At 74.4% G+C, this 57,671-nt stretch carries 45 protein-coding genes and 1 pseudogene (1 of these 46 running past the window's edge); 25 read left to right on the plus strand and 21 right to left on the minus strand.

Translation table 11 applies throughout. From position 1 onward, the window contains the following. Positions 1–219: 219 nt before the first annotated feature. Positions 220–405, minus strand: coding sequence for a DUF6104 family protein (locus tag ACFWUQ_RS04265; protein ID WP_008741559.1), 186 nt, complete (start codon positions 403–405; stop codon positions 220–222). A 92-nt stretch (positions 406–497) separates the two neighbouring features. Here ACFWUQ_RS04265 and ACFWUQ_RS04270 point away from each other — a divergent pair, with 92 nt between their 5' ends. From ACFWUQ_RS04270 to fxsT, 5 genes are all read left to right on the plus strand, one after another. Next, positions 498–2,612 (plus strand): trypsin-like peptidase domain-containing protein, encoded by a 2,115-nt coding sequence (locus ACFWUQ_RS04270; protein WP_384532528.1) that lies wholly within the window; start codon positions 498–500, stop codon positions 2,610–2,612. Positions 2,613–2,634: 22 nt separating this feature from the next. Beyond that, positions 2,635–3,717: an AAA family ATPase gene (locus ACFWUQ_RS04275; protein ID WP_384532531.1), complete on the plus strand. Its 1,083-nt coding sequence runs from the start codon at positions 2,635–2,637 to the stop codon at positions 3,715–3,717. Between the two features lie 108 nt (positions 3,718–3,825). After that, entirely contained in the window at positions 3,826–8,076 is a 4,251-nt protein-coding gene (locus ACFWUQ_RS04280; protein WP_384532534.1) for an SAV_2336 N-terminal domain-related protein, read from the plus strand. A 410-nt stretch (positions 8,077–8,486) separates the two neighbouring features. Next, positions 8,487–9,743: an aKG-HExxH-type peptide beta-hydroxylase gene (locus ACFWUQ_RS04285; protein WP_384532537.1), complete on the plus strand. Its 1,257-nt coding sequence runs from the start codon at positions 8,487–8,489 to the stop codon at positions 9,741–9,743. Between the two features lie 139 nt (positions 9,744–9,882). Then, on the plus strand, positions 9,883–12,891 hold the full coding sequence (fxsT, locus tag ACFWUQ_RS04290) for an FxSxx-COOH system tetratricopeptide repeat protein (protein ID WP_384532540.1): 3,009 nt from the start codon (positions 9,883–9,885) through the stop codon (positions 12,889–12,891). 97 nt (positions 12,892–12,988) lie between these two features. Here fxsT and ACFWUQ_RS04295 read toward each other — a convergent pair whose 3' ends face one another. From ACFWUQ_RS04295 to ACFWUQ_RS04310, 4 genes are all read right to left on the minus strand, one after another. After that, positions 12,989–16,864, minus strand: coding sequence for a multifunctional oxoglutarate decarboxylase/oxoglutarate dehydrogenase thiamine pyrophosphate-binding subunit/dihydrolipoyllysine-residue succinyltransferase subunit (locus ACFWUQ_RS04295; RefSeq protein ID WP_384532543.1), 3,876 nt, complete (start codon positions 16,862–16,864; stop codon positions 12,989–12,991). Positions 16,865–17,122: 258 nt separating this feature from the next. Then, entirely contained in the window at positions 17,123–18,220 is a 1,098-nt protein-coding gene (locus ACFWUQ_RS04300; protein WP_384532545.1) for an ATP-binding protein, read from the minus strand. Then, positions 18,217–18,957: a response regulator transcription factor gene (locus ACFWUQ_RS04305; protein ID WP_384532548.1), complete on the minus strand. Its 741-nt coding sequence runs from the start codon at positions 18,955–18,957 to the stop codon at positions 18,217–18,219. The genes ACFWUQ_RS04300 and ACFWUQ_RS04305 overlap by 4 nt, the downstream gene beginning before the upstream one ends. A 416-nt stretch (positions 18,958–19,373) precedes the next feature. After that, on the minus strand, positions 19,374–19,979 hold the full coding sequence (locus ACFWUQ_RS04310) for a hypothetical protein (protein ID WP_384532551.1): 606 nt from the start codon (positions 19,977–19,979) through the stop codon (positions 19,374–19,376). 35 nt (positions 19,980–20,014) lie between these two features. Between ACFWUQ_RS04310 and ACFWUQ_RS04315 the strand changes: the two genes are divergently transcribed. Both ACFWUQ_RS04315 and ACFWUQ_RS04320 read left to right on the plus strand, forming a co-directional pair. Further along, positions 20,015–21,412: a hypothetical protein gene (locus tag ACFWUQ_RS04315; protein WP_384532554.1), complete on the plus strand. Its 1,398-nt coding sequence runs from the start codon at positions 20,015–20,017 to the stop codon at positions 21,410–21,412. Positions 21,413–22,332: 920 nt separating this feature from the next. Further along, positions 22,333–23,163, plus strand: a complete 831-nt coding sequence (locus ACFWUQ_RS04320; protein ID WP_384532792.1) for a sulfurtransferase — start codon at positions 22,333–22,335, stop codon at positions 23,161–23,163. Positions 23,164–23,357: 194 nt separating this feature from the next. Here ACFWUQ_RS04320 and ACFWUQ_RS04325 read toward each other — a convergent pair whose 3' ends face one another. After that, entirely contained in the window at positions 23,358–23,687 is a 330-nt protein-coding gene (locus ACFWUQ_RS04325) for a hypothetical protein (RefSeq protein WP_384532556.1), read from the minus strand. 186 nt (positions 23,688–23,873) lie between these two features. Between ACFWUQ_RS04325 and lon the strand changes: the two genes are divergently transcribed. Together lon and ACFWUQ_RS04335 are read left to right on the plus strand one after the other, a co-directional pair. Next, on the plus strand, positions 23,874–26,270 hold the full coding sequence (gene lon, locus ACFWUQ_RS04330) for an endopeptidase La (RefSeq protein ID WP_384532559.1): 2,397 nt from the start codon (positions 23,874–23,876) through the stop codon (positions 26,268–26,270). Positions 26,271–26,557: 287 nt separating this feature from the next. Next, positions 26,558–26,998, plus strand: coding sequence for a MarR family winged helix-turn-helix transcriptional regulator (locus ACFWUQ_RS04335; protein ID WP_384532562.1), 441 nt, complete (start codon positions 26,558–26,560; stop codon positions 26,996–26,998). A gap of 80 nt (positions 26,999–27,078) precedes the next feature. Here the strand turns inward: ACFWUQ_RS04335 and ACFWUQ_RS04340 are convergent, their stop codons facing one another. Then, complete coding sequence (locus ACFWUQ_RS04340; RefSeq protein WP_384532565.1) at positions 27,079–27,852, minus strand: protein phosphatase 2C domain-containing protein; 774 nt, start codon at positions 27,850–27,852, stop codon at positions 27,079–27,081. Between the two features lie 387 nt (positions 27,853–28,239). Between ACFWUQ_RS04340 and ACFWUQ_RS04345 the strand changes: the two genes are divergently transcribed. The 5 genes from ACFWUQ_RS04345 (at position 28,240) to ACFWUQ_RS04365 (ending at position 34,175) form a co-directional block, all read left to right on the plus strand. After that, on the plus strand, positions 28,240–31,191 hold the full coding sequence (locus ACFWUQ_RS04345; protein ID WP_384532568.1) for a nitrate- and nitrite sensing domain-containing protein: 2,952 nt from the start codon (positions 28,240–28,242) through the stop codon (positions 31,189–31,191). Then, entirely contained in the window at positions 31,188–31,676 is a 489-nt protein-coding gene (locus tag ACFWUQ_RS04350) for a roadblock/LC7 domain-containing protein (RefSeq protein WP_384532570.1), read from the plus strand. Before ACFWUQ_RS04345 ends, ACFWUQ_RS04350 begins: the two co-directional genes overlap by 4 nt. Beyond that, positions 31,673–32,065: a DUF742 domain-containing protein gene (locus ACFWUQ_RS04355; RefSeq protein ID WP_384532573.1), complete on the plus strand. Its 393-nt coding sequence runs from the start codon at positions 31,673–31,675 to the stop codon at positions 32,063–32,065. The genes ACFWUQ_RS04350 and ACFWUQ_RS04355 overlap by 4 nt, the downstream gene beginning before the upstream one ends. Then, on the plus strand, positions 32,046–32,762 hold the full coding sequence (locus tag ACFWUQ_RS04360) for an ATP/GTP-binding protein (protein ID WP_384532576.1): 717 nt from the start codon (positions 32,046–32,048) through the stop codon (positions 32,760–32,762). Before ACFWUQ_RS04355 ends, ACFWUQ_RS04360 begins: the two co-directional genes overlap by 20 nt. Before the next feature lie 72 nt (positions 32,763–32,834). Beyond that, positions 32,835–34,175 carry a styrene monooxygenase/indole monooxygenase family protein gene (locus ACFWUQ_RS04365; protein ID WP_384532579.1) on the plus strand — a complete coding sequence of 447 codons (1,341 nt, stop codon included), beginning with the start codon at positions 32,835–32,837 and terminating at the stop codon, positions 34,173–34,175. 167 nt (positions 34,176–34,342) lie between these two features. Here the strand turns inward: ACFWUQ_RS04365 and ACFWUQ_RS04370 are convergent. From ACFWUQ_RS04370 to ACFWUQ_RS04380, 3 genes and pseudogenes are all read right to left on the minus strand, one after another. Further along, a pseudogene (locus tag ACFWUQ_RS04370) lies at positions 34,343–35,314 on the minus strand (C40 family peptidase); the annotation flags it as partial. 252 nt (positions 35,315–35,566) lie between these two features. Then, positions 35,567–35,938, minus strand: coding sequence for a hypothetical protein (locus ACFWUQ_RS04375; protein WP_384532582.1), 372 nt, complete (start codon positions 35,936–35,938; stop codon positions 35,567–35,569). Then, a complete protein-coding gene (locus ACFWUQ_RS04380) occupies positions 35,938–36,345 on the minus strand; it encodes a DUF6325 family protein (protein WP_384532585.1) in 408 nt (135 codons plus the stop codon). The genes ACFWUQ_RS04375 and ACFWUQ_RS04380 overlap by 1 nt, the downstream gene beginning before the upstream one ends. Before the next feature lie 96 nt (positions 36,346–36,441). Between ACFWUQ_RS04380 and ACFWUQ_RS04385 the strand changes: the two genes are divergently transcribed. The 3 genes from ACFWUQ_RS04385 to ACFWUQ_RS04395 are packed head-to-tail and all read left to right on the plus strand — an operon-like array spanning position 36,442 to position 39,761. Further along, complete coding sequence (locus ACFWUQ_RS04385; protein ID WP_384532588.1) at positions 36,442–37,806, plus strand: FtsW/RodA/SpoVE family cell cycle protein; 1,365 nt, start codon at positions 36,442–36,444, stop codon at positions 37,804–37,806. Then, on the plus strand, positions 37,803–39,272 hold the full coding sequence (locus tag ACFWUQ_RS04390) for a penicillin-binding transpeptidase domain-containing protein (RefSeq protein ID WP_384532590.1): 1,470 nt from the start codon (positions 37,803–37,805) through the stop codon (positions 39,270–39,272). The genes ACFWUQ_RS04385 and ACFWUQ_RS04390 overlap by 4 nt, the downstream gene beginning before the upstream one ends. 42 nt (positions 39,273–39,314) lie before the next feature. Beyond that, positions 39,315–39,761 (plus strand): DUF3291 domain-containing protein, encoded by a 447-nt coding sequence (locus ACFWUQ_RS04395; protein WP_384532593.1) that lies wholly within the window; start codon positions 39,315–39,317, stop codon positions 39,759–39,761. A 65-nt stretch (positions 39,762–39,826) separates the two neighbouring features. Here ACFWUQ_RS04395 and ACFWUQ_RS04400 read toward each other — a convergent pair whose 3' ends face one another. Continuing rightward, positions 39,827–40,939 carry a ferritin-like domain-containing protein gene (locus ACFWUQ_RS04400; RefSeq protein WP_384532596.1) on the minus strand — a complete coding sequence of 371 codons (1,113 nt, stop codon included), beginning with the start codon at positions 40,937–40,939 and terminating at the stop codon, positions 39,827–39,829. Between the two features lie 166 nt (positions 40,940–41,105). Between ACFWUQ_RS04400 and ACFWUQ_RS04405 the strand changes: the two genes are divergently transcribed. Genes ACFWUQ_RS04405 through ACFWUQ_RS04415 form a run of 3 tightly spaced genes read left to right on the plus strand, consistent with a single transcriptional unit; the run spans position 41,106 to position 43,058 of the window. Then, entirely contained in the window at positions 41,106–42,035 is a 930-nt protein-coding gene (locus tag ACFWUQ_RS04405) for a diiron oxygenase (RefSeq protein WP_384532599.1), read from the plus strand. 29 nt (positions 42,036–42,064) lie between these two features. Continuing rightward, positions 42,065–42,778, plus strand: coding sequence for a TetR/AcrR family transcriptional regulator (locus ACFWUQ_RS04410; protein ID WP_384532601.1), 714 nt, complete (start codon positions 42,065–42,067; stop codon positions 42,776–42,778). 10 nt (positions 42,779–42,788) lie between these two features. Then, the gene (locus ACFWUQ_RS04415) at positions 42,789–43,058 is read left to right on the plus strand and encodes a hypothetical protein (RefSeq protein ID WP_384532604.1); all 270 of its coding nucleotides are present in this window, start codon (positions 42,789–42,791) and stop codon (positions 43,056–43,058) included. A 604-nt stretch (positions 43,059–43,662) separates the two neighbouring features. Here ACFWUQ_RS04415 and ACFWUQ_RS04420 read toward each other — a convergent pair. From ACFWUQ_RS04420 to ACFWUQ_RS04430, 3 genes are all read right to left on the minus strand, one after another. Beyond that, positions 43,663–44,895 (minus strand): histidine kinase dimerization/phospho-acceptor domain-containing protein, encoded by a 1,233-nt coding sequence (locus ACFWUQ_RS04420; protein WP_384532606.1) that lies wholly within the window; start codon positions 44,893–44,895, stop codon positions 43,663–43,665. Next, complete coding sequence (locus tag ACFWUQ_RS04425) at positions 44,892–45,806, minus strand: hypothetical protein (protein ID WP_384532609.1); 915 nt, start codon at positions 45,804–45,806, stop codon at positions 44,892–44,894. Before ACFWUQ_RS04425 ends, ACFWUQ_RS04420 begins: the two co-directional genes overlap by 4 nt. Positions 45,807–45,937: 131 nt before the next feature. Then, entirely contained in the window at positions 45,938–46,567 is a 630-nt protein-coding gene (locus ACFWUQ_RS04430) for a hypothetical protein (protein ID WP_384532612.1), read from the minus strand. Positions 46,568–46,761: 194 nt separating this feature from the next. Between ACFWUQ_RS04430 and ACFWUQ_RS04435 the strand changes: the two genes are divergently transcribed. Next, positions 46,762–47,556 (plus strand): nuclease-related domain-containing protein, encoded by a 795-nt coding sequence (locus ACFWUQ_RS04435; protein WP_384532615.1) that lies wholly within the window; start codon positions 46,762–46,764, stop codon positions 47,554–47,556. A gap of 515 nt (positions 47,557–48,071) precedes the next feature. Here ACFWUQ_RS04435 and ACFWUQ_RS04440 read toward each other — a convergent pair. Then, complete coding sequence (locus ACFWUQ_RS04440) at positions 48,072–49,271, minus strand: Ku protein (protein ID WP_384532618.1); 1,200 nt, start codon at positions 49,269–49,271, stop codon at positions 48,072–48,074. 31 nt (positions 49,272–49,302) lie between these two features. On the opposite strand from ACFWUQ_RS04440, the gene ligD reads away from it, so the two are divergent. Together ligD and ACFWUQ_RS04450 are read left to right on the plus strand one after the other, a co-directional pair. Beyond that, a complete protein-coding gene (gene ligD / locus ACFWUQ_RS04445; RefSeq protein WP_384532620.1) occupies positions 49,303–50,199 on the plus strand; it encodes a non-homologous end-joining DNA ligase in 897 nt (298 codons plus the stop codon). After that, the gene (locus tag ACFWUQ_RS04450) at positions 50,199–51,146 is read left to right on the plus strand and encodes an ATP-dependent DNA ligase (RefSeq protein ID WP_384532795.1); all 948 of its coding nucleotides are present in this window, start codon (positions 50,199–50,201) and stop codon (positions 51,144–51,146) included. Before ligD ends, ACFWUQ_RS04450 begins: the two co-directional genes overlap by 1 nt. A gap of 51 nt (positions 51,147–51,197) precedes the next feature. Here ACFWUQ_RS04450 and ACFWUQ_RS04455 read toward each other — a convergent pair whose 3' ends face one another. Further along, positions 51,198–51,593, minus strand: a complete 396-nt coding sequence (locus ACFWUQ_RS04455; RefSeq protein WP_384532623.1) for a DUF6479 family protein — start codon at positions 51,591–51,593, stop codon at positions 51,198–51,200. Between the two features lie 109 nt (positions 51,594–51,702). Here ACFWUQ_RS04455 and ACFWUQ_RS04460 point away from each other — a divergent pair, with 109 nt between their 5' ends. Continuing rightward, positions 51,703–52,026 (plus strand): plasmid stabilization protein, encoded by a 324-nt coding sequence (locus tag ACFWUQ_RS04460; protein ID WP_384532625.1) that lies wholly within the window; start codon positions 51,703–51,705, stop codon positions 52,024–52,026. A gap of 415 nt (positions 52,027–52,441) precedes the next feature. On the opposite strand, the gene ACFWUQ_RS04465 is transcribed toward ACFWUQ_RS04460, so the two are convergent. Beyond that, positions 52,442–53,425 (minus strand): XdhC family protein, encoded by a 984-nt coding sequence (locus ACFWUQ_RS04465; protein ID WP_384532627.1) that lies wholly within the window; start codon positions 53,423–53,425, stop codon positions 52,442–52,444. A 975-nt stretch (positions 53,426–54,400) separates the two neighbouring features. Here ACFWUQ_RS04465 and ACFWUQ_RS04470 point away from each other — a divergent pair. Continuing rightward, positions 54,401–55,468, plus strand: a complete 1,068-nt coding sequence (locus ACFWUQ_RS04470; protein ID WP_384532629.1) for a beta family protein — start codon at positions 54,401–54,403, stop codon at positions 55,466–55,468. 117 nt (positions 55,469–55,585) lie between these two features. Here the strand turns inward: ACFWUQ_RS04470 and ACFWUQ_RS04475 are convergent, their stop codons facing one another. The 4 genes from ACFWUQ_RS04475 to ACFWUQ_RS04490 all read right to left on the minus strand — a co-directional run. After that, positions 55,586–56,197 carry a hypothetical protein gene (locus tag ACFWUQ_RS04475; RefSeq protein ID WP_384532631.1) on the minus strand — a complete coding sequence of 204 codons (612 nt, stop codon included), beginning with the start codon at positions 56,195–56,197 and terminating at the stop codon, positions 55,586–55,588. A 176-nt stretch (positions 56,198–56,373) separates the two neighbouring features. Then, positions 56,374–56,799, minus strand: a complete 426-nt coding sequence (locus ACFWUQ_RS04480) for a dCMP deaminase (RefSeq protein WP_384532634.1) — start codon at positions 56,797–56,799, stop codon at positions 56,374–56,376. 23 nt (positions 56,800–56,822) lie between these two features. Beyond that, the gene (locus ACFWUQ_RS04485) at positions 56,823–57,506 is read right to left on the minus strand and encodes a RibD family protein (protein WP_384532637.1); all 684 of its coding nucleotides are present in this window, start codon (positions 57,504–57,506) and stop codon (positions 56,823–56,825) included. Between the two features lie 43 nt (positions 57,507–57,549). Continuing rightward, positions 57,550–57,671, minus strand: partial view of a helix-turn-helix domain-containing protein gene (locus ACFWUQ_RS04490; protein ID WP_384532640.1) — the end only. It continues 1,297 nt past the right edge of the window; 122 of the gene's 1,419 nt are visible here — the last part of the coding sequence; its start codon lies beyond the right edge, outside the window — the gene reads right to left on this strand; its stop codon occupies positions 57,550–57,552.

A 57,671-nucleotide genomic window follows, 5' to 3' on the forward strand; every position in this document is an offset into this window, starting at 1 on the left:
CCGCCCTCACGGCCCTCCAACATCAGCGCCTATTCCCCCGCATTGTTTGGGGAAACATCGCCCCCTGTCGCTTCCCCCCCCCCACCCCGACCGGGGGGGGGCCCCCCCCCCGGCGCCGGCCCCCCGCCGCGCGTGCGCGAGGTGCGCGGCCGCCTGCCTCGGGCGGCTTCCTCCTCGCCGAGGCCGTCCTGCCGGGGGCGACCGGACCGGCGGCGGACGCTACTCGTCGTCCGCCTCGTCGTCGTCCAACCGGGCCAGCCAGGTGGCAAGGCGTTCCACCGGGACCTCGAAGTCCGGGTTCAGGTCGACGAAGGTGCGCAGCTGCTCGGCGAGCCACTCGAAGGTGACCTCCTCCTCGCCGCGCCGCTTCTCCAGCTCCTCGATGCCGCGATCGGTGAAGTACAAGGGGGGCTCCGTGCCGTGATGGGGTGTTTCCCGCCAGGATAATGCGATGCGCGGAGAGACCTCCCCCCGCGGTGTACCCGGCGGTAGCCTGGATGCCTCACGAGTGGGGGGCGCGGATGACCGACGGGCGCACGGCCGGTACCGCGCGCGCCTTCGAGCTCCTCGAACCCCTCGTCCACGCCGCGACCGTACGCGTCCACGCCCCGCCGCGCGGGTATGGGACCCGCAGCGGCTTCCCGCCCGGACCGACGTGGGGCAGCGGTTTCTTCATCGCCCCCGGCTGGCTCCTGACGTGCGCCCATGTGGTCGGCGAGGGGGGTGCGGCGGTGCGTCTGACGGGGCGCGAGGTCGGCATCACCTTCTCCGCCGGCGGCAACGGCGCGACCGGGACCGTCGCCGGGCGCGTGGAATGCGTCCTGCCCGAGCGGCTGGAGGAGCGCCGCCCAGGCCCCCGGGCCCTGTGGGACCTGCCCGACCTGGCGCTCGTACGGGTCCTCGCGCCCGTCTCGCACGCCTGCGTCTGGCTGACCGACCGGTCCAGGCCCCGCTTCGACGAGGTCGCCTACTTCGGCTGCACCGAGGACCTCGGCACACCCGAGATCACCGGCCGCACCGCCCGGCTGCACGGTACCGCCGGGAACGGCGCCGCCATCCGGCTCGGCGGCGACGACGACATCGACCCCGGCATGTCGGGCGGCCCCGTGGTGGACCTGGCGCGCGGCGAGGTCGTCGGCGTGGTCAAGGCCCGGCGTTCCGGTGCCGGGGGCGGGCTCGCCGTGTCCGTCGTCCAGCTGCGCACCCTGCCGACGGCCGCCCGGGGCCAGATCGGCCTCTACCGGCGGGTCATGCAGGCCCATGACCTCTACCACTACGACCAGCACCTGAGCGACCTCCAGAGCCGCCGCACCTGGACGGACGTGCACGGCGAGCTGCCGTCCGAGGAGGCCGACGCGTACGGCGGCCGGGGGCGGCTGACCCCGGGCGAACGCACCACCCTGTGCGGGCTGCTCGCCGAGCTGCCCCCGCCCGGTTCCTCCGAGGTCGTACGGGCCCTCGTCGAGGCGGCCCGCGGAGAGGAACCGGACCCCCAGCCCCCGGCCCCGCTGAGCTGGCGCGACGGGCTGGGGCTGCTGCACGACCCGCCCGGCGGTACGGGGGAGGCCGCCGCGATGCTCCGCTACGCGACGGACGTCAGCGCCGCCGACTACCGCGAGCCGCCGACCCCGGGCGCCGACGAGGAGCTGTGGGACTGGGTACGGGCCACGGCCGAGCGGTTGTGGCGGCCGCTGCGGCGGGAGCTCGGGGAGCGCCACGAGCGGGGCCTGGCCGAGCGCGAGCGGCGCCGGAGGTCCTCGGCGGGCCGGCCGGCGCACGGCCGGGCCCGGCCGTCGGGCGGACTGGTGCCGGGGGCCTCGGTGCTGCTGGAGGTCTGGGCGCACAGCTGGGAGGACGTGTACGACTGGCGGGTCTCGGTCCTGGCCGGCCCGGCCCGTCCGGGGCGGGTGACACCGGTGGACGAGGGGGTTCGCGCCACTCGGGCGGGCCTGCCCGAGGCCGTACGGGCGCCGCTCGCGGAGGCGTTCCGGCGGTGCGACACGCACGCGGCGGCGGCGCTGCTCGAAGTGGCCGTCGCGCCCGAGCTGTTCGGCCTCGGGGTGCAGGAGTGGCGGCTGGTGGGCGGGGTCCCGGTGGGGGTCCAGCGGCCGGTGGTCCTGCGGCATCCCGTCGGCGGCGCCGGCCCGGCCGGGCCCGCCGGATTCGCGGCGGCCGACGCCCGGTGGGCCCGGGTGCAGGCGGGCCCGGTCGCGGACGAGCGGGCCGACTGCGCGGGGGGCCGGCCGCGCGCCCCCTCGACGGAGTGGCTGTCCGGGCTGCCCGACAACACCGTCCCGGTGCACTGCCGGGCCCCCGACGCCGAACCCACGCTCGGGTCGCTGCACGCCGCCCGGGAGGCCGGCTACGGGGTGGTGGTGTGCCGGCAGCCCCCGGCGGACCCGGCCGCCTCGTGCGCCCCCTTCCACCGGGGCCTGCGCGAGGAACTGGCCGACGCGGGACAGGCGCAGACACTGCCGCTGCGGATGCAGGCGCTGCGGGGGAGGGCGTACGGGGCGGACCCGGACGCGTACTGGGCGGCGGGTGCCGCGCTCGTGTGGGACGACCCCGCGCGCGCCCTGCCCGAGGACGAGCCGCTCCAGGGGGACCTGTGACCGGCAGGAGGGAGCAGCGGCCATGAACGACGAATGGCTCATCTACCGGGGGGTCGGTGAGCCGCACGACGGGATCGACGCCCTGCCCGATCCCCCGCCGTGGCGCGACTTCGACGGCGGGCCCGTGGAGGCGCCGCCGGGTGGTTCGGGCGGGGTGGGTGGTTCAGGCGGTCCGGGCGGTCCGGGCGAGGGGGCGGCCGGGGCGTCCGAGGGTGCCATCGCCCGGCGGCTAGGGGCGCACCGGCAGGCCGCCGAGCTGCACCGGCCCGAGCCCGAGGAGCTGGAGGCCATCAACGCGGCGCTGTACCTGCGGCGGCCGCTCCTGGTGACCGGCTTCCCCGGGACCGGGAAGTCCACCCTCGCGCACGCGGTGGCGCACGAGCTGAAGCTGGGGCGCGTGCTGCGCTGGCCCGTGGTGTCGCGGACGGTGCTCCAGGACGGGCTGTACCGGTACGACGCCCTCGCCCGGCTCCAGGACGTCCAGATCGCGGCGAGCGGCGGGGCCTGGGGCGGGCCGGGTGAGGGGCCGGGCCGGGTGCCCGGCATCGGCAAGTACATCCGGCTCGGTCCTCTGGGCACCGCGCTGCTGCCCGCCACGCGGCCCCGGGTGCTCCTCGTCGACGAGCTGGACAAGAGCGACATCGACCTGCCGAACGACCTGCTGAACGTGCTGGAGGAGGGGGAGTTCGCCCTCCCCGAGCTGGAACGGGTCGCGGACACCGAGCCGGAGGTCCAGGTCCTGAACGACGACGGGGCGAAGGTGACCGTACGGGGCGGCCGGGTGCAGTGCCGGGCGTTCCCCTTCATCATCATGACCAGCAACGGCGAACGTGACTTCCCGGCCGCCCTGTTGCGGCGCTGCGTCCAGCTCAAGCTCGGCCAGCCCGGGGAGAAGCGGCTCGCCACCATGGTCCGCGCCCACCTCGGGGAGGAGGCCGCCCGGCTCGGGGCCGAACTGATCCGCGAGTTCCTCAGCCGCTCCCAGTCCGAACTGGTCGCCGCCGACCAGCTCCTCAACGCCGTCTACCTCACCCACTACGCCGCCCCGCCCACCCGGGAGGACCTCGCCGACCTGCTCATCCAGCGCCTCGACCGGCCGAGGTGAGGGGCCGTGCCCCCACCGTCCGACGCGACGACGCCGCCGCCGGCATCGTCACCGCCGTCGTCACCGTCACCGTCCGCGTCGGCGCCATCGGCGTCGGGCCCGCCGCCGGTGCCCGGGCCCGGGGCGACCGGCGGGGCCGGCGGGTCCGGCATCCGGGAGCTCGCCGCCCTGCTCCGGGAGGCCGGGCTCGATCCGACGGCCGGGGAGCTCGCCGACGCGCTCTGGCTGGCCGGCCGGATCGGGCCCGGCCCGGGGCCCGGCGCCGCGCACGCGTGGCCGCCCGGATCGGCGCACGGGCCCGGCGCGGGAGACCGCGCCCCGGGGTCCGGGCCGGGTCCGGGAGCCGAGGATTCGGCCGGCGCGGGGGAGAAGCCGCATTCGTCCGCGGGGACGCCCGAGGAGGCGGAGGGCCCGGTCGGGCTCCACGCGGCCCAGGAGCCCCCGTACCGGGCGGGCTCGGAGGCCGGCGGGGCGACCGTCGCGGACGGGCCCGGAGCGGTACGGCCCGGGGACGCCGCCGCCCCGGAGGGACCGCCGGGGGAGCGGGGGGTGCCCGTACGGGTGCCGGGGGCGGCGGCGCTGCCGCGCATCCTGGACATCCAGCGGGCCCTGCGCGTCCTGCAGCGGCACCGGCCGCCCGGGCCGCCCACCCGGACGGTGCTCGACGAGCCGGCCACGGTGGAGGCCAGTGCCCGGGCCTGCGGGCTGATCATCCCCGTGCTGCGCGGGGAGAGCCGGCGCGAGGCGACCGTACGGCTGGTGATGGACGCGTCGCCCTCGATGGCGGTGTGGCAGGAGATGTTCGAGGAACTGCGTTCCGTGTGCGAGCGGTTGGGGGCCTTCCGGGACGTCCAGGTGCACTACCTGCACCGGCTCGCGGACGGCACGGCGGCGATCGGGCGCGGCCCCGCGCCCGGGGCCGGGATGCGGTCCGGCGAGCAGTTGCGGGACCCGACCGGACGGGCGCTGACCATGGTGGTCTCCGACTGCGCCGGGCCGCTGTGGCGGGAGGGCGCGGCGCAGCGGCTGCTGCACCGGTGGGCCGAGTGCACCCCGTGCGTGGTCGTGCAGCCGCTGCCGCAGCGGCTGTGGGGGCGCAGCTGGCTGCCGACCGAGCGGGGCACCCTGGCCCGGGTCGAGGGCGGGGGCGGGAAGCTGCGGTTCCGCTCGGACCGGCCGCCGTGGCCCGGGCGGCCCACCGGGGGCCTGACGGTGCCCGTGCTGCCGCCGAGCGCCACCGCGCTCGGTGCGTGGGCGCGGCTCGTCGCCGGGCTGGGGGCGGGCCCGGTACCGGCCGAGGTGGCCCGGGTCCGGGCGGACCACCCGGCGGCGCGGGTACCGCCGCCGCGTGCCGAACGGCCGCCGCGCGAACTGGTGTCGCGGTTCCGGTCCTCGGCCGGGCCGCGCGCCGTCCAGCTGGCGGTCTACCTGTCGGCGGCGCCGCTCACCGTGCCGGTGATGCGGCTGGTGCAGCGCACGATGCTGCCGGACTCGGAACCGTCCGACCTGGCGGAGGTCCTGCTGAGCGGGCTGCTGCGGCGGGTGGGACCGCCGGCGGGGCAGTGGTACGAGTTCGTACCCGGGGTGCGGGACGTGTTGTTGGGGCCGCTGGGGCGGGACGAGGCGGCGCTGGTGCTCAAGCACTGCTCGGAGTACGTGCTGGCGCACTTCGGGCGCGGGGTGCGGAACTTCCCCGCCCTGGCCGTCTCGCAGCTGACGGGCGTGCCCGTCGCGCTGCCGGAAGCCGGGCCGCGGGACCCCGTACGGGCGCCGGCCGGGCGGCTGCCGGAGGCGTTCGCGCAGGCGTTCGCCCAGGTCTCGGCCAAGGTCGTACGCCGGTACCTGCCCGGGACGGCGGCGGGCCCGGCGCCCGCCCCGCCGCCGGCCGCGCCGCCGGCCAGGGCCCGGGCGGCCGCGGTGCGCGAGGCGCGCGAACGGCTCGCCGACGGGGACGCGCGGGCCGTGTACGAGGCGGTGGCGGTACTGCGGCACGCGGTGGCCGCCCCCGAGGCGCCGGGCGACCAGCCGGGGGAGGCGGAGGCCGAACTGGCGGGGGCACTGCTGCGGTTGTGGGCGGAGCAGCGCGACCCGGAACTCCTGGCGGAGGCCGAGCGGGCCGTGGCCGCGCCCGCGCTGCGGACGGTCGCGGCGGCGCGGGCGGTACTGGGCCGGGTGCTGTACGAGCGGGCGCTGGAGGGCGAACCGGACGCGGAGCTGCTGGGCGCGGCGGAGCGGGAGTTCGCGGCGGCGGGGGCGACGGGGGACGCGCGGCTCCGGCGCGACTGCGCGGTCCACCGCGCCCGCACCCTGCTCCACCTCAGCGCCCTCCACGCCGACCCGACGCCCCTGCACGAGGCCCGCACGGCCCTCACCCCCCTCACGGCGGCGTGGCCGCCGCAGCCGCCGCCTGAGCCGCCTGCGCCGCTTGAGCCGCTTGGGTCCCCGCAGTCGCAGTCGCCTTCGCAACCGCCGCCTGGGCCGCCTGTGTCCCCTCCGCCCGTGAGCCCCCCGCCGGGCGGCGAGGGCGCGGAGCGCCTGACGCCTGAGGCCGGGCGGGCGGCCGCTCCCGCGGGGGCGGCCGCGCCGCCCGGGGAGGCCGGTCGGTCGGGCCCGTCGTCCGGCGCGGGGCCGGGGGCCGAAGCCGGCGTTGGCGTGGGTGCTCCGCCCGGGGAGGCCGGCCGGTCGGGCCCGTCGTCCGGCGCGGGGCCGGGGGCCGAAGCCGGCGTTGGCGTGGGTGCTCCGTCCGGGGAGGTCGGCCGGTCGGGCCCGCCGTCCGATGCGGGGCCGTCGTCCGAGGCTGCCGCCGGGGCGGCCGTTCCACGCGCCGACAGTGACCCCGACGGTCGGCGGGGCTCCGCCTCGGCCGGGGACGGCCCTGCACCGCCGGATGACTTTTCGGGGAGCGGTGGCTCGGGCCGTACCAGGCCTGATGTTCCTCCGCCCGTCTCCGTTCCGGTCGGGTCGGAGCGGGCGGACAATGAACTGGCGGGCGAACGCGCGCGCCCGTCCGACGCCGCTGAGGAGTCCGCCGGGCAGGAGTCGGCCGCCGACGCCGACGCCGACGCCGCCGTCGCTGGAAGCGAGTCGGCCCCGCCCGGGGCGGCGGATGCGGCGGACCCTCTGCTGTCGCGCGGGACGAGGGAGACGGCCGAGCCGGTCGAGGCGGCGCCCCCGCCCGGGGCGGCGGCGTCCTGGGTGGGCGGGTCCGTGCCCCCGGTTGCGCAGGGTGGTGCCGAGGCGGCTCCTGCCGGTGGTACGGGGCCCGGTGCCGGACCGGGCGCCGCTCCCGGGTACGGCAGCGGGAGCCCGGCCGAGCCCGGGTCGGGGGACGCCGAGGTGCAGTTGGTGCTCGGACAGGTGTTGGTGGCGCTCGTGCCGCACGCCTCGGGGGCCGGAGAGCGCGGCGCCCTCGCGGAGGAGGCCGCCGCGCGGCTGGGGGCGGTGCTGGAGGTGCGGCTGGGCGGTCCCCAACCGGCGTCCGAGCCGGTGGCGCGGGTGCGGCTGGAGCTCGCCGGGGCGCTGCGGCACCTCCCAGGGCGCCTGGAGGAGGCGGCCGGGCAACTCGGCGCTGCCCTGGAGGAGCCCGGACCCGACCCGGAACTGCGCGTCGCCGCCCTCGTCTGCCTCGCGCGGGTGCACCGGGCCCGGTACGCGCGGGACGCCGACCCGGCGGCCCTGGAGGATGCCGCCGAGGCGTACGGCCGGGCCCGGCGGCTGATTCCCCGGGACGCCGAGGCCTTCGCGGAACTGCTGCCGGAGTGGGGGGACGTACTCCTGCACCGTGCCCGCGCGGCGCCCGACGGGCGGCGGTTCACCGGGGCCGCCGTGCGGGTGCTGCGGGACAGCCGGGCGGCGGTCGCGCGGTCCGACCCCGGGTCCGCGCACCGACTGCTGCGGCTGGCCTCCGGGCTCCGGCTGCGGCACGCGTACGAGGGCGACCCGGTGGACCTGCGCGAGGCGGAGTACCTGCTGGAACTGGCCGTCCGGCAGAGCCGCTGCCCCCTGGAGCGGGCCCGGGCCTGGCAGGACCACGGGGACGTGCAGCGGGAGATCCACGGCCACACCCGGGCTGCGGACCGCCTCGACCGGGCGGTGGACTCCTACCGTCGGGCCTGGCGCTCCGCGCTGGAGGCGGGCGGGGACGAGCACCGCCGGGAGGAGGACCGGGGAGCGGCCCTCGGGCTGGCCGCCCGGGCGCAGCAGTCACGCGGCGAGGTACTGGAACGGCTGGCCCGGCCCCGCGCCGCGCTGGCCGCCTACCGGGCCGCCCTGGAGCTGTGGCAGCGGCTCGGGGACCCGCCCTCGGAACACCGGGAGGCCGCCCTGTCCCGGGTCCGCGCACTGGAGTCGAGCCCCTGACGCACCGCCGCGACCCGGGGCAGGGGAGGGGCAGCGCTGAAGCCCCCCGAAGCGGCGAGGGGACACCCGACACGGTGGCGAGACCGCCAAACCCCACCCCGCCTCCGGCCCCGCCACCGCCCCGACCCCGCGCCCCGGGGCGGCGGTTGACTGTTTTCCGTCGTTAGGCGGGCCCGTCCGGAGGGCAGGGATGCAGCGTCCGCAGCGGGAGGTAAGGCGATGAGGCACACGAAGGCCGGCTGCGCCGGGCTGCCCCCGCACCGGAATCGCTCCCTCCGGGACCGGCCCGCCTGCCACGCGCCCCGGCGGTACGCCCGCCTCGACGTCGCCGCCCCACTCCCCGCCGCCCCACTCCCCGCCGCCCCGCGTACCCCGCCCCGCGCCGACGGCCGCCCGACGGGGGCCGCCTCGTGAATCCGGCGCTCACCTCCTTCGACGTCTCCTCCCGCACCCTGCGCGCCGTCGCCTCGACCGAGCCCTCCCCGGACGGCACCCGCCTCGTCCGCGACATCCGCCGCTCGAAGCGCCTGGTCCTGCTCCGCGAGGTCCTCGACGCCGTTCCCGATGGCCCGGCCGGGGAGACCGCCGACCACTGGGCGCTCCTGGAGGACGCCGAACGGCACGCGCCCGCCGCCGTGCGCGACGTACTGCACTACCCCGCCACCGGGGTCTGGGCCGAGGAGACCCTGCGCCGCCTGCACGCCCCCCACGGACCCGCGCCCGACCTCGCCCACCTCGGGGCCGTCGCCGTCGCCGCCGCCCTGCGCGCCGGGATCGGCTTCACCGCCACCCTGCGCCCGGTGCACGGCCGCCTCGTCCTGCCCACCCTCGGCCTGCTGCGCCCCGAGCGCCCCGGCCCCCTCGCCCTGACCGAGCGCTCCTGGGACCCCGAGGACCCCGCCACGCTGCCCCTGCACACCCTGCCCGGCGGCAGCACCACCCTCGACGACCTCGACCCGTACCGCGCGCCCCGCCCGTCCCGCCCGGCGCCCGTCCGCCCGGCCCGCCGGCTCACCGCCAAGGGGCACAAGCGCTGGGACACCCAGTGGGCCGGCGCGCTCTCCCTCCTCCACCGCTACGACACCACCCGCGCGGAGGAGACCGTCCACCTGCTGCGCTCCGTCGTACCCCTCGCCGGAGGCTCCCGCTCCAGCCGCGTCACCCCGCCCGCCGCCGCCGGGTCCGTACTGGCCCGGGCCCAGGCCCCGCCCGCGCTGGCCGCCACGCTCGTCCACGAGGTCCAGTACGGCAAACTCGTCGCCCTCACCGACGTGCTGACCCTGCACACCGCCGACCGCACCGCCCGCCACTGGGCCCCGTGGCGCGCCGACCCCCGCCCCCTGGAGGGGCTCCTGCACGGGGCCTACGCGCACCTGGCCCTGGCCGGGTACTGGCAGCGCGCCGCCCTCTACGGGGCCCGGGGCGCCTGGGCCCAGCACGCCCGGATCCGGGCCCAGGTGGCCGCCGTCCTGCCCGCCCTGCGCGCCCACGACCGACTGACCTCCGCCGGACGGGAGTTCACCGACGCGATGGCCGCCGCCGAACGGGCCATGGACGAACTGCCGCCGCCCGGGGACCAGCACGCCACCGCCCGCCGCGCCGTCGACCGGGAGCGCCGCGCCTGGCGCGAGGCGCACCCCGAACTCGCGCCGTTCGCCGACGGCTGAGCGGTGGCGGACCGGCGGCGGCGGACCCGCAGCAGTGGACCCGTGGCAGCGGACTCCGCCCCGGTGACGTCCGCGACAGGTCCCCCATCCCGTCCGGACCCCCACCCCGTCCACCGCCCGCACCCCAGGAGACGGCAGCATGACCGGTAGTCGTCAGGAACGCGACCCGGCGGCGCGCAGGCCGCAGCGGCCGCAGCGCTTCGTCATCAGCTTCGCCGGTTTCAACCGCCCCTGGGCGGTGTGGATCGCCCACCGCCTGGAGGAGCACGGCCACCGCGTCGCCCTCCAGCGCTGGGACCCGCAGGGCGGCCCCGGGCTCGCCCCCGCCCTCGACGACCTCGCCCGCTCCGGCAGCCGGGTCCTGCTCGTCCTCAGCGAACGGTACTTCTCCGCCGGCACGCACACCGACGAGGAGTGGAACACCGCCCTGCGCACCGTCACCGACCGCCACCCCGAGCGATTCGCGGCCGTCTGCCTCACCGACGCCCCGCTGCCCAGCGCCGTCGCCGTCCTGGAGAAGACGGACCTGTGGGGACTGGACGCGTACGAGGCCGAGTACCGCGTGCTGCGCCGGCTGGAACTGCCCACCGACGGGATCGGAGCCGAGACCGGCCGCCGGGGACCCCGCTTCCCCAACGACCCGCCCGAGGTCTGGGGCCGGGTCCCGCGCCGCAACCCGCGCTTCACCGGCCGCAACGACGTCATCGGCGCCCTGCGCGCGACGCTCACCGAGGCGCCGCCCGGGGCCTCCACCGTCACCCTGCTGGGGCTCTCCGGAGTCGGCAAGACCCAGGTCGCCACCGAGTACGCCTACCGCTTCGCCTCCGAGTACGACGTCGTCTGGTGGGTCCCCGCCGAGGACCGGCCCACCCTGCGCGAACGCCTCGCCGACCTGGCTCCGGCCCTCGGCCTGCCGCCCGGCGCCGGCCGCTACGGGGAGCAGATCCGGGCCGTCCTCGAAGCGCTGCGGCGCGGGGCCCCGTACCACCGCTGGCTGATGGTCTTCGACGGCTGCGACAACCCCGACGACCTCGCCGACCTGCTGCCCTCCGGCGCGGGCGACGTCATCATCACCTCCCGCAACCGCGCCTGGGGATCCCGGCACACCAGCCTGCTCGAAGTCCCCCTCTACGCGCGGCCCGAGTCCGTCACCTTCATCCGCCGCCGGGCCCAGCGGCTGACCGCCGCCGAGGCCGACCAGCTCGCGGACGCCCTGGAGGACTACCCCCTGGCCCTCGACCAGACAGCCGGCTGGCTCGCCGACTCCCCGCTCACCGTGGACGACTACCTGGAGCTGCTCCGGCGCCGGCTGGACTCCCGCGACGCCGTCACCCTCTCCGACGACTACCCGCTGCCCTTCCCCACCGCCCTCGCCATACTCCTCAACAACGTCCGGGAGAACTTCCCCGACGCCCTCGCCCTGCTGCGCCTGTTCGTCTTCTTCGCACCCGGACCGGTACCGCTGCGGCTGCTGCGCGAGTTCCCGGCCGAGGACGTGCCCGAGGACCTGGCCGGGCTGCTCAACGACCAGATCCGGTGGAACGCCGCCCTGAACAAGCTCGTGCAGTTCTCCGTCGTCCGCCTGGAGTACTCCGACCTGCCCGTGGAGGAGGGTGGCGGGCTGGAGACCGTACAACTGCACCGCATGGTCCACGGCATCGTCCGCGAGGACCTCGCCGAGGACGAGGCCGAACCGCTCGCCCGCGCCGTCCGCCAGGTGCTCGCGGCGGCCGACCCCGGCCGGCCCTCCGACGCGCGGCTGTGGCCCCGCTACGCCGAGCTCGTCCCCCACCTGACCACGTCCGGAGTGCTCGCCAGCGGCAACCCCCGGATCCAGAACTTCCTCCTGCACTGCCTGCGCTACCTGCTGCTCGCCGGCGAGTACCGCACCTGCCTGCGGCTGTCGCAGGAGACCGACCGGGCCTGGCGCGCCGCGCTCGGCGAGGACCACCCGATGGTGCGGGAGCTGAGCTACCCGTACGGCGGAGCCCTGCGCAACCTCGGCCTCTTCCGCAGGGCGGAGGCCCTCACCCGGGCCGTCGCCGACCGGCTCGAACGGGAGCGCGGCGGACGGGACCTGCAGACCTTGCGCGCCGGAAGCGCGTACGGGGGAGTCCTGCTGTGCATCGCGGACTTCGAGCCGGCCCGCGAGATCTTCGAGCACGGCCTGGCCGCCTACCGCGAACTGCTCGGCGAGGACGACCCGGTCACCCTCGACGCCCAGAACAACCTGGCCGCCACCTACCGCCTCCTCGGCCGCTACCAGGACGCCTACGACCTCGACCTGGACACCCTGCGCCGCCGCGAGCGGGTCCTGAAGGCCCTGCACATCTCCACCCTCGCCTCCGGGATCGCCTGCGCCATGGGACTGCGGCTGATGGGCCGCTACCGGGAGGCGCAGACCCGGCAGGAACAGGGCGTCAAACTCAACACGCAGGTCCTCGGCCCGGACCACCCGCAGGCGTTGCGGGCCGAGCACAACCTCGGACTGTGCCTGCGCCGCTGCGGCGACACCGCCGGCGCGGGGCTGCGCCTGCGGACGGTGTGGGAACGGGCCACGAGGGTCTTCGGGGCCGACTACCCGTGGACCCTGATGGTCGCCTCCGACTACGCCACCTACCTGCGCGAGTACGGGGACATCAGCCAGGCCCGCCGGATCTCCGAGGACGTGGTCGGCGGCTACCGCGCGCAACTGGGCCCCGCCCACCCGTACAGCATCGGCACCGCCGGCAACCTGGGCCTCGTACTCCGCGCCCAGGGCGAGCGCGCCGAGGCACTGCGCCTCGCCGAGCAGGCCCTGACCGCGATGGGCGACGCGCTCGGGGACCGGCACCCCTGGACGCTGGGCTGCGCCCTCAACGCCACCGGGCACCGCAACATCAACGGCCGCCTGCAGGAAGCGCTGGACCTGAGCCGCGCCACACTGCGCACCGCGGAACGGGTCCTGGGCGCGGACCACCCGATGGCGTTGAGCGCCCGGATCGCACTGGCGGCGGACCTCCGGTCGGTACGCGAGGACACGGAGGCGGCCGCGCACGAGGACGCGGCCATCGAGGGCCTCACCCGCACCCTCGGCGCCCAGCACGTCCACACGCTCTCCGCCAAGCAGCGCACCCGCCCGTACTGGGACTTCGAGCCGCAACCGTAACGGGCACGGGGCCCTTCGCCCCCCCGCGGGCGGGTGCGGTATGCCGGAAGGCCCGGCCCCCGAGGGGGGCCGGGCCTTCCGGGTGGTGCGGGGGCTGTCAGGCCTCGAAGACCTCGTTCAGGAGGAGCTGCTGCTCCGCCTGGTGGCGCTTGGCGGAGCCCACCGCCGGGGACGAGCCGTGCGGGCGCGAGACGCGCCGCAGGCGCTCGCCCGCCGGGACCTCCGCGCCGACCGCCAGGTCGAGGTGGTCGATCAGGTTCAGCGCGATGAACGGCCACGCGCCCTGGTTCGCCGGCTCCTCCTGGGCCCAGATGTACTTCGCCGCGTTCGGGAACTTGGCGATCTCCGCCTGGAGTTCCGCGCCCGCCAGCGGGTACAGCCGCTCGATACGGATGATCGCCGTGTCGGTGATGCCGCGCTTCTCCCGCTCGGCCTCAAGGTCGTAGTAGACCTTGCCCGCGCAGAAGACGACCTTGCGGACCGCGTTCGGGTCCACCGTGCTGTCGCCGATGACCGGGCGGAACGAACCGGTCGTGAACTCCTCCGCCTTCGACGCCGCCGCCTTCAGACGCAGCATCGACTTCGGGGTGAAGACGATCAGCGGCTTGTGGTGCGGGTTGTGGACCTGCCAGCGCAGCAGGTGGAAGTAGTTCGACGGCAGGGTCGGCATCGCGACCGTCATGTTGTCCTGCGCGCACATCTGCAGGAAGCGCTCGGGACGGGCGGAGCTGTGGTCCGGGCCCTGGCCCTCGTAGCCGTGCGGCAGGAGGAGCGTGACGCCGGAGGTCTGGCCCCACTTCTGCTCGGCCGAGGAGATGAACTCGTCGACGACGGTCTGCGCGCCGTTGACGAAGTCGCCGAACTGGGCCTCCCAGAGGACCAGCGCGTCCCGGCGGGCCAGCGAGTAGCCGTACTCGAAGCCCATGGCCGCGTACTCGGAGAGCAGCGAGTCGTAGACGTTGTACCGGGCCTGGTCCTCGGAAAGGTACTGCAGCGGGGTGTAGTCCTCGCCGGTCTCCCGGTCGATGAGGACCGCGTGCCGCTGTCCGAAGGTGCCGCGGCGGGAGTCCTGGCCCGACAGCCGGACCGGGGTGCCCTCCATCAGCAGCGAGCCGAAGGCCAGGGTCTCGCCCATGCCCCAGTCGATCGTGCCCTCGTCGATCATCGACGCGCGGCGCTGCAGCTGCGGCAGCAGGCGCGGGTGGACGGTGACATGCTCGGGCACGTTGACCTGGGACTCGGCGATCCGCTTGACGACCTCCTGGGAGATCGCGGTGTCCACGCTGACCGGGAACACCTGCGCGACCTGCGCGGGCGCGACCGGGCCGCCGGCGGCCGGCTGCGTGGCGGCCTCGCGGACCTCCGCGAAGACCTTCTCCAGCTGGCCCTGGAAGTCCTGGAGCGCCTGCTCGGCCTCCTCCAGCGTGATGTCCCCGCGACCGATGAGGGACTCGGTGTACAGCTTGCGCACCGAGCGCTTCTTGTCGATCAGGTCGTACATCAGCGGCTGCGTGAACGCCGGGTTGTCGGACTCGTTGTGGCCGCGGCGGCGGTAGCAGATGAGGTCGATGACCACGTCCTTGTTGAACGCCTGGCGGAACTCGAAGGCGAGCCGCGCGATGCGGACCACGGCCTCCGGGTCGTCGCCGTTCACGTGGAAGATCGGCGCCTCGATCATGCGGGCCACGTCGGTCGCGTACATCGAAGAACGCGAGGACTCCGGGGCGGCGGTGAAGCCGACCTGGTTGTTGATGACCACGTGCACGGTGCCGCCGGTGCGGTAGCCGCGCAGCTGCGACATGTTCAGCGTCTCGGCGACCACGCCCTGGCCCGCGAAGGCCGCGTCGCCGTGCAGGGCCAGCGGCAGGACGGTGAAGTCCGTGCCGCCCTTGTTGATGACGTCCTGCTTGGCGCGGGCGACACCCTCCAGGACCGGGTCCACGGCCTCCAGGTGCGAGGGGTTCGCGACGAGCGAGACCTTGATCTGCTCGCCGTCGAGGCCGGTGAAGGTGCCCTCGGCGCCCAGGTGGTACTTGACGTCGCCGGAGCCGTGCATCGACTTCGGGTCGAGGTTGCCCTCGAACTCGCGGAAGATCTGCGCGTACGACTTGCCGACGATGTTCGCGAGCACGTTCAGACGGCCGCGGTGGGCCATGCCGATGACGACCTCTTCGAGGCGGGCCTCGGCGGCCGAGTCGATGACGGCGTCGAGCAGCGGGATGACGGACTCGCCGCCCTCCAGCGAGAAGCGCTTCTGGCCGACGTACTTCGTCTGCAGGAAGGTCTCGAAGGCCTCCGCGGCGTTCAGCCGGCGCAGGATGCGCAGCTGCTCCTCGCGCTCCGGCTTGCTGTGCGGGCGCTCGATGCGGTCCTGGATCCAGCGGCGCTGCTTCGGGTCCTGGATGTGCATGAACTCGACGCCGGTGGTGCGGCAGTACGAGTCGCGCAGGACGCCGAGGATGTCGCGGAGCTTCATCATCGACTTGCCGGAGAAGCCGCCGACCGCGAACTCGCGCTCCAGGTCCCACAGGGTGAGGCCGTGCTCGGTGATGTCGAGGTCGGGGTGCTTGCGCTGCTTGTACTCCAGCGGGTCGGTGTCGGCCATGACGTGGCCGCGCACCCGGTAGGAGTGGATCAGCTCGAAGACGCGGGCGGCCTTGGTGACGTCGTCGTCGTGCGAGGCGTCGATGTCGCGGTTCCAGCGCACCGGCTCGTACGGGATGCGCAGCGCCTCGAAGACGTCGTCGTAGAAGCCGTCCTCGCCGAGCAGCATGTTCGCGACGACGCGCAGGAACTCGCCGGAGGCGGCGCCCTGGATGACGCGGTGGTCGTACGTCGAGGTCAGGGTCATGACCTTCGAGATGCCCAGCTTGTTCAGGGTGTCCTGGGAGGTGCCCTGGAACTCGGCGGGGTAGTCCATCGAGCCGACGCCCATGATGACCGACTGTCCGGGCATCAGGCGGGGCACGGAGTGGACGGTGCCCAGACCGCCGGGGTTGGTCAGCGAGACGGTGACGCCGGTGAAGTCGTCCATCGTCAGCTTGCCGACGCGGGCCCGGCGGACGATGTCCTCGTAGGCCTGCCAGAACTCGAAGAAGTTGAGCGTCTCGGCCTTCTTGATGCCGGCGACGACGAGCTGGCGGTCGCCGTTCGGCTTCACGAGGTCGATCGCGAGACCGAAGTTGATGTGCTCCGGCTTGACGAGGGTCGGCTTGCCGTCCTTCTCCGCGAAGGAGTAGTTCATCGACGGCATGGCCTTGATGGCCTGCACCATCGCGTAGCCGATGAGGTGGGTGAAGGAGATCTTCCCGCCCCGGGCCCGCTTGAGGTGGTTGTTGATGACGATGCGGTTGTCGAACAGCAGCTTCACCGGGACGGCGCGGACGGACGTGGCCGTCGGCACCTCCAGGGAGGCGTTCATGTTCTTGGCGACGGCAGCCGCCGGGCCGCGGAGCGTCACCAGTTCGGGGCCCGCGGGGGCCTCGGTGGCGGGCGCGGCCTGCTTGGGGGCGGCGGGAGCGGGAGCGGCGGCGGCCGGTGCGGCGGCCGGGGCCTGGGAGGTGACAGTCACAGCAGAGGCACCAGAGGGGGTGGCAGGAGCAGGGGCAGGAGCTGACACAGGCGTGGGCGCGGGGGCAGGGGCCGGCGCAGACGCTCGCGCGGTGCTCGCCGCCCCCGTGGCGGCGTCGGCGGCCTGCGGCGCTGCGGCGGCGGTGGCGGCCTGTGCGGAGGCGCCGTCCGTCGTCGCGGACTTCTTCGGCTCTTCCGACTTGGGCGGAGCGACGGCGCCCCCCGGCTTGTAGTCGGCGAAGAAGTCCCACCAGGCCCGGTCGACCGAGTTCGGGTCCTGGAGGTACTGCTGATAGATCTCGTCGACGAGCCACTCGTTGGCACCGAAGCCTGAGGCGGGGTTGTTCCCGCCCCCTGCTGCTTCGGTCGTGGTGCTCGTATTACTGGGGGACTGTGGCGACACGGCGGCAACCGCCCTCTTCCGCTTCACAAGGTATGGACAGCGGGAATAAAGGCTACGCCTCTCGGGGCGCTCCCTGCAGACCGGGCGGGACTTCCGTCACGCAGGTCACATCGAACGGCGGGTTTCGCCGCCTGGAATGGCGGGAAACAAGCGTGGTTCGGGTAGGGAACAGCGTGGTTGCGGCCCCCGCGGCTTCGCACCCCTGACGACCCCGGGCACGTGTGGCCGAGATCATGTCCTTCCCACTCGAACCCTACGTCAACGCGGCGCCCGGGAGCTGCCCGGCAGTGTGACAAGGATTCGGCAGCCCCGTGACGATTCGGCCACCCCGATGTGCCCCCCGTGCAGTTCCACCGCCCACCGGGCGATGGCGAGGCCCAGCCCGGTGCCGCCGTCGCCGCCGCCCGCGTTGCCACGGTTGAACCGCTCGAAGACCCGCAGCCGCTCCGCCTCCGGGATGCCGGGACCCTCGTCCCGTACCTCCAGGGCCAGGCTCCCGGGCTCCTCGCCGGCCCGGGCCCGGACCGTGACCCGGCCGTGGGCGGGGCTGTGCTTGACCGCGTTGTCGATCAGGTTGGCCACCACCTGGTGCAGCCGCTCGGCGTCGGCGTACGCCGTCAGCTCGGGCGGGAAGACGTCCAGGTGCAGGTGCACGTCGTTGCGGGTGTGCCCGCCCGACCCGGAGGACAGCCCCGGCCGGCCCGCGGCCGCCAGCCCCGACTCCTTGAGGACCCCCGACAGGTACGGCCACACCTCGAAGCGGCGGGCGCGCAGCGGGACGACCCCGTTGTCCACCCGGGACAGGTCCAGCAGCGTCTCCACGAGGCGGCCCAGGCGCTCGGTCTGCTTCAGCGCCGTGCGCATCGTCTCCGGGTCGGCGGCCGAGACCCCGTCCACGACGTTCTCCAGGACCGCCCGCAGGGCCGCGATCGGGGTGCGCAGCTCGTGCGAGACGTTCGCGACCAGCTCCTTGCGGTGGCGGTCCACCGCTTCCAGGTCGTCCGCCATCAGGTTGATCGTCGCGGCCAGGTCGCCCAGCTCGTCCCGGCGCCCGACGCCGTGCACCCGGCGCGTGTAGTCCCCGCGGGATATCGCCCGGGCCACCGTCGTCATGTCGTCCAGCGGGGCCGTCAGGCTGTGCGCCACGAACTGGGTGATCAGCATGGAGGCGATCACCGAGAAGACGGTGATGAAGCGCAGCTCGGTGTCGGTGCGCAGGGCCACCAGCAGCAGGCCCGTCGTGATGAAGACCGAGACCACCACGAGGGTGCCCAGCTTCGTCTTGATCGAGAACGGCGAGAAGGGGCGGAGCCCCCCGGACGGGGACCGGGCGGGCTGCCCGGGCAGGCCGCTCATGCCTGCGCCGGGGTCTCCAGGGCGTACCCGACGCCGTGGACCGTACGGATCCGCTCCGCGCCGATCTTCCGCCGCAGCGCCTTGATGTGGCTGTCGACCGTACGGGTGCCGGACGCGTCGGCCCAGTCCCACACCTCGGCCAGCAGCTGTTCCCGGGACAGGACCGCACGCGGGGTGCCGGCCAGGCACACCAGCAGGTCGAACTCGGTCGGCGTCAGGTGCACGTCCTCCGCCTGCACCCGGACCCGGCGCTGCGCGTGGTCGATCTCCAGGTCGCCCAGCCGCAGGGTGGCCCCGCGCGGGGCGTGCGCGGCGAGCGTGGCCCGCTCGACACGGCGCAGCAGGACATGGACCCGGGCGGCGAGCTCGCGCATCGAGAACGGCTTGGTCATGTAGTCGTCGGCGCCGACGCCGAGCCCCACCAGCAGGTCGGTCTCGTCGTCCCGGGCCGTGAGCATCAGTACCGGCACCGGCCGCTGCGCCTGCACCCGGCGGCAGACCTCCAGCCCGTCGAAGCCCGGCAGCATGATGTCGAGCACCAGCAGCTCCGGCAGCCAGCTCTCGGCCGCGGCGACGGCGGCGGGGCCGTCCGCGGCCGTCTGCACCTGGAAGCCCTCGGCGCGAAGTCGGGCCGCGATGGCCTCGGCGATGGTGCGGTCGTCCTCGACGACGAGCACGCGCCGCTGCGCGCCGGGTGTCGCCGCGGCGCCGTTGTGGGTGGTGTGTGTCTGTTCCATGTCCCGGTCCCGCCCCATGAAGATCTGCGTGGTGGGGTGCAGCGTAGAGGAGGCACCGGCCTGCGGCTATGCGGGGTTCGGACAGGGCATTTGTGCGGAACGCCCTGGTAGGGCGGAGGTTGTGCCGGGTGCCGGGACCCCTGCGGGAGCGGCCTCGGGGCGTGGGGCGGCCGTGCGGCGCCCGGCCTCGGAGGCCGGCCTCGGAGGCCGGGCGTCGGGCCCCGCCGGGGGTGGGGGCGGCCGCGGCGGCGGGGTGACGCGTACCCCCGGCCGCGCGGCCCCGGCGGCCGCGGACCGGAGACGGGATTCGGGGGCGGGAACGGGCGGGATTGGGCTGCGGGATACGGGGGCGCGGTCGGGCGGCGTGGTCCGGCAGTGCGGTCCGTGCCTCCCGGGGCCTGCCGCCCCCCGGCGCATCAGCCCTCGGTCAGCGGGGGCAGCGCCTCCAGCACCCGCGTCAGGGCCGGCGGCAGCGACTCCTGCGCGCCCGCCACCTCGTGGCCGCCGTGGACGAGCGTGAAGAAGTACCCGTCGTAGACCTGCGGACCGCCGGTGGAGATCCTCGGCAGCCGGGCGACGTCCGCCTCGCGCAGCGCGGTGCGCAGGCGGTCGAGGGCCGCGCCCGACAGCCGGCCGGACGATTCCGTCCCCGCCCTGGTGTCCGAACGGCTCCACGAGCCGTCCTCCTTGACGACGACCGTCCGGGTCTCCCCGGCGAAGCCGCCGGTGCGGGAGACGCGGACCAGCGCCGCGTCCGCGGCGGGCGGTCGGGTCCCGGCGGGCGGCCCGGTCGTGGCCGGGCCCGGGGCCGGGGAGGAGGACGGCGCGGGGCCGGTCGCGGGGGCCGTCGCGGGGTCCGTCGTACGGGTCGCGTCCGGGCCGGGTGCCGTCGTCCCGCCCGCCGCCGGGCCCGGTGCGGGGGAACCCGTCCCCTTCCCGTCTCCGCCGGACGGCGCGCAGCCGCCCAGGACCACCGCGCCCAGCAGGACCCCCGTCACCGCCGCCGTTCGGAACGCCCGCACACCCACCTCCGCGAGGACTCTGCCGAACCCCGAGTATGGAGTCCCCACCACCGTACGAACAGCACCCGGAGGCCGCCATCCGCCGCATCGCCCCCTGGCGCGTGCTGCCGCCGCTGCTCGCCTCCCTGCTCGGCCTCTGGGGCCTGGGGCGCGGCGGCAGCATGTGGCGCGACGAGTCCGTCACCTGGCAGGTGGCCCACCGCCCCCTCGGCGGGCTCTGGGAGCTGCTGGGCCAGGTCGACGCCGTCCACGGCCTGTACTACCTGCTCATGCACGGGGTCTTCCACCTGTGGGACGGCGGCCTGTGGGCCCTGCGCCTGCCCTCCGTCGCCGCCACCGCGCTCGCCGCCGCAGGCGTGGCCGCCGTCGGCCACCGGCTCGCGGGGGACCGGGCGGCGCTGCTCTCCGGGCTCGGGTACGCCGTACTGCCGCCCGTGCAGATGTACGCGCAGGAGGGGCGCTCGTACGCCCTGGTCGCGGCGGCGGTGGTGTGGGCCACGTACCTCATGCTGCGCGAGCGGTGGGCTGCGTACGCGCTGGTGCTGCTGGTCGGCTGCTGGTTGCACGAGTTCGCGGCGCTGGCCCTGCTCGCCCACGCCTTCACCGGCCGGCGCTCGCGCGGCTGGTGGGTGGCCGCCGGGGCGGTGGCGGCCCTGCTGCTGCCGCTGGCGCTGGTGAGCGCCCGGCAGGCGGGGCAGCAGCTGGGCTGGCTCGGGCGGCCGGGCTGGGAGGACTGGACGGCGTACGGGGCGGCCGCGGCCGCCGCGCTGCTGCTCGCGCGGGGAGCGGAACGGGAGCTCGTACGGGTCGCGCTCCCGCTGGTGCTGCTGCCGCCGGGGCTGCTGCTGACGCTGTCGCTGGCGCACCCCTGGTACGTGGACCGGTACGTGCTGTACGCGCTGGCGGGCCTCGCCCTGCTGGCCGGGGCGCGGCTGGCGGCGCTGCGCCCCGGCACGCTCCGGTGGGTGTGGGTCTGGCCGGTGGCCGTGGCGCTGCTGGCGCCGACCGCGCTGTGGTCGGTGTGGCTGCGCACCCCCGAGAGCCGCAAGGACGACGCCCTCGCGGTGGCCGCCGCGGTGCGGGAGCGGGCCCGGCCGGGTGACGCGGTCGTGTTCCTGCCGTCGCGGCGGCGCGAGTGGCTGCTGTCGTCGCCCCGCGTGTACGGGGGGCTCCGCGACATTGCCCTGGACCGGTCCCCGGCGGCGTCGCGGAGCCTGCAGGGCACGGAGCTGCCGTCGGTGGAGATCCGGGAGGCGCTGATCGCGTCCCCGCGGGTGATCGCCCTGCTGGACCCGGCCGACCAGCCGGTGGACCCGTACCCGCGGGAGGCGGTCAAACGCCAGACCCTGGCGGCCTGGTTCGACCTCTGCTCCACCACGGAGGTCCGCGGCGCCCGCGTAGCGCTCTACGCCCGCCCCCACACCTGCCCGTAGCCCCCGGGGGGCGGGGGGCGCCCCCGGGCCGGGGCTCCGGGCTCCCGCGGTCGGGGCGGCGCCGGGCCGGGGGAGGCCCTGGTCCGGGCCACCGTAGCCCCCGGGGCGGTGGGGCGGGGGCGGTCGGGGCGCGGGAGAGGCCTGGGTTCGCGGGCGCCCGCGGTCGGGGCGGCGCCGGGCCGGGGGAACGGGCCTCCGTAGCGCGCCGGGCACCTGCCGGGGTTGGGCCCGGAGCTTCGGGGCTCGCCGCATCTGCCCGTAACCGCGACCGGGGGAGGCCTGCGTCCGGGCCCAGGGCTCCGACCCCGCCCTCGGTGCGCCGGCGGCCCGCGGGGCCGGCCCCTGCGCCGGCCCGGGTCCCGGGGCTCGCAGGGCACCCTGCCGTGGCCGGCGCCCGGCAGTCGGGGGCGGCTCCTGCCCGGGCCGGGGGGCCCGAGGCCCGGCGGGCACCCGCCCGTGGCCGGCGCCCGCAGTCGGGGCGACTCCTGCCGGGGCCGGGGGGCCCGAGGCCCGGCGGGCACCCGCCCGTGGCCGGCGCCCGCAGCGGGAGCGGCCCATGTCCCGGGCCGGGGCCTCGGTCCCGCACCGGGGCTGTGGCCGCCGCGTTCGGGGCCCCGCCCCGAGTGCGGGGCGGGGTGGTGGTTCCAGTGGGCGGGGGCGGACGAGAATGGGGGCCCTCCGTGTCGTGCAGTCGGCGGGCCGTCCGCCCGGCGGCCCCGGGTGGCGCGGTCGGCCGCAACCTCCGGAGGTGCCCCGTGCCCACGCCCCGAACCCCCGCGTCCCAGGAGCCCGTACCGCCCGTACCGCCCGTACCGCCTGTACCGCCCGTACCGCCCGTACCGGGACGCCCGAACGCCGTACCACCGGAGGCGGCGGTGGGGGCCCGGGACGCCGCCGCCGGGCTGCGGGGCGGGCCCGAGCTGCCCGGGCCGCTGGTCGGCGTGGACTGGCTGGCCGGGCGGCTCCGTTCGTCCGGGCTCGTCGTCCTCGACGCCTCCGTCGGCGCCCACCGCGGCGCCGACCACCGCATCCCCGGCGCCCGCCCCTTCGACCTCGACGGCGCCCTGTCCGACCACGACGCGCCCGCCCCGCACACCATGCCGGGCCCTGCCGCGTTCACCGAGGCGATGCGCGCCCTCGGCGTCGACGCCACCAGCACCGTCGTCGTCTACGACGGCGCCGGCGTCTACTCCGGCCCCCGCGCCTGGTGGATGCTGCGCGCCATGGGCTTCGACCGGGCCGCCGTCCTCGACGGCGGGCTGCCCGCCTGGACCGCCGCCGGGCTGCCCGTCGAGCCCGCCGCCCCCGCCTACGACGGGCCCCGCGGCTCATTCACCGCCCGCCCCCGCCCGGGGCTGCTCGTCGACGCCGCCGACGTCACCGCCGCCCTGGCCGACCCCGCCGCGGCCGTCCTGGACGCCCGGACCCGGGGACGATTCGACGGCACCGAGCCCGAACCCCGCCCGGGCCTGCGCGGCGGCCACATGCCGGGGGCCCTCAACCTCCCCTTCGGGGAACTCCTCGGGCCCGACGGCCTGATGCGCCCGGCCGACGAACTCCGCGACACGTTCCGGGCGCTGACGGGGCAGCGGGAACGGCTCTACTTCAGCTGCGGCTCCGGAGTAACAGCCTGCGTGCTCGCCCTCGGAGCCGAACTCGCCGGTCTCGGCGGCCGGACCGCCGTCTACGACGGTTCCTGGAGCGAATGGGGCCACCCTTCCCCCACCCGCCCGGTAACCACAGCCACCTGACGGCCCGGACCGCCGACACAGGCGAGCGGCAGGACGGCCGCTCCTCTCTCGTTAACGGACGGGCAAGGGAGGCCGGGTGCGGTCGACCGCCGGTTCGCTCGGTCACGCCGGCACCCGCACCGCGGCCTCCACGCCGGCACCCGCACCGCGGCCTGACGCCGAGCCAACGCGCCGCGTGGAGGCGGCCCGGCCGCTCACCCCGAGGGGTCGAGAGCCTCGGACAGATCGAGTTGGAAGGGTGGGCCGGGGGTGGTCGGCTGCCATGCCGCGGTGAGGGCGAGCTGGATGGCGCGGGCGACATCGGAGGGCAGGACCGGCTGGGAGGGCCGCTCGAACCAGTTGTTCGCATGAAACTGCCCGGTGGTCACCACGAGCACGGAGCCGGAGCAGTCGGCGCGTTCGACCGCGAAGGTGCAGGGGGACCAGCACAGGGCCTGGCTGTACGTGGGCTTGCGCCGGATTCGCCAGCGGTAGGGCACGCCGCTGACGACGAGGCGACGCGATCCCCTTCGATGCAGCGCCATGGCCCTCCCTTTCTCCGGTCAGCAGGAGCGTAACCAGCGTGGGCGAGCCCCCGCGCGCCATTCGAACCGGAGCCGGCCGGGGGCGTCGGGCCGGTGTTCGCCGCCGGCGAACGGGGGTGGGGGAACATCGGGCGGCACGTGTGCATTGAGTCGGCATAGCTCAACTTCACTGCCGGAGGGAAGATCATGGCTTCGACGTCCGTATCGCTCACCCTGCCCGTGCTGCCGCTCGACGACGAGGTCGTGCTGCCCGGGATGGTCGTTCCGCTGGACCTGTCCGACGCCGAGGTGCGCGCCGCCGTCGAGGCGGCGCAGGCCGCGGCGGGCAGCGGGAAGCCCCGGGTGCTGCTGGTGCCCCGGCTCGACGGGACGTACGCGGCGACCGGTGTGCTGGGGACCGTCGAGCAGGTCGGGCGGCTCTCCGACGGGGACCCGGGGGCCCTCATCCGCGGCCGCGAGCGGGTCCGTATCGGCGCCGGGACCACCGGCCCCGGAGCGGCGCTCTGGGTCGAGGGCGAGACCGTCGAGGAGACCCTGCCGGAGCCGCTGCCCGGAGCGGTGGCCGAGCTCGTCAAGGAGTACAAGGCGCTCGCCACCAGCTGGCTCAGGAAGCGCGGGGCCTGGCAGGTCGTCGACCGGGTCCAGCAGATAGAAGGGGTGTCGGCGCTCGCCGACAACTCCGGCTACTCCCCCTTCTTGACGGTCGGACAGAAGGTCGAACTGCTGGAGACCGCCGACCCGGTCGCCCGCCTCAAGCTCGCCGTCAAGGCGCTGAGCGACCACCTCGCCGAGCAGGACGTCGCCGAGTCCATCGCGAAGGACGTCCAGGAGGGCGTCGACAAGCAGCAGCGGGAGTTCCTGCTCCGCAGGCAGCTGGAGGCGGTGCGCAAGGAACTGCGCGAGCTGGGCGGCGAGAAGGAGGGCGAGGAGTCCGACGACTACCGGGCCCGCGTCGAGGCCGCCGACCTCCCCGAGAAGGTACGGGAGGCCGCCCTCAAGGAGGTCGACAAGCTGGAGCGGTCCAGCGACCAGAGCCCGGAGGGCTCCTGGATCCGCACCTGGCTGGACACCGTGCTGGAACTGCCCTGGAACGAGCGGACCGAGGACCGGTACGACATCCGCGGCGCGCGGGCCGTCCTCGACGCCGAGCACGCCGGGCTGGACGATGTGAAGGACCGCATCACCGAGTACCTCGCCGTCCGCAAGCGGCGCGGCGAGCGCGGCATGGGCGTCATCGGCGGGCGGCGCGGCGGGGCCGTGCTCGCGCTGGTCGGGCCGCCCGGCGTCGGCAAGACCTCGCTGGGCGAGTCCGTGGCCCACTCCATGGGCCGCACGTTCGTCCGGGTCGCCCTGGGCGGTGTGCGGGACGAGGCCGAGGTGCGCGGCCACCGCCGGACCTACGTCGGCGCGCTGCCGGGCCGGATCGTCCGGGCCATCAAGGAAGCCGGGTCGATGAACCCGGTCGTGCTCCTCGACGAGATCGACAAGGTCGGCTCCGACTTCCGCGGAGACCCGGCCGCCGCCCTCCTCGAAGTCCTGGACCCCGCGCAGAACCACACCTTCCGCGACCACTACCTCGAAGTGGAACTGGACCTCAGCGACGTGGTGTTCCTGGCCACCGCCAACGTCCTGGAGTCCATCCCGGAGGCCCTGGCCGACCGGATGGAGATCGTCCGTCTCGACGGGTACACCGAGGACGAGAAGGTCGTCATCGCCCGCGACCACCTGCTGCCCCGGCAGCTGGACCGGGCCGGACTGGCCGCCGACGAGGTGGTCCTGGAGGAGGAAGCGCTGAGGAAGATCGCCGGGGAGTACACCCGCGAGGCGGGCGTGCGCACCCTGGAGCGGTCGCTCGCCCGGCTGCTGCGCAAGGTGGCCTCCCAGCACGAGCTGGGGGAGCGGGAACTGCCGCTGCGGATCGGCGCCGACGAGCTGCGCGGGCTGATCGGGCGCCCCCGCCACGTACCGGAGTCCGCCCAGGACCCGGCGGAGCGGCGCACGGCCGTCCCCGGGGTGGCCACCGGCCTCGCGGTGACCGGGGCGGGCGGCGACGTGCTGTTCGTGGAGGCCTCGCTGGCCGACCCGGAGACGGGCGCGGCCGGCCTGACCCTCACCGGCCAGCTCGGCGACGTCATGAAGGAGTCGGCGCGGATCGCGCTCAGTTTCCTGCGGTCCCACGGAGCGGAGCTGGAGCTGCCCGTCGCCGACCTCAAGGACCGGGGCGTGCACATCCACTTCCCGGCGGGCGCGGTCCCCAAGGACGGGCCGAGCGCGGGCATCACGATGACGACGGCGCTGGCCTCGCTGCTGTCGGGGCGGCAGGTGCGCACGGACGTGGCGATGACCGGTGAGGTCTCGCTGACGGGACGGGTGCTGCCGATCGGCGGGGTCAAGCAGAAGCTGCTGGCCGCGCACCGGGCCGGACTGACCACGGTGATCATCCCGAAGCGGAACGAGGCCGATCTGGACGATGTCCCGGCGGAGGTCCTGGCCGGCCTGGAGGTCCACCCGGTGACGGACGTCCGCCAGGTCCTGGAACTCGCCCTGACCCCCGCGGAGGCCCGCATCCCGGCCGCCGCCTGACCCCCGCGGAAACCCGGGTCCCGGCCTCGGCCCGACCCCGCGGAGGCCCGGGCCCCGGCCTCGGCCCGACCCCCGCGGAGGCCCAGGTCCCGGCCGCCGCCCGACCCCCTGGGCGGCGGCCGCCCTGCCGCCCGGCGAGGGCACCCGCACCGCCGGACGTATGGCCCCGGTCCCCGCTCCGGCGGGGCCCCGGGGCCCCGCCGCGCCCCCTGCGAAATACTGGGCGTCCACCCGCGGGCTGCCGTCAGGCGCCCTCCGGGTGCCATCCACCATCGAAGGAGCGGGACGTGCACGGGAGTGAAGACCAGGAGTTCCTTGCCCTGGAGCGGGAACTGTCCGTCTTCCTCCGGCGCGCCCGCGCCTCCTCGGGAGAGATGGCCCGCGCCCTCCACCCCGAGCTGGAACCCGCCGCGTACGGGCTGCTCGTACGCCTGGAGGCCGCCGGCCGGCAGCGGGCCACCGAGCTCGCCGCGTACTTCGGGGTCGGGAAGGCCACCATGAGCCGGCAGCTGCGGGCCCTGGAGATCCTCGGCCTGGTCGCCCGCGAGCCGGACCCCGCCGACGGCCGGGCCTTCCTGGTCGGCCTCACCGAGGAGGGCCGCGACCGGTTCCTGCGGGTACGGGGGGCCCGGCGCGAGCAGTACATGCGCAAGCTCGCCGACTGGGACCGGGGCGAAGTGGCGGAACTGGCCCGACTGCTCAACCAGCTGAACGCGGGCGCGGAGTAGCCGACCGCGGACGCCCCCCGGCTGCGAACCCCGCCCCCGGCTGCGAACCCCGCCCCCGGCTGCGAACCTCGCCCCCGCGGCTACAGCTCCGCGTACGCCGCCGACGCGTCGTCGTGCCGCTTGTGCCGGGCCGGCGGCCGGGCCGGGTCGGACTCGATGGCGCGGACCCGGCCGATCAGGCCCTCCGCGCCCTCCTTCCGCAGCACCGCCACGCACGCCCCCCAGTCGCCCTCACCGAACGTGTCCGTCCACCTGCTCGCGCCGTCCGTGAGCACCGCCACCGCCCGCATCCCCTCCCTCGGCGTGCGCCCCGTCACCGCCCGGGCCGCCACCGCGGGGTCCGCCGCCGCCGTGAAGAAGCCGCCCTCCGCGTTGCGCAGCGCGTCCGTCGCCGCCACCGAGCGCAGCACCTCCCGGGGTACCCGCTCCAGCCGGTCGTCGAGGACCGCCGTCACCTCGCCCCCGGCCGCCTGGAGGAGCAGTACGGAGTCCGACAGCACCAGGTGCTCCACGTACGACGCGTCCCAGCGGACGACGACCACCGTCGCCTGCGGCGTACGGATGTGAGAAAGGTCACAGGTGTCACGGTGTGCCTCGGCCGTGCCGCGGACCGCTTCGGCCAGGATTCGGTCCAGCGGCATGTCCCGTCGCGATCCGGACAGTTCGGTCAATCGGCCGCCGAGTCTCGCCGTGAACCACGGCACCCCGTGCACGCAGCCGTCCTCACCGCGCGGCGGGGTGACCCCGTCCAGGGCGACCAGGACACCGCCGCCCGAAGCGGGGATCGCGGCCGACAGCCAGTCCTCGTTGGGGCGTTCCGGGTCGCCGGGGGCCGAGGCGAGGTCGATGCGCATACGGACATCCTGCCCGGCAGGGGGCAAGGGCGCGCGATCAGGTACGTACCGCGGGGGCCGGCGCCCGGCCGCGCCGGACCGCCGTCAGCCGGGAGCGGGACGGGCCCGCGGCGCATGTGGGCGGGCATCCTGCCAAAGCCCCCATCGATCTTTCAACCACCCGTCCACGGACGGCCTTCTGGCACAGGGTGTCCGAGTTGGTCGCCAACTCATCCGTGATGTTCACTCGTTCAGGTGGCGGGGTGGGCGATCTGAGGCTCTCTCCCCATCACACTGCCAAGGTCTGAGGCGGTACGAGGGGGCAGGGAGCGTTTACTTGTTGACCGGCCGTTACCTCGGCCACACGAGTAGACGAGCCAGAGCCCACGTACAGGATTGCGAGTACCGGTGCAGAAGAAGCGGTCTCGGAAGAACGGCACCGCCACCGACGGCCCGGCCCCCGCAGGGCGGCGCGTCCGCGTGCGCAGCAGGCTGGTCGTGGGTGTTGCCGTCGCAGGACTCACCGTCCTCGCGGCCGGTGCCCCCGCCGTCGTATCCGCCACGACGGAACTGAACGACTCCCAGCGCCTGGTCAACCTCGCGGAGCAGACCGGGCAGACCCTCACCCTGGCGCACCTCCTCGGCGACGAGCGCGACGCCGTCGTCGAGTACGCGGCCAAGGGCCGGCCCGGCGCCGCCCGCGGGCCCGTCCAGGAGCGCACCGCGCGCACCGACCGGCAGCTCGCCGAGGTGCGTGCCGAGGCGGACGAGGAGCTCGCCCGCGCCCTGGGCCGGGTCCAGGCCGTCCGTACCGAGGCCGTCGACGGCAAGGGCAGCGCCCTCGCCGCCCACCAGGCCTACGCCGGGGTCATCGCCGAACTCCTCGCCCCGGGCGACCGGCTCGCCGAGCTGACCCCGCCGCGCGCCGGGGCCGCCCTCACCACCACCCGCCCCCTGGCCCCGCTGGGCCAGGCCGTGGAACAGGCCTCGGCCACCCGTGGACTGCTGCTCGCCGCGTTGGCCGTCCCCCGCGGCGAGCAGCTCCCCAACTCGGCCGTGGTCGACGAGCTCACCACCGCGGCCCAGCGCTCGCGCGTACGGGAGCAGGCCGCCCTCGACGACTTCGGACGGGTCGCGCGGCCGGACGTGCGCCAGACCCTGGCCGCCACCGTCACCGGCCCCGAGGTCAAGGCCGCCGAGGACTTCCTCAAGCGGCTCACCGACCGGCCCACCCTCACCCCGGCCGACCGCCGGACCGACGCGGCGGCCCTCGGCTCCGCGCTCACCGCCCGCGTGGACCGCATCCGCTCCGTGGAGTCCACCCTCGCCGGCCAGCGGGCCTCCTCGCTCGCCGCGCTGCGCGACGACGACGTGACACGGCTGGAGGTCCTGGTCGGACTGCTCGGCGTGCTGTTCCTGGTCGCCGTCGGCGTATCGACCGCCGTGGCCCGCTCGCTGACCCGCCCGCTGTCGGTCCTGCGCCGGGGCGCGGAGCGGCTGGCGACCCCGGAGGGCTCCGTGGAACCGGTCCGGTTCACCGGCCGCAACGACGAGTTCGCCGAGGTCGTCCGCCATCTGAACGCGGTACGGGACCAGACCGTCTCCCTGCACACCCGTATCGCCGGGCTCGACGCCGACCGGCGCCGGATCATCGGCCGCAGCGAGGCGCTGACCGCCGGCCGCGAGGTGCTGGAGGAGGAGCTGGCGAAGCTGCGGGCGGGGCTGGAGGAGCACCGGCGCAACATGTCGACGACCTCCGTATCACTGTCCCTGCGGACCCTGGGCCTCGTCGAGCGCCAGCTCGCGGTCATCGAGGAGATGGAGTCCAAGGAGCAGGACCCGGACCGGCTCGCGACCCTCTTCAAACTGGACCACCTGGCGACCGTGATGCGCCGCCACAACGAGAACCTGCTGGTCCTGGCCGGCCAGGAGCACGGCCAGGGGCAGGGCCCGCCCGTCCCGCTGGTCGACGTCATGCGGGCCGCCGTCAGTGAGATCGAGCGCTACGAGCGCGTCGACCTCGCGGCACTGCCCTCGTACACCCAGGTCGCGGGGCACGCGGCCGACGACATCTCGCACGTCCTCGCCGAACTGCTGGAGAACGCGACGACGTTCTCGCCGCCGGACGCCACGGTGAAGGTGTCGGGATGGCTGCTGGACTCCGGCGACGCGGTGCTGTCCGTCGTGGACCGGGGCATCGGGGTCACCGAGGACCGGCTGGAATCGCTGAACTCCCGGCTGTCCTCGCCCGACGCCTACGACGAGGAGCCCGAGGCGGAGCACGGCCTGGGCCTCGGCCTGTACGTGGCCGGGCGACTCGCGGCCCGCCACGGGGTCACAGCCGAGCTGCGCGCGGCCCGGCACGGCGGCACCGAGGCCCTGGTGGTCGTCCCGGCGGCGCTGCTGCCGGACACCCCGCCGACCTCCCCCGTCCACGGCTTCGCCGCACCGGGCGCGACGGCGCTGCGCCTGCCGGGCGTGATCGCGGAGGCGAACGAGAACACGCTGCCGACGCGGGCCCGCGGCGCCGAGGCCGCAGGCGCGGCGGAGCCGGCCGACGCCACGGAGTCGAGGGACGCCACGGAGTCGGGGGACGTCACCGAGCCGGCCGACGCCACGGCGCCCGTCGAAGCCGCCGCGCCGGTGGACGTCACGGAACCGGTGGAGCCGACCGGCACCGGGACCGGGCTCGGGATTGGGCTCGGGATCGAGACCGGGCTCGGGACCGGGACCGGGGAAGCCGACCGGGCCCCGGTTGCGGAGGCCGATCCCGCCGCGGCCGAGTCGTGGGCGCCGCCGCCGGACCAGGTGTCCACGGTGCCCGCGCCCGAGCCGGCCGCCGCCGAGGAGCTCCTGGCCAGGGTGGTGCCGGATGCCGCGGACGCCTTCGAGGCCGGAGCCGGTGCCCAGCTGCCGCCCGCCGAACAGGTGTTCACCGTCCCGGCCCCGACCGGCGAGGAGCGGCCGCCCGCACCCGACCCGGAGGCGCACCCGCACAGCCACGCGCCCGCCGAGGACAACTGGGTGCCCCGCCAGGGCAGCCACCCCGCGCACGAGGCGGACGCCGCCGAGGCCGTCACCGACAAGGGCCTGCCGAAGCGGACCCCGCGCACCGTCAGCACCGGCCGGGCCGAGGAGCCCGTACCGGCCGGGCCGCCGCGCCGGGTCGACGCCGACGAGCTGAGACGCCGCCTCGGCGGCTTCTACCAGGGGGCCCAGGACGGGCGCCGCGTCGTCGCGGCCGAGCTCGCGCGCGACGACGCGCCGCAGCACCCGCAGGACGACGTCCAGGACCGTGTTCAGGCCCGGGGACAGGGGCCGACCGACCAGGGGGACACCGCACAGGAGGCACGCAGATGACCGCGCCCAGTACGTACGGACTGAGCACCCAGGCCCGCAACCTGCAATGGCTGCTGACCGACCTGGTCGAGGAGGTACCCGGCGTCAACTCCGTCGCCGTCGTGTCCTCCGACGGCCTGCTGCTGCTCTCCTCCGATCCCGCTACGGGCGCGGCGGAGACGGGCCGGCCGGCCGGGCCGGCCAAGGGCCCGCGCGGCGCCTCGGCCGATCTGGCCACCATCGTCTCCGGCCTCGGCAGCCTCACCACCGGCGCCGCCGCCCTGATGGAGTGCGGATCGGTCAAGCAGACCATGGTGGCGATGGAGCACGGCTCCGTCTTCGTCATGGCGATCAGCGACGGATCGCTGCTGGGCGTGCACGCCACCCCGGACTGCGACATGAGCGTCGTCGCCTACCACATGGCCCTGTTCGTCGGCCGCGCCGGCCACGTCCTGACCCCCGAAGTCCGCAGTGAGCTGCGCCAGTCGATGGAGAAGACCCCGTGAGGAGTACGGCCTCCGACCGGCTGCCGATACGCGGAGCCGATCGCCGCACCGCCCGCGTCCGCCCGTACTCGCTCACGGGCGGCCGCACCCGCTTCACGCAAGTCCTGCTGGTCGAGACGTTCGTCGCCGCCCTGGACACCGCGCCGAAGCCGGAGCCCCACAAGCCCGACCGCATGCCGGAGATGCGCGCCATCGTCGAGGTGTGCCGCCGCATGCGCACGGTCGCCGAGATCGCGGCGCTGCTGAAACTGCCGCTCGGTGTGGTCCGCGTGCTGGTCAGCGACCTTGCCGACCAGGGTCGGATCCGTGTCTACGGGACGGGGCACGGCGTCGGCCGCCCCGAACGCGCGCTGCTGGAAAGGGTGCTCAGTGGGCTCCGCCGTCTCTGAATCCGCCGTCTCTGAATCCGTCGTCTCCGAAGCTGCCGCGTCCGGGGCCGCCGCGTCGGACGCCGCCGCTTCCCGAGCCGCGTCCGAGGCGGCCGCGTCCGGTCCCGCCGGCGCCGAGCCCGCGCAGCCCTGGCAGTACGACCGCTCCCGCGCCCCCGTCGCCGTCAAGGTGCTGGTCGCGGGTGGCTTCGGCGTGGGCAAGACCACCTTCGTGACCTCCCTGTCCGAGATCACCCCGCTGCGTACCGAGGCGGTGATGACCCAGGCAGCCGTCGGGACCGACGACCTGTCCGGCACGCCGGACAAGCGCACGACCACCGTCGCCATGGACTTCGGGCGCGTCACCCTCGACGACGACCTCGTCCTCTACGTGTACGGGACCCCGGGCCAGGAGCGGTTCTGGTTCATGTGGGACGACCTGGTGCGCGGCGCCATCGGCGGCATCGTGCTGGCCGACACCCGCCGGCTGCGGGACTGCTTCCCCGCCCTCGACTACTTCGAGAGCTGCGGCCTCCCGTACACCGTCGCCGTCAACCACTTCGACGGCTCGCGCGCGTACGAGCCCGAGGACGTGCGCGAGGCGCTGACGGTGCCGCCCCACGTACCTGTCGTGATCATGGACGCGCGCCGGCGCGCCACCGTGGTCGAGTCCCTGCTGACCCTCGTGGGCCACGCCCTCGACGCCACCCCCGAATAGCCCGGCCCCCGGCCCCGTCCCCCGGCCCCGTCCCGGTCCACCGTCGTACCAGCCCCCGAATCGAGAACTGAGATGCGCAAGATACTCGTCGTCGGAGCCGGTCAGTCCGGCCTCCAGCTCGCCCTCGGCCTCCAGTCGAAGGCGTACGAGGTCACCCTCATGTCCAACCGGACGGCGGACGAGATCCGCACCGGGCGGGTCATGTCCACCCAGTGCATGTTCGACACGGCGCTCCAGCACGAGCGCGACCTCGGGATCGACTTCTGGGACCGGCAGGCCCCGAGGATCGAGGGGCTGGGCGTCTCCGTCGCCGCCCCGGACGGCTCCCGTCCGATCGACTGGCTCGGCCGCCTCAAGGGGTACGCGCAGTCCGTCGACCAGCGCGTGAAGATGGCCGGCTGGCTCGACGCCTTCGTGCAGCGCGGCGGGCAGCTGGTCGTCCACGGCGCCTCCGTCGCCGACCTCGACTACTTCTCCCGTACCTACGACCTGGTGCTCGTCGCCGCGGGCAAGGGCGAGCTGGTCTCGATGTTCGGGCGGGACGCGGCGCGCTCCCCGTACGACGCCCCGCAGCGCGCGCTGGCCGTCTCCTACGTGCACGGGCTGGGACCGCGCCCCGAGCACCCGGACACCGAGGCCGTCCGCTGCAACCTCGTACCGGGTGTGGGCGAGCTGTTCGTGATGCCGACGCTCACCACCTCGGGCCGGGCGGACATCCTCTTCTGGGAGGGCGTGCCCGGAGGCCCGGTCGACGCCTTCAACGGAGTGAAGGATCCGGGGGAGCACCTGGCGCTCACCCTGGAGCTGATGGAGCGGTTCACGCCCTGGGAGTACGCCCGGGCCACGAAGGTGGACCTGACGGACGCGGGCGCCACCCTGGCGGGCCGGTACGCGCCGGTGGTCCGCAACCCGGTCGGCCGGCTCCCGGGCGGCGGCCTGGTCCTCGGCGTCGCGGACGTGGTCGTCGCGAACGACCCGATCACGGGGCAGGGTTCGAACTCCGCCGCCAAGTGCGCGGCCTCGTACCTCTCCTCGATCCTGATGCACGGGGACAAGCCGTTCGACGAGGCCTGGATGAAGGCGACGTTCGAGAAGTACTGGTTCACCACGGGCAAGGCCGTGACCCAGTGGACGAACGCGATGCTGGGCGTCCCGCCGGAGCACGTCCTGAACCTGATCGGGGCGGCTGGGCAGCTCCAGCCGGTGGCGGACCGGTTCGCCAACGGCTTCGACAACCCGGGCGACTTCGACGCGTACTTCTACGACCCGCAGGACGCGGCGGACTACCTGGCCCAGGTGGCCGGGGCGGCCGAGGCGGCGCCGGGCACCGGTCCGGACGGGTCCGCCGACGGGTCCGCCGCCGGGTCCGCCTCCGCGCCCTCCGCCGGGTCCGGGGCCTCTTCGGCGGAGTAGCCGCTGTCGTCCCCCGTCGCCGGTGCCTCGGGCAGCGGCGGCGGGGTGAACTCCGCCAGCGGGGACCCGTGCGGGTCCGGTCGGACGGCGCCCAGCAGCGGGTTCGCCGCGATCGGCGACACCTTGACCCTCGCGCCCGGCCGCGGCGCCTGGATCACCTTGCCGTCGCCGACGTACAGGCCGACGTGGGTGGCCTTCGGGAAGTAGACCACCAGGTCGCCCGGCCGCAGCCGGTCCAGCGGCACCTTCGGGAGCTGGGCCCACTGCTCCTGGCTGGTCCGCGGGATGGCCCGGCCGGCGTGCGCCCAGGCCTGCGAGGTGAGCCCGGAGCAGTCGAAGGACCCCGGCCCCTCGGCGCCCCAGACGTACGGTTTGCCGATCTGGGCGGTCGCGTAGGTGAGTGCCGCGCCGCCGGCGGCCGTGGGCGTACCGGTACGGGAGGGCAGCCGGCCGGAGTCCACCAGCCGCCGCTGCGCCTCGGCGGTGTTCGCGGCCTCCCGCGCGCCGAGCTGCGCCAGCTGCTCGGGGGTGAGGGCGGCCAGCGTCCGCTCGACCTCCTTGAGCTGCCGGGCGACCTCCTCCTTCCGGGCCCTGCGCTGCTCGGCCAGGGACTGCTGGGAGTCCAGGGCTCTGCGGGCCCGGGCCGCGAGGGCGTCGGCCGCCTTCTCACCGCGCGCGAGGCGGTGCAGTACGGCTGCCCGGCGGGCGCCCTCGCGGGCGGCGAGGCGGCGCTGGTCCAGTGCGGCCCGGGGGTCACCGGCGAGCAGCATCCGGGTGTACGGGGAGATGCCGCGGGCGCCCTGCTGGTACTGCTCGCGCGCGAGTCGCCCCGCCAGGGCCCGCTCGGAAGCGAGGGCGGTACGGGCCGTGGCGAGCTCGACGCTGAGCCGGCGCTCGTCGGCGGTCCGGGATCCAAGAGCGGCCTCGGTGGCGTTGTAGGCCTCGGTGGCCTCCTCCGCCTTCTGGTAGAGCCCCTGGAGGCGGGTGAGGAGCGCGCCGACGGACTCACCGCGCCCGGCGGGGAGCGGGGGTTCGGCGCGGGCGGCCGGGGCCGGGGCGAGGGTGAGGAGAGCCGCGGCGATGCAGGCGGCGCGAGTGGTGCGGGCGGCGCGGGCGCGGGACAGCGGCCGATGTGACATGGGATCACCTCCGAGGCGGCCGATGCTGCCACGCCCGGTATGACAAATCCCCCAACGGTGTCGGCCGGTCGCGGGCGGTCATCCGTTTGGGGGCCGCGCCGCGCCGGGGCCGGGGCCGGGACGCACGCGGCATGCGGAGCCGGAGCTACGCGTCCCCGCCGGTGCGCCGGTCAAAGCCGGTCACCGGGGCTCAGCGCCGGTCACGGGGGCTCAGCGCCGTTCAGCGCCGGCCGGTGGCGGGGAACCCGGGCGTCACGGGTGGAGCAGGCGGGCCTTCGCCGCGGTGAACTCGTCCGGGGTGAGCAGCCCCTCACGGGCCAGGGCGGCCAGTTGCGCGAGGTCGGCCGCCAGCCCCGGCCCAGTGGCGGGGGACGGCGGCCCCGGCCCCGGCTCCGCACCGGGTACGGCCGTCGGCTGCGGGGGCTCGGGGGCGTCGTCCGCTCCGGGTTCCGCCCCGGCGGACGGGGGTTCGGGTCGGGAGGGCGGCTCGGCGGCCCGGACGGCGCGGGTGAGGAGGCCGGGGGGCGGGGGTCCGGCGGCGCGGGTCAGCAGCCCCCGCAGGAGGGGGCGGCCCGCAGGGCGGTCCGCGGGGGTCACCGTCGCGTGCAGCGGGCGGACGAACATCAGGCGACCCCCGCCCGGGGTTCCGCCGGCACGCGTTCCACCGGGATGCGGACCGAGCCCACGATCCGGCCGCCCGCCGCGCGGACGGCGATCGCCGCGTCCTCGGCCCACACGTGCTCCACGACCAGCAGCAGCGCGCAGCTCCCGCGCTCCAGCAGCGCCGCGGCCTCCTGCACGTCCTCCGGTCCGATCAGCCGGGCGACGTCCCGGCCGGTGAGGAGGCCGTGCAGCTCCACGAACTCGTCGAACTCCGCCGCGAGGACCTCACCCGACGCCGTGTGCGTGGCCACGAGTCCGTCGATCAGCCGGACGACACCGGTCTTCCGCAGGCCCATCACGGCCTCGACCGCCGGTACGCGCAGCTGCTCCTCGGGGAAGGCGAGGACGATGAACTCCACAGGTCCCATGCGTCTGGGCTCCTCACACCTGACCGATTCTGACGACTCTTCGGCACACTATGACATAAGCGGACATAGCATCCGTCTGCTTGCTACGTTTCCCGTATGACCGCTCTGACGGCGAAGGCGGCGGAGCCCGCGCCGCCACCCCCCGGCCCCGCCACCCGCACGGGTCGCGGCGTCGAGCTGACCCTCCTCGCCGGCGCCGTCCTGATCGCCGTGCTGGGGTACCTGTACGTCGGCCTCGCGACCACCGGTCACCTGCCCCCGACCGCCCGGTACGCGGGCGGCCTCGCCGCCTTCGCCCTGGTCGCGCACCTCGCCGTCCGGTTCCGGGCCGCGTACGCCGACCCGCTGCTGCTCCCGATCGCCGTCCTGCTCAACGGCCTCGGCCTCGTCCTCGTCCAACGCCTGGACGCGACCACCCCGGAGCATCCCACCGCCGGGGACCAGCTCCTGTGGTCCGCTCTCGGGGCGGCCCTGTTCGTCCTCGCCGTCGTGCTGCTCCGCGACCACCGGGTGCTCCAGAGGTACGCGTACCTCTCCGTGGCCTCGGCGCTCGCGCTCATGCTGGTGCCGGTCTTCTTCCCGGCCGTCAACGGCGCGCACATCTGGATCCGGTTCGCCGGGCTGTCGTTCCAGCCGGGCGAGTTCGCAAAGATCCTGCTCGCCGTCTTCTTCGCCTCCTACCTCGCCGCCAACCGCACCGCCCTCGCCCTGACCGGCCGCCGGCTCTTCTGGAAGCTGCGCCTCCTGCCCGGCCGGGTCCTCGGCCCGATCCTGACCATCTGGCTGCTCAGCGTCGGACTGCTGATCCTGGAGCGGGACCTCGGCACCTCGCTCCTCTTCTTCGGGCTGTTCGTCATCATGCTGTTCACGGCCACGGGCCGGATCGGGTGGATCGCCATCGGCCTGGTCCTCGCCGCCCTCGGCGCGTACGCCGTGGGGACCTTCGAGCCGCACGTGCACAGCCGGGTGGAGGACTGGCTGAATCCTTTCGCCTCGATCGAGCGCGGTGAGGGCCCCGGCCAGCTCGCCCAGTCCCTCTTCGCCTTCGGCGCGGGCGGCCTGCTCGGCGCCGGGCTCGGCAACGGCCAGTCCTTCCTCATCGGCTTCGCCGCCAAGTCGGACTTCATCCTCGCCACCGCGGGGGAGGAGCTCGGCCTCGTCGGCCTGACCGCGATCCTGCTGCTCTACGGACTCCTCGTGGCCCGGGGCTTCCGGGCCGCACTGGCGCTGCGCGACCCCTTCGGCCGCCTGCTCGCCACCGGCCTCGCCTCGATCGTCGCGCTCCAGGTGTTCGTCATCGCCGGCGGCGTCACCGGGCTGATCCCGCTCACCGGGATGGCCATGCCCTTCCTCGCCCAGGGCGGCTCCTCCGTCGTCACCAACTGGATCATCGTGGCGCTGCTGGTGCGGCTCAGCGACAGCGCCCGCAGACCCCGCCCCGCAGAGGAGGCCGCCGCGTGATCCGCTACATCCGCTGGTGCGCGTACTTCTGCGCCCTGCTGCTCGTCGCGCTGCTGGTCAACATCGCCCGCGTGCAGGTCTGGGAGGCGGCGGCGTACGGGGCCAACCCCGCCAACAAGCGGCCCGCCATCGAGCGGTACGCCGAACCGCGCGGGGACATCCTGGTCGACGACCGCCCGGTGACCGGCTCCCGCGACAGCGGACAACTGCTGCGCTACGAGCGGACGTACCGCGACGGCCCGCTCTACGCCCCCGTCACCGGCTTCTCCTCGCAGACGTACGGGACCAGCTTCGTGGAACGGGCGGAGGACGCCGTGCTGTCCGGCACGGACCCCGGGCTCTCCGCCTTCCCCCTCTGGTACGAGCTGTCGCGGGGCCGGCCGGCCGGCGGGAACGCGGCCACCACCGTCCGCGCGGGCATGCAGCGGGCCGCGTACGCGGGGCTCGCGGGCAAGCGCGGGGCGGTGGCCGCCGTGGAGCCGGCCACCGGGAAGATCCTGGCCCTGGTCAGCAGCCCCTCCTACGATCCCGCCGTGCTCTCCGGTACCGGCGCCGGCGTCCGGCAGGCGTGGACGCGGCTCAACGCGGACCCGGCCAAGCCGATGCTCAACCGGGCACTGCGCGAGACGTACCCGCCGGGCTCCACCTTCAAGATCGTGACGGCGGCGGCCGCGCTCGACTCGGGTGTGGTCACCGACGTCGACGCGCCGACCGAGACCCCCGACCCGTACCCGCTCCCCGGTACCAGGACCCTGCTGCCGAACGCCGGCACGGGCTGCCGGGACGCGTCGATGGCGGAGGCGGTGCAGTGGTCGTGCAACACCGTGATGGCGAAGATCGGCGTACGGGTGGGGCTGCGGGCGATGGTGGAGGCGGCCGAGCGCTTCGGGTTCAACGACGGGCGGCTGCGGGTGCCGTCGTGGGTGTCCCGGTCGAACTTCGACACCGACATGAGCCGGGACCAGCTCGCGCTGTCCTCGATCGGGCAGTTCAACACGAAGGCGACCCCGCTGCAGATGGCGATGGTGGCGGCCGCGGTCGCGGGCGGCGGCGAGCTCAAGGCGCCCTACCTGGTCGACCGGACGACGCAGGACGACGGGGACCCGGTCCGCGGAGGCGGTCGCCAGACCCTCGGCCGGGCCATGAGCCCGGCCACCGCGCTGCGGCTCCAGGAGCTGATGGTGAAGGTGGTGCGGGAGGGGACCGGCCGTAACGCGGCCATCGAGGGCGCGGTGGTCGGCGGCAAGACGGGCACCGCGCAGCACGGGGTCGGCAACGCGGGCACCCCGTACGCCTGGTTCATCTCCTGGGCCAGGGCCGAGGGGGCGCCGCTTGCGGCGGTCGCGGTCGCGGTCGTGGTCGAGGACGCGGCGGCGGACCGGGGGGACATCAGCGGCAACAGCGCCGCCGCCCCGATCGCGCGGGCGGTGATGGAGGCCGCGCTCGCTCCGGCGTCCGGTCCGTGAAACGCCGAGCGGGAGCGGCGGGCGGGGTGGTAGCCGTACGGCATGACCTTCGAACTCGCACAGGTGAACATATCCCGCCTCAAGCACCCCTTGAACTCACCGCAATTGAAAGACTTCATGGACGGACTCGACCATGTGAACGGCGTCGCCGAGGCGGCGGACGGCTTCGTGTGGCGGCTGGTGGGGGAGGGGGACAACGCCACCGACGTGTCGATGTTCGGGGACGACTGGATCATCGTGAACATGTCGGTCTGGCGCGACGCGGACGCGCTGACGGCCTTCATGTACCAGGGGCGCCACCGTGAGCTGATGTCGCGCCGCCGGGAGTTCTTCGAGCACGTCAGGGAGGCGATGACGACCCTGTGGTGGGTCCCGGCGGGGGAGCGGCCGACGGTGGCGGACGCGGAGGAGCGGCTGACCCACCTGCGGGACCGCGGCCCGAGCCCGTACGCGTTCACCCTCCGGGAGTCCTTCCCGCCCGGCGCGTAGCCGCCGGTTTTCCCAGCCCCGCCCGCCCCGCCCCGCCTGCTCGGCCCCGGCGGCCGGGGGCGGGCTCAGTGCTCCGGACGCAGGCCTGAGGCGATCACCGCCTCCACCTCCGCCACCCGCTCGCGCTCCTCGGCCGCGAACCGCTCGGCGTCCAACGCCTCCGCGATCTCCTCGTCCTGGCTCATCAGCAGATCCAGGTTGGAGTCGCCCATGTCGAAGACGCCCATGTCCAGATACGCCCGCTGGAGCCGCTCGCCCCACAGCCCGATGTCCTTCACGCACGGCACGATCCGGCTGAACAGCAGCTTCCGGAAGAGGTGCAGGAACTCCGACTGCTCGCTGAACTGCTCCGCCTCCTTCTTCGGGATGCCGAAGTTCTCCAGCACCTCGACCCCGCGCAGCCGGTCCCGCATCAGATAGCAGCCCTCGATCACGAACTCCTCGCGCTCGCGCAGTTCGGCGTCGCTCAGCTGCTTGTAGTAGTCCCGCAGCGCCATCCGCCCGAAGGCCACGTGCCGGGCCTCGTCCTGCATCACGTACGCCAGGATCTGCTTCGGCAGCGGCTTGTCCGTCGTGTCGCGGATCATGCCGAAGGCGGCCAGCGCCAGGCCCTCGATGAGCACCTGCATCCCCAGGTACGGCATGTCCCAGCGGGAGTCGCGCAGGGTGTCGCCCAGCAGTCCCTGGAGGCTGTCGTTGATCGGGTAGAGCATCCCGACCTTCTCGTGCAGGAAGCGCCCGAAGACCTCGGCGTGCCGGGCCTCGTCCATGGTCTGGGTCGCGGAGTAGAACTTCGCGTCCAGGTCCGGCACCGACTCCACGATGCGCGCCGCGCACACCATCGCGCCCTGCTCGCCGTGCAGGAACTGGCTGAAGTTCCAGGCGGCGTAGTGCCGGCGCAGCTCCCCCTTGTCCTTCTCGGTGAGTTTCGCCCAGTGCCGCGTGCCGTAGAGCGTCAGGACCTCGTCGGGGGTGCCGAGCGGATCGTACGGGTCCACCTCGATGTCCCAGGCGATGCGCTTGGCGCCGTCCCACTGCTTGTCCTTGCCCTTCTGGTAGAGCGCGAGGAGCCGCTCCCGGCCGCCGTCGTACTCCCAGCTGAAGCGGGCCGCACCGGAGGCGGGGACGTCCCAGACGCCGTCGCCCGGGTGCCTGGTGTAGAGCTCGTGCGTCGACACTGACGCCCCCTTGCTACGTACTGCCGTACAGGACTGGACAGTTGGCAGCGTCACACGGTGGTAGACGCGCGGTCAACAAGTCGTGCGCGAGGGATTGACGACCTTGCTGACAAGCAGTCTCATAAGGAGTGACCGCCGGTAACTCGACGACGAGGTGTCCGAAGCCATGACGACCGTGACCGATCGAGCCGAGCTGAGGGACGCCCTCGGCCTGCTCAAGGACCGCGAGCAGATCGCCGAGCGGCTGCTCGAATCCTCAGCCAAGCACTCCTTCGACCCCGACAAGGAACTCGACTGGGACGCCCCCGTCATCGAGGGCAAGTACTACTGGCCGCCCGAGCTGCTCTCCCTCTACGACACCCCCCTGTGGAAGAAGATGGGCGAGGAGCAGCGCATCGACCTCTCCCGCCACGAAGCGGCGGCCCTCGGCTCGCTCGGCATCTGGTTCGAGATCATCCTGATGCAGCTCCTGGTCCGCCACATCTACGACAAGTCGCTGACCAGCAATCACGTCCGCTACGCCCTCACCGAGATCGCCGACGAGTGCCGGCACTCGATGATGTTCGCGCGGATGATCCAGAAGGGCGGCGCCCCCGAGTACCCGGTCTCCCGCCTCAACCACAACCTCGCGCGGATCCTCAAGACCGTCTCCACGACCCCGGGCTCCTTCGCCTGCACCCTCCTCGGCGAGGAGATACTCGACTGGATGCAGCGCCTGACCTTCCCGGACGAGCGCATCCAGCCGCTGGTCCGCGGCGTCACCCGGATCCACGTCATAGAGGAGGCCCGGCACGTCCGGTACGCCCGCGAGGAACTGCGCCGGCAGATGCTCACCGCCCCGCGCTGGGAACAGGAACTCACCCGCATCAGCTGCGGCGAGGCCGCCCGCGTCTTCTCGGTGGCCTTCGTGAACCCCGCCGTCTACGACAACATCGGCCTCGACCGGCGCGAAGCCGTCGCCCAGGTCCGCGCGAGCGGCCACCGCCGGGAGGTCATGCAGGCCGGATCGAAGCGGCTCACCGACTTCCTCGACGACATCGGCATCCTGCGCGGGGTCGGCCGGAAGCTGTGGCAGAGCTCCGGACTCCTCGCCTGAGGCACACGCGGTGCGGCTACCCTGCAGACATGACCGTACGCGCCTACCGCAGGCTGGGCGTCGAGGAGCGGCGAGCCCAACTCCTCGACGCCGCCCTCTCGCTGTTCGCGCACCGGGCGCCGGAGGAGGTCTCGCTCGACGACGTCGCCGAGGCCGCCGGGGTCTCGCGCCCCCTCGTCTACCGCTACTTCCCCGGCGGCAAGCAGCAGCTCTACGAGGCGGCCCTGCGCTCGGCGGCGGACGTCCTGGAGCTGTGCTTCGCCGAACCCCAGCAGGGCCCGCTGACCCAGCGCCTCTCCCGGGCCCTGGACCGGTACCTGGCCTTCGTCGACGAACACGACGCCGGTTTCGCCGCCCTCCTCCAGGGCGGCAGCGTCGTCGAGACCTCCCGCACGACGGCGACCGTCGACGGCATCCGCCGCGCCGCGGCCGACCAGATCCTCGTCCACCTGTCCGTCCCCGCCCCCGGGCCCCGGCTGCGGATGATGGTCCGCACCTGGATCACGGCGGTCGAGGCGGCGTCGCTCATCTGGATCGACGAGGGCAAGCAGCCGGAGGTCGACTCCCTCCGGGACTGGCTGGTGGACCAGTTCATCGCCCTGCTGACCGCCACCGCGGCCACCGACCCCGAGACGGCGACCGCCGCGCGGCAGGCCCTCGCCCTGGAGTCCCCGGACGGACCGGTCGGCGTCCTGGCCCGGCGGGTGATCCCGGTGGTCTCCGAGGCGGCCCACCTGCTGTGACACTGGAGGCGTGAGAAGCGAACCGACCCCCTTCGAAGGCGGCCCGATGGACGGGCGGGTCCTTGCGGTCCTGCTCGGCCCGACCGGACACCCCCCGAAGTGGTACGAGATCCCGGTCCCGACACCGGAGGGCCCCCCGACGGTGCTGCTCTACGAACGGGTCCCGGCGGGGTACAGCAAGCGGCTGGGCCTCCAGAAGGGCTGGAAGTACGCGTTCCGCCCCTCCGCCACCAAGCCGAAGCCGCGCTGGCCCTGGCGCCGCCCCACCCCGCCCTCGTAGGCCTCCGCCCCTCCCGGACCGTGCGGGACCCGCGCCACCTCACTCCGGGACATCTCGCCGTCCGGCGGGGCCGGCCGCCCCGGCGGGAGACGGGCGGTCCGCGCACCCGGTGGGCCCTTGGCCGCCTTCGCCCCACGGGGGCGCGGTTCCCGTCGGCGAGCGGCGGGGCGCCCCGCGCACCGACCGCAGTCCCCGCCCGCCGGGCTGCACGGGCGCGGTTCCCGTCGGCAGGGCGCGGCCGGCAGGCGCCCCGCGCACCCGCTGGGCCCCTGGCCGCCTTCGCCCCACGTGGGCGCGGTTCCCGTCGGCGAGCGGCGGGGCGCCCCCCGCACCGACCGCAGTCCCCGGCCGCCGGACTGCGCGGGCGCGGTTCCCGTCGGCGAGCGGCGGGGCGCCCCGCACCGACCGGAGTCCCGGCCCGCCGGGCAGCGTGGGCGCGGCTCCCGTCGGCAGGGCCCGGCCGGCGGGCAGGCGCCCCGCGCACCGACCGGAGTCCCCGCCCGCCGGGTTGCACGGGCGCGGGAGCCCCGAGCCCCCGGCGCGGTCAGCCCCGCCGAGCACCCGGCACGGGCACCGCACGGGCACCGGCGCGGGACGTATGCCGTCAGCCTCCCGGGAGCGACAGTACCGCCAACGCCCCGCCGCCCTCCGCCCGTTCGAACGCCAGCTCCGCGCCGATCGCCTCCGCCTGTCCCACCGCGATCGTGAGCCCCAGCCCGTGCCCCTTGCCCCCGCTGCGGAACCGCTGCGGCCCGTGCGCCATCAGGTAGTCGGGGAAGCCGTCGCCGTGGTCCCGTACGGTCACCACCGGCCCGTCCACCGTCAGTACCACCGGCGCCCGCCCGTGCTTGTGCGCGTTGGCCACCAGATTCCCCAGCACCCGCTCCAGCCGCCGCCGGTCCGTCTCCACGTGCGCGTCCCGCACGACGACCACGTCCGTGTCCGTCCCGGACGCCCGCACCACGCGCCGCGCCAACCGCCCCAACTGGTGCAGGTCCGTCTCCACCGCCTCGCTGCCCGAATCGAGCCGCGAGATCTCCAGCAGGTCCTCCGTCAGCTGCCGCATCGTCCGCACGCGCTCGCGCACCAGCTCCGTCGGCCGCCCCTCCGGCAGCAGCTCGGACGCGGCCTGCAATCCGGTCAGCGGGGTCCGCAGCTCGTGCGCCACATCCGCCGTGAACCGCCGCTCGCTCTCCAGCTTCGCCTGCAGGCTTCCCGCCATCGTGTCCAGCGCCGCCGCGACCGTCGCCACCTCGTCCTGGTGCCGGGCGGGGTCCTTGGTGCGGGGGTCGTCCACCCGCGCGTCGAGGTCGCCCTGCGTGATCCGCCGGGCCACCGTCGCCGTCTGGTGCAGCCGCCGCGTCACCCGCGTCACCGCGAAGGCGCCGACCAGCAGCGTGCCGCCGATCGCCAGGACCGAGGAGCCGATGATCGCGTTGTCCAGCCCGCTGATCGTCCGCGTGCTCTGGCCGTAGTCGACGATCGCGGCGAGCGCGCGCCCGTCCGCCGGCGCGGCGGCCCACATCGCCGGCTGGCCCTCGTAGTCGCCCACCGCCGTACCGCGCTGCCCGCCGACCGCGAGCGCCCGCAACCCGGGCGGCAGCCCCGGCGGATCCAACCCCGAGTACGGCGGCATGGCCTCGCCGGCCTCGTACGCGCGTGAGGCGTCGTGCAGCTTGGCCAGGGCCTTCTCGCGCGCGGTGGCCACCGTCTGCCGGGTCACCTCCACATGGACGAGCACGCCCAGTACGGCCGCCAGCGAGCAGCTCATCACGACGATGAAGCACGCCGACTTCCAGGTCAGCGTCGCGGTCCACGCGGGCGAGCGCAGCCTCACGGCGCGCCCGCGCCCGCGGCGGAGCCTGCGGCGGTGCCGGAGGCGGCACCGGTGGCGGATGCCGAGCCCGGCGCCCCGCCCGTGCCGGACGTCGGCCCCGCCCCGCCCGGAACCGCGTCGGCCCCGCCCGGCTTCGGCCGTCCGCCCGCCGGACTCCGCGGCTGCCCGGAGACCCGTACGATCTGCTCCCGCGTCGGCAGCATGGTGCGCTGCTTCTCGTCCCAGGACCACGCGGTGATCAGCTCGTAGCCGTTGTTCCCGCTGGGCACGCGCAGCATCACGTCCCGCCCGGCCAGGTCCACCGCGATGACCGTCTCCGTGGTGGCCATGATCCGATTGAGACGTCCGTCCGGGTCGGCCGTGTACACGCGTACGGACATCATCTTCTCCGGGAGCTCGATCCCGACGATCAGCTCGTCCTTGCCGTTCCCGGTGAGGTCCCGGTAGTACGGCGCCAGCACCGGGCAGCTTCCGGCCTTCGCGCCCTCCCGCCCGCAGGCGTCGATCGCGGCGGCGGTCTCGGCCGGCATCCCGTCCGCGCCCACGTCCGCGCCCGCGTGCGTGCGCACCTCCGCCCGGACGAGGGCCACCGGGTCGACGCCGTGCACGTCCTGGTCCCGTACCGGCGGCAGCCCCTGCACGTACTCGGGCGGCGCGCCCCCGGGATCGGGCGGCGGTACGGCGGCCCCCGCGCGGTCGGGCCACAGGTGTACGGGGCCGCTCACGGTCGGCGTGGAGCCGGCCGACACCAGCCCGCCGGTGTTGCCGCAGCCCGCCAGGACGCCCAGGACGGGCAGGGCCAGCAGCGCGACGGCGGCCCGGACGCGCGCGCCCGCCGCGACCCGAGTCGGCGGAACCGGAGCGGTCGTGCGCGGGATGGAGGTCGGCGAGGTGTTCACGAACTCCCGCATCCTCCGCATCCTCCACATCCTCCACTTCGTGCCGCGACAACTGATCGCGTCAACCTTATGCGGAGGTACATCCTTTTTGCCCATGGGTTCGCCGTGAGGCCGGTGCCGCCGCCCGGACGGTGCCGGACGCGTCAGCCTTCCGTGCGCCCGCGGCGGAGCATCGCGAAGCCGAGCCCGGCCGCGCCGACGGCGGCGAGGCCGCCGCCCGCGGCGAGCAGCAGGACGCCCTCGCCCGGGCCGTCGGCCAGTGTGTTCAGGCGCGGGACGTCGGCGGGTCGGGTCCCCACGACGGCCCCGCCGCCACCCGGCGGGTTCGGGACGGCGGCGGGGACGGCCCCGCCCGACCGCGTGCCCGTCTTGTACGCGCCCTCCACGACGCCGGGGCCGCCGCCCCGGGCCGGAATCCCGCCGACCCAGGACGTCAGCTGCCCGTCCGCGGAGAGGACGGCGTGCAACGCGCCGGCGGAGCCCGCGCCGGCGGCTCCGTCGCCACTGGTCAGGGTGGCGAGCTTCCGGCCGTCCGCGGCCAGGATGTCGGCCTGGTGGACGTTCCCCGCGATCCGGTAGACCCGCGCGGTGGAGACGCCGTCCGCCAGGGCCACGGTCTTGACCAGGGTCCGCGGCGGGGCCGCGGAGTGCGCGGCCGAGACCGCCGGCACACCCTCGGCCAGAGCCGCGGCGGCGGGCAGCGCCAGCAGACTCCCGGCGCAGGCGGCCACGGCTGCGGCGCGAACGAGAGTGCGGCGGCTGACGGTGCTCACAGGGATCCTTCGGTGGTGGTCAGGCTCTGGCTTCTGGCTTCTCCGGGGGGTGTGACCAACGTAGAGGCCGGCCGTTGCACTGGGACCCCGTTCGTGTAACAGCGACGTCGCAGGGTTCCCGCGGAGTCGTTACACGACCAGGGGATTGCCGCACGGCGTCCCGGCTGCTCCCATGGACGGCGGGGGTGAGGGCGATGCGGGGACTCACAGTGCTGCCGAGCGGCCGTCCCGGCCGCGGAAGGCTGTACGTCAACCTGCCCGACGGCACGGCCGTGGCCTGGTACGACCGGCGGACCAACCGGATCAGCGTCCTGGCGGACGACCACCGGGAGGCGGTCGTCAAGGTCCTGCGGCCCTACCTGAGCGGACCGGTCTCCATCGGCCCGCCACCGGTCCCCACAGCGGCCGACCTGCGCCGCCTGGCCCTCCCGCCCGATGCCGACCTGGCCCCGAACCGGCCGGGCGAGACCCTGCTGGGCGAGCTGGTGCACGGCGCGGCCGGGACGAGGACCCGCCACCGCCTCCGCCAGGAACTGGCCGCCCGGCAGCGGATGGGGGACGCCCTCGACGCCCTGGAGCCGGACGGCTGGCGGACGCTGCACTGCGTACCGCTCCCCGGCCTCGGCCGTGTCGACCACCTGCTCCTCGGCCCCGCCGGGGTCTTCTGCGTCCGTACCGTGCCGGGCCGCCGCCAGCGCGTGGCGGCCGGCGACCTGCTCGTCACGGTCGGCCGTACGGAGCCCCGTGCCGACCCCGGTTGGGTCCGCCGCGCGGCGGCCCGCGCCGCGCGCGCCCTGTCCGTCGAGGTCACACCCGTGCTGGGGGTGGTCGACGCCGCGCGCGTCGAGACCGCCCCGACCCTGCGCGACGTCCGCGTCCTGCGCCCACCCACAGCCGCCGCCGACCTGGCCGCTGCCCCCGCCACCCTCAAACCCTCCGACGTGGAAGCCCTCTTCACCCTCGCCCGCAACACCCAAACCTGGCTCTGACCCCCACCCGGCCCCCTACCCGTCGCCTCCCGTGCCCGCCCGCCCCCGCGGCAGCCACGGCCGGCGCCCCGGGGCCCCGCCCCCGGCTGCGCGCCGGCTCCGCCTCAGCTGCGGCTGCGGCTGCGGCTGCGGCTGCGCCCCGGTCCCGCCCCAGCCCCGGCTGCGGCCCGGTCCTCATGGCGGCCCCTGGTTCAGGTCCCGGCTCGCTCCTCGGCTGCGTTGCGCGCGGTGCGGTGTGGATTGCGGCCCCGCTCCCGGTCCCGCCCCCGGTCCTGGCTGGGGGCCCGGTCTCGGCTACGGCCCGGACCCGTGGCGGCGGCCCGGTCCGGGTCCCGACTCCGTCCCGGATCCGGCTCGGGCCCGACCGAGGAGGTTCCAAAGCGGCGGCCCGGTCCCGGCCGGGTTCGGTGGCGGCCGCGGTCCGGCCCCGCCCGCGGCCCGGACCCGCCTGCGGCCCGGACCCGCCCGGGGCCCGGTGCCGGGCGGGGGAGTCGCGTAGGGCTCGCCGCGAGGCGTCAGGCCGAGGAGCGCTTCCGGGCCGGCGCCGCCGCCTTCTTCGCGGCGGTAGCGGAGGACTTCTTCGCCGACGCCGCGGTCGACTTCGCGGCTCCCGAGGCCCCCGGCTTGGCCGACTTCGTACTACTCCTCGCCGTCTTCGCCGTCGTCTTCGCCGCGGTCTTCGTGGTCTTCCGGGACGTCGCGGCGGACTTGCCCGTCGCCGTGCTCTTCTTCGTCGAGGCCGCCCCCGACGCGGCCTTCCCGGCCGACGAGGCCGTCGACTTCTTGCCGCCCACCGCCTTCGGCGCATTCGCGCTCCCGCGCCCGGCCGCCGCCTTGCGCCGGATCGGCGTGACCTCGGCCGCCCCGCCCGAGCCCGTCCCCGTACCGCCGCCGACCGCGTCGGCATCGGCGTCAGCGTCGGCCCCCGCATCCTCACCCCGGGACTCCTTGGCCGCCCGCACACTCCGCTCCAGCGCCGCCATCAGGTCGATCACCTGCCCGCCCGCCGGCTCCACGACCGCCTCGCTCGGCTCGAACGCCCCGCCCGCCTTCGCCGCGATCATCGACTCCACCGCCTCGCGGTAGTCGTCGTGCAGCGAGGACATCTCCACCTCGCCCAAGGTCGCCATCAGCGCGTCCGCCAGGTCGAGTTCGGCGTCCCGCACCGTCACGTCCGCGTCGGGCGCCACCCCCTCCGGCACCCGGATCTCGTCCGGCCACAGCAGCCCGTGCATCGCGATCACGTCGTCGACGACCCGCAGCATGCCGAGCCGCTCCCGCCCGCGCAGCGCGAACTTGGCGATCGCGACCTTGCGGCTCCGCTTGAGCGCCTCCCGCAGCAGCGTGTACGGCTTCGCCGCCGTCGCCCCGTTCGCGGCGAGGTAGTACGCCGCGTCCATCTGCAGCGGATCGATCTCGTCCGCCGGGACGAACGACATGATCTCGATCGTCCTGGCCGTGGAGATCGGCAGCTGCGCCAGATCCTCGTCAGTGATCGGGATGATCGAGCCGTCGGCCTCCTCGTACCCCTTGCCGATCTCCGCCGCCGACACCTCCTCCCCGTCCGTCTCGCACACCTTGCGGTAGCGGATCCGCCCGCCGTCGGCGAGGTGGATCTGGCGGAAGGAGATCGAATGGCTCTCGGTGGCGTTCACGAGCTTGATCGGAATGCTGACCAGGCCGAAGGAGATCGCCCCGTTCCAAATGGATCGCACGGTTCCTCCTGATTCGTGGCAATCTCATCGTATGACGCCGATCACATTGGTGGAGGGCCGTCGCATCGCGCTCAGCAATCTCGACAAGGTCCTGTACCCCGAGACCGGCTTCACCAAGGGCGAGGTGCTCCACTACTACGCCACCGTCGCGGGCCCTCTCCTCGCCCACATCCACAACCGGCCGGTGTCCTTCCTGCGTTATCCCGACGGCCCGGACGGCCAGCTCTTCTTCACCAAGAATCCGCCCCCCGGCACACCCGCATGGGTGACGACCACCCCCGTGCCCCGCTCCGAGGACCCGTCCGCCGAGCAGCTCGTGGTCGCCGACCTGGCCACCCTCATGTGGTCCGCCAACCTCGTCGTCGAGTTCCACACCCCCCAGTGGACCGCCGGCAGCCCCGCCGTCGCCGACCGGCTCGTCCTCGACCTCGACCCCGGCCCGCCCGCCACCGTCGTCGAATGCCGCGCCGCCGCCCTCTGGCTGCGCGACCGGCTCGCCGCCGACGGCCTGGAGGCCTTCGCCAAGACCTCCGGCTCCAAGGGCCTGCACCTGGCGGTGGCCCTGGAGCCGACCCCGTCCGAGCGGGTGTCGGCGTACGCCAAACAGCTCGCGCAGGAGGCCGAGCGCGACCTCCCCGACCTCGTCGTGCACCGCATGGCCAAGGTCCTGCGGCCCGGCAAGGTCTTCGTCGACCACAGCCAGAACGCCGCCGCCAAGACCACCGCCGCCCCCTACACGCTGCGCGCACGAGCCCGGCCCACGGTGTCCGCGCCCGTCTCCTGGGCCGAGGTCGAGGCCTGCCGGAACCCCGCCGACCTGGTGTTCCTCGCCGACGACATCCCGCCCCGGCTCGCCCTCGACGGCGACCTCCTCGCGCCCCTCACCGACCCCGGCCGCGCCCACCCGCTCCCCGGGCGCAGACCGTGATCCGCGTCGCGCTGGCCACCTCCGTACGCTCGCTCCCGCGCGGGCCCGGGCTCGCGTACGAGCCGAAGTTCGACGGCCACCGGATGGTCGTACTGCGCTCGGCCGCCGACGTCACGCTCCAGGCCCGCTCCGGCCGGATCGTGACCGCCGCCTTCCCGGACCTGGCGGCGGCCGCCCTGCAGCTCCCCGCCGGGACGGTCCTCGACGGGGAGGTGGTCATCTGGCACGCCGGCCGGACCGAGTTCGCCCTCGTGCAGCGCCGGGCGGCGGCGGCCACGGCGGCGCGCGCGGCCGTACTCGCCCAGACCCTGCCGGCCTCGTACGCCGCCTTCGACGTCCTGGAACTGGCAGGCCTCGACCTGCGCGCCCGCCCGTACGAGCGCCGCCGCGCACTCCTCGTGGACCTGCTGATGCCGCTGGGGCCGCCCCTGCAGCCCGTCCCGATGACGACGGATCCGGATCTCGCCGCCACCTGGTACGAGACCCTCCCGGCCAGCGGGATCGAGGGACTGGTCGTCAAGCGACTGGACCAGGCCTACCCGGCCGGGCGCCGCGGCTGGCAGAAGCTGCGCCACACGAACGTGCGGGACGCGGCGGTGGTCGGCTACACCGGGACTCCGCGCCGGCCGCTGGCGCTCGTACTGGTGCTGCCGGTCGGGGACGGGACCCCGCTGGTGTCGAGCCCCCTGTCGGCGGCGCTGCGGGCGGAGGTGGCCGAGGCCGCGGCGGCCCGGAGCGCGGGGGCCGGGGGCTCAGGGGCCGGGGGCTCGGGGGCGGGGGGCTCGGAGGCCGGGGGCTCGGAGACGCCGGGCGGGGCCACCGTCACGGCCATCGGCCTCGGCGAGGTGCCGTTCACGCCGCTGGACCCGCCGCTCACGGCGGAGGTGCGGCACACGTCGGCCCGGCACCCGCCGCCGGAGGTGCTCAGGCTGCGGACAGACCTCTGACCCGCGCTCTCGCGTGAGGCGCGGGTCAGAGGTCTGCCCGGGTGGCGGGGGTCAGCTGTGGGCGCCGCGTCCCGAGTCCGGGGGAGCCCCCGGCTGCGCGTGCGGGGGCGGGCCCTCGGGGTGCCGGTAGCCGGACTCCCGTTCGGCGCGGGACTCCTCCGGATGGCTGGAGGTGGTGGAGCCGAAGTTTCCGTAGCCCTGCATCTCGTGCGGCCTCAGGCCGCTGTCGGGGAACTCCACGTGCTCGCGTTCCTCACGCACCTCGTGGACAGCCCCGCCGGCCGGGAGGTGCGGCTGGCTCTCGGGGGTCGGTGGCGCGGGTTCCTGCGCCCGGATCTTCTTGCCCAGCCAGAATCCGCCGAGCAGAAAGCCCGCCACGATGATTCCGACGACCAGGAACCACGCGATGTCGGTGAGGGTCGAGTCCACACTCAGGATCGGGTCCATGCCCCCATTTTCCCGCACTTTGGCCCGATATGCTCCCCTGCGGCCCGGATACCTTGCGGCATTCGGGGTACGAGGCAGGGCGCACACCCCCACCGAGAGGAGCCCGGTCATGCCCCGCGGATCTTCCCCGAAGCGCGAACGCCAGTACGAGCACATCAAGGAGGGCCTGGAGGAGCGCGGCGAGCCCGCCGAGAAGGCGAAGGAGATCGCGGCCCGGACGGTCAACAAGGAGCGCGCCCGGGCGGGCGAGTCCAAGACCGTGAGCAAGGAGTCGCTGGAGGACATGTCCTCCTCCCGGCGCGGCGGCCTCCACTCCCACACGGGCCCGCAGGGCCCCACGTACGACCAGCTCTACGCGGAGGCCAAGCGCCGCAACGTCCACGGCCGCTCGGACATGGACAAGGCGCAGCTCAAGCGGGCCCTGGGCGACTGACGGGGCGGGGGCCCCGGCCCTCGGCTCCGTTGCGAACCATGGGCGCAGCCGCCGCCGGGGGATACCAGGGGCGGCGGAGCACCATGCGCCGCGCTGATCGCGTCCGCGGCGCAACCTCGTCGTCTGTAACCCTGACCGGGGGCCCGTCGGGGCGCGAGGGTCGGCGATTGGCGGTCACCCGCGCTCCTGCTCCCGGGCGGGCGTGAGCCGGGTCGGCCCCGCCGACGGGCGCTCCGCGCGGAGCGGCCCACACGGCAACCTGCTCTGTCATGCGGAACTCCCCCCCCCCGGCGCTCGCACGCAAGCGATCACCGGAGGGCCCGCCTTCCATCAGCAGAGGTCACAGCCGCAGGGTCGTCGGCCGGGGGTAGACGTCGAGGGCCAGCCCGAACGGCCGCGGCCCCTGAACGGGCCCCTACCCCCTCAGCGGGCCGTCGGAGTCACGCAGTCCCCGGGTCTCTCGACCACCGAGCACGCCGAGGATCTCGGCGCAGATGGCGAGGGCCGTCTCCGCCGGGGTGCGGGCCCCCAGATCCAGCCCGATCGGCCCGTGCACCCGGGCCAACCGCGGCTCGGACACCCTGGCGGCCAGCAGCCCCTCCCGGCGCCGCGCGGTGGTCCGACGCGAGCCGAGGGCCCCCACGTACGGCACCTCCAGGGCCAGCGCCCTGCTGATCGTCGGCACATCGAAGTCCGGGTCGTGGCTGAGCAGCACCAGGCAGGCGGCGTCGCGGTGATCCGTCAGCACCTTCTCGGCGTCGGCGGCCGTTTCCACGAGCTCCGCTCCCCAGCCCAGCAGTTCGGCCTGGCGGGCGATGACGCCGGCCAGTTCACCGCCCCCGCCGATGACCACGTACGGCGCCGACGGGTACGCCTCGACGAGCACCAGCCCGGCCTCCCCGTACAGCGCGTCCCGCCCGGGCCGCCGGGTCCCCAGCAGCTCGCCCGCCCGCCGCCCCGCGTCGTCGCGCGGCGCGTCGACGGCCCGCACCACATGGCTCACGGCCTGATCGGCGGCCTCGTTCAGACGGGTCACCAACGCCACCCCGACCCCCTGTTCGAGCAAGTCCCACCACTCGGCGGGCACCGCGCCCAGCGGCTGGATCAGCACCTCCGCCTGCCCGCCGCAGGTCAACCGCGCCTCGACGGCCTCGCCCGCCCCCACCGCGACCTCGCACACCCGGGCCGTCTCCCCGGCCCCCATACTCCCGGCCTCGGCGACGAGTTCGGCGTCGAAGACCCCCCGGTACAGGTTCCCGACACACTCCCCCCGTGCGTCGACGAGCAGAGCCCCGGCCGGATCCCGCGGCCCGAACCCCTGCTCGGTCACGGGCCGGGCCAGGAACCCGGCCCGCCCCTCGGCCACCCAACGCCGTGCCGTCTCCACCAGCTCACGCATGCGTGCCGCCCATCCCTATGCGCGCCCATACCCGCAAAGCACCAGGTCAACAGCACCCTGCGGCCTCACCAACCACCCTACGCACGCCCCCCGCCCCACCCCACCCCCCAAAACCCACAGACCACCCCCACTCCCCTCGTACAGACCACCGGACCCCCACCCCCGAACCGCCGGAAACGGCGAGGACGCCCAGGTCGGCAACGTCCAGGTCGGCCCCGCAGACACCGGGCGGCAGAACAGCCGTCGCGCCCAATCCAACCGAGGAGCGTGCTTACCGCAGAACTGCTCGACCGCACGAAATGGGGGGTTTTCCCTCCACGGTTCCGCGACGCAGTGGCCATCGCTGTCGAGCTCTACCGACGCGCGGGTAGGTGGGCGGCGAAAGCCGTAGGTTAGGGACGGGCTACCGGGCTGGCGGGCCTGGCCTCACATGTGGGCATCGTTGTGAACGACCCAGCCAGCACCGGCCCGCGGCACCGGCCTCGTCCGCGGCGCCCCCCCGCACAGACGTCCCGCCCGCCAACTGCGCCGCCGCCCCCGCCTACGCACCGAGCGTCCCTTTGTCGCCTGCGAAGGCCGCAGGGGCTGTCACACGCTGCGCGGCCTGGCAATACGGCTGCGCATACGCGAAGACCCCGTCCTCAGCGTTTCTGCTGGTGGCGGGGTCTTGTGACACTTACACAGTAAGTGCCCCCGGCAGGATTCGAACCTGCGCACACGGCTCCGGAGGGCATGATCAGGAGCTGTCCGATTGTGCTGTCTACCTGCATAAACGCCAGCCATCCCCGTGCCTGCTGGCCTTCGCACACGCCCCTCACACGAACTGCCCCCTCAGCCCGCGGTAGCCGTGCATCCCGCGAGCCATCCCACTTGGGTGAGAATCAGCCTTTTGGCTCATTTGTGTCTCTATCTGAGATGGCGGGTTCTCGTCACACTCTGATTGGAGTGAGCGAGACATCCATTGGCTGGTGCTGAGTGCGCTGGGGGAAGCCGTTGGCATACGTTCCGATACTCAAGGGCAAGGCGGGGGAGTTTTCGGCCCTCGCACACGTCACGCCGACGGTTCGCTCGTGTATTCGCCCCGTCATGGAGCTGGTCCCCAACCCAGACGTGTGGGATGTACTGGAGACCTTCTGCGACCGGGCCATGAATGCAGTGCCGAACGGCGCTGTCCTGACTGTGGACAGCGGTGCCCTGCCAACGGCACGAGTCCTTGAGGGCGAGGCTGGTGGCCCTATGGCCCGCCTCAGTGAGTCTCTCGGCCTCCGTGGCGTGGCGATGTGCCCGGTCGTCCGGTACACGGATTCGCGAGACGTCCTGGCTGAGGCTTCACAGGCGATCGCCTTACATCGGAGTGGCGTTTGCCTACGTGTGTCCGTTGCCGCGGACACACCGGAGTTCCTTCCTGATCACGGACAGATCCGGTGGCTGCTTCGGGTGCTTCACTTGGATCCGGAAGAGGTCGACCTCCTCATTGACGCAGGGCCGGTGGATTCCAGCGTCGTAAGAGATGGCTTGGCCGACCGTGCGTTGGCCGCGCTCACGGCACTCTCTCCATGGCGCTGGCGGCGTGAGTGTGTTGCTGCCGGAGCGTTCCCTGCCAACCTGACGGGGTTTCCGAGGGGGCGGGCGACGCCAGTAGCCAGACGTGACGCGCAGCTCTGGCGGCGTGTCTTGAGTGGATGCCGTGGGAGGTCGCCAGACTTCGGAGATTTCGGTGTGACGCATCCCCGGATGCCGGAGAAGTCCCGTGGAACGCCGCACCCCAACATGCGCTACACGACACCGGACGACTGGCAGGTCTTCGTCTACCCGCGAATCCGCTCCGGCAATGATGACTTCTTCACACTGAGCGCTGACCTGGTCGCGTCCTCGTACTGGCCTGCGACAGGGGCGCGAACTTCATGGGGCGACGCACGTCTAAACGAGTGCGCCATGCGGCAGAGGTCTAAAGCCGGTGGTGGTACGGAGTGGCGGGCGTGGGCAACCTCGCATCACCTAGCAGTGGTTACGTCCAGTCTCAACACGCTGGGGCACCCATGAGGTCTGTGAAGACAGCGGTCCCCCTGGTGGGGGACCGCTTCGTCCCGAAGTAACTGGAGTGGGGGCCTGCTCCTGGGTCGACGACCCTCGTGCTCTATAGCCCACGAGTTGGGTATGTCAGTCAGAATCGCTCTGAGCCGACGAGGTACTCGATTCGGTGTGGTCTTGCTGATTGTTACTCCGGGCTATCTCCAGCTCGATGCAGTGATTCCGATGGACCTCAAAGGCGCGCCAGTTGTCGGCGTTTTGCGCGTCGATGGCAACCTGCGCCCTCCGGAGCTTTCGCAGCCTCCAGGGGAGCGAGAAGCGCGTGCGCCAGGGATGCCAGGTAAACGCCTGCAACTGGGCCTCAACAGCCATTGCGAGGTCTCCGCGATCCCGAGCCAATTGATACCAAGACGGTGGAAAAGCGTTGGAATCGTCCAGTATTTGCGCGAAACTATTGATCTGATATAGATCGCGCCGGAATTGCTGATGAAGCGCGACGAGCGATCGCGGTGCCCCCGCGGTCAAGGCCATGATTTCCAGGTCCGCGATGTGATTGTGAAAGTCTTGAAGCTCAGCACGCATGTTCCTGAGCATCGTGCCAGCCCGAAATACCTGGTGCAGAGCCTTCCGCAGGTCGGCCCTGGCCGTCCGACGGTCCCTCCCTTGGCTGAATGCGGTGGTGGCGATTGAGCCAACGATCCCGCCAGCTGTGGTGTAGATCAGTGCGATGAGTGTCGACACGAATCCCCGTTTCGATCCAGTCTGGGCCACCTTGATGGGTGGTCAGTCATGTTGCTCACGTGTTGGTGTTCGCGCAAGATGCCCCCCGCGCGGTCATTCCGGGAGCGGGATCGGGTGAAGAACTGGAGCGTGCAGGGCACAGCCCCAACCGGACAGTCGGACAGCTGGGACACGATTCACGCAAGTAGGTGGGTGTTCACTGCGCGTGCTCGGCTTGCCAGGTCGTCGAGTTCGATGACCTCGATGCCCTCGGCGCGGAGAGACTCCACCCCGATGCAGTCGGCCACCAGGAGGCTCGGCTCTCGCCAGGCGATCACCACACGGCGGATGGGCGAGCGGAGGATCAGCTGGGTGCAGGTGAGGGGGCGGGACCTGCGCTCCGAGCAGGGTTCCAGCGTGCTGTAGAGCGTGGCGCCCGCCAGGCGGGGGTCGTCCGCGGGGAGCTTGGCCAGGGCTGATTCTTCGGCGTGGACGTGGGCGTCCGTCTCGCGGGAGTAGCCGTGGGCCAGTTCCTCACCGTCTGCGCCCACGATGATGGCGCCGACAGAGAAGGCTCCTTCTGCCGGCGGGCACTTACGGGAGAGCTCGATGGCCCTCTCCATCCAGGTCACATCGTCGGCGTGCGTCACGCGGAGCCCTCCTGCTTGGGCAGGTAGCGGAGTAGGACCACGTCGCCGATGGTGCTGGCCTCGGCGAGGTGCATTCGGCGGGTGGAGCCGCCGGGGTACGCGGCGGGGTTCAGGAAGCGGGGGGCGCCCGGGTCGCCGACGACCAGGGGGGCGATGGCGAGATGGATCTCGTCCGCCAGGCCCTGGGAGAGGAAAGCCGTGTGGATCTGTCCGCCGCCCTCCACCATCAGCCGCTCTATGCCGCGGGCTCCGAGGTCGTCCAGCAGGGCACCGAAGTCGATGGCCGGGCCCGTGGAGACCACGCCCGCCAGGCCGGCAAGCCGCTCGCGGAGCTTCTCCTCGCCGGCGTCCGTCGTGTAGGCGAGCTTCTCTCCGCCGTGGTGCCAGAACTTCAGGTCGGCGTCCAAGTCTCCGCTCCCGGAGATGGTGACCTTGAGTGGGTAGGCGGGCTTTCCTGCGGCCACCCGTGCCGCGCGCCGCTCCTCGCTGTTCACCAGCAGCCGAGGGTTGTCGGATCGCATCGTGCCGGCGCCGATCAGGATGGCGTCGGATTCGGCACGCACCTGGTCGACACGGTCGAAGTCCTCGCTGTTGCTCAGCAGGAGGCGTGAGGTGCTGGTGTCGTCGATGTAGCCGTCCACGGATGTGGCCACGCTCAGCAGGACGTACGGGCGGGGCATTCGGAGTCTCCTTCTGTTGCTGGTCAGTGTGGAGGGAGCCTGTTCAGGTCTGGCGCAGTACTGCCTCGGTCAGAGCATCCTTGAAGTCGCTCACGCCAGGGACCGTACGCCACTGATCAAGTTCTCCATCGAGCTGGGCCAGCTCGCGCGTGATGCGGTCGGACC

Source organism: Streptomyces sp. NPDC058662 (assembly GCF_042716255.1).
GTDB lineage: Bacteria > Actinomycetota > Actinomycetes > Streptomycetales > Streptomycetaceae > Streptomyces.

What these genes read in the sequence shown, in the direction of transcription:
- fxsT (WP_384532540.1), top strand. Translation starts at nt 9,883, where the DNA reads ATGACCGGTAGTCGTCAGGAACGCGACCCGGCGGCGCGCAGGCCGCAG.
- ACFWUQ_RS04380 (WP_384532585.1), bottom strand. Translation starts at nt 36,345, where the DNA reads ATGGGACCTGTGGAGTTCATCGTCCTCGCCTTCCCCGAGGAGCAGCTG.
- ACFWUQ_RS04385 (WP_384532588.1), top strand. Translation starts at nt 36,442, where the DNA reads ATGACCGCTCTGACGGCGAAGGCGGCGGAGCCCGCGCCGCCACCCCCC.
- ACFWUQ_RS04435 (WP_384532615.1), top strand. Translation starts at nt 46,762, where the DNA reads ATGCGGGGACTCACAGTGCTGCCGAGCGGCCGTCCCGGCCGCGGAAGG.
- ACFWUQ_RS04480 (WP_384532634.1), bottom strand. Translation starts at nt 56,799, where the DNA reads ATGGAGAGGGCCATCGAGCTCTCCCGTAAGTGCCCGCCGGCAGAAGGA.
- ACFWUQ_RS04465 (WP_384532627.1), bottom strand. Translation starts at nt 53,425, where the DNA reads ATGCGTGAGCTGGTGGAGACGGCACGGCGTTGGGTGGCCGAGGGGCGG.
- ACFWUQ_RS04305 (WP_384532548.1), bottom strand. Translation starts at nt 18,957, where the DNA reads ATGGAACAGACACACACCACCCACAACGGCGCCGCGGCGACACCCGGC.
- ligD (WP_384532620.1), top strand. Translation starts at nt 49,303, where the DNA reads ATGACGCCGATCACATTGGTGGAGGGCCGTCGCATCGCGCTCAGCAAT.
- ACFWUQ_RS04485 (WP_384532637.1), bottom strand. Translation starts at nt 57,506, where the DNA reads ATGCCCCGCCCGTACGTCCTGCTGAGCGTGGCCACATCCGTGGACGGC.
- ACFWUQ_RS04375 (WP_384532582.1), bottom strand. Translation starts at nt 35,938, where the DNA reads ATGTTCGTCCGCCCGCTGCACGCGACGGTGACCCCCGCGGACCGCCCT.
- ACFWUQ_RS04340 (WP_384532565.1), bottom strand. Translation starts at nt 27,852, where the DNA reads ATGCGCATCGACCTCGCCTCGGCCCCCGGCGACCCGGAACGCCCCAAC.
- ACFWUQ_RS04325 (WP_384532556.1), bottom strand. Translation starts at nt 23,687, where the DNA reads ATGGCGCTGCATCGAAGGGGATCGCGTCGCCTCGTCGTCAGCGGCGTG.
- ACFWUQ_RS04395 (WP_384532593.1), top strand. Translation starts at nt 39,315, where the DNA reads ATGACCTTCGAACTCGCACAGGTGAACATATCCCGCCTCAAGCACCCC.
- ACFWUQ_RS04300 (WP_384532545.1), bottom strand. Translation starts at nt 18,220, where the DNA reads ATGAGCGGCCTGCCCGGGCAGCCCGCCCGGTCCCCGTCCGGGGGGCTC.
- ACFWUQ_RS04425 (WP_384532609.1), bottom strand. Translation starts at nt 45,806, where the DNA reads ATGCGGGAGTTCGTGAACACCTCGCCGACCTCCATCCCGCGCACGACC.
- ACFWUQ_RS04365 (WP_384532579.1), top strand. Translation starts at nt 32,835, where the DNA reads ATGCGCAAGATACTCGTCGTCGGAGCCGGTCAGTCCGGCCTCCAGCTC.
- ACFWUQ_RS04315 (WP_384532554.1), top strand. Translation starts at nt 20,015, where the DNA reads ATGGAGTCCCCACCACCGTACGAACAGCACCCGGAGGCCGCCATCCGC.
- ACFWUQ_RS04460 (WP_384532625.1), top strand. Translation starts at nt 51,703, where the DNA reads ATGCCCCGCGGATCTTCCCCGAAGCGCGAACGCCAGTACGAGCACATC.
- ACFWUQ_RS04455 (WP_384532623.1), bottom strand. Translation starts at nt 51,593, where the DNA reads ATGGACCCGATCCTGAGTGTGGACTCGACCCTCACCGACATCGCGTGG.
- ACFWUQ_RS04350 (WP_384532570.1), top strand. Translation starts at nt 31,188, where the DNA reads ATGACCGCGCCCAGTACGTACGGACTGAGCACCCAGGCCCGCAACCTG.
- ACFWUQ_RS04270 (WP_384532528.1), top strand. Translation starts at nt 498, where the DNA reads ATGCCTCACGAGTGGGGGGCGCGGATGACCGACGGGCGCACGGCCGGT.
- ACFWUQ_RS04405 (WP_384532599.1), top strand. Translation starts at nt 41,106, where the DNA reads ATGACGACCGTGACCGATCGAGCCGAGCTGAGGGACGCCCTCGGCCTG.
- ACFWUQ_RS04275 (WP_384532531.1), top strand. Translation starts at nt 2,635, where the DNA reads ATGAACGACGAATGGCTCATCTACCGGGGGGTCGGTGAGCCGCACGAC.
- lon (WP_384532559.1), top strand. Translation starts at nt 23,874, where the DNA reads ATGGCTTCGACGTCCGTATCGCTCACCCTGCCCGTGCTGCCGCTCGAC.
- ACFWUQ_RS04410 (WP_384532601.1), top strand. Translation starts at nt 42,065, where the DNA reads ATGACCGTACGCGCCTACCGCAGGCTGGGCGTCGAGGAGCGGCGAGCC.